Origin of the sequence: uncultured Ferrovibrio sp., assembly GCF_937960835.1 — a bacterium.
Lineage (GTDB): Bacteria > Pseudomonadota > Alphaproteobacteria > Ferrovibrionales > Ferrovibrionaceae > Ferrovibrio.
In genome coordinates this window covers 113,318-168,480 of the sequence record NZ_CALGPC010000020.1, presented here as the reverse complement: position 1 = coordinate 168,480, position 55,163 = coordinate 113,318, and the positions used below count along the sequence as shown (strand labels likewise).

The 55,163-nt window shown below is 63.4% G+C and carries 58 protein-coding genes and 1 tRNA gene (2 of these 59 running past the window's edge); 21 read left to right on the top strand and 38 right to left on the bottom strand.

All coding sequences use genetic code 11. The annotated features are described in order from the left end of the window. On the bottom strand, positions 1-641 hold the 5' portion of the coding sequence (locus tag Q0603_RS19080; RefSeq protein WP_298728701.1) for an intradiol ring-cleavage dioxygenase. 40 nt of this gene lie to the left of the window's left edge; the window shows 641 of its 681 coding nt (coding positions 1-641); the start codon lies at positions 639-641; its stop codon lies off the left edge, out of view. A 116-nt stretch (positions 642-757) separates the two neighbouring features. Here Q0603_RS19080 and Q0603_RS19075 point away from each other — a divergent pair, with 116 nt between their 5' ends. From Q0603_RS19075 to Q0603_RS19055, 5 genes are all read left to right on the top strand, one after another. Further along, positions 758-1,411 carry a TetR/AcrR family transcriptional regulator gene (locus Q0603_RS19075; RefSeq protein WP_298728699.1) on the top strand — a complete coding sequence of 218 codons (654 nt, stop codon included), beginning with the start codon at positions 758-760 and terminating at the stop codon, positions 1,409-1,411. Positions 1,412-1,776: 365 nt separating this feature from the next. Continuing rightward, positions 1,777-2,070: a DUF1127 domain-containing protein gene (locus Q0603_RS19070; RefSeq protein WP_298728697.1), complete on the top strand. Its 294-nt coding sequence runs from the start codon at positions 1,777-1,779 to the stop codon at positions 2,068-2,070. Between the two features lie 107 nt (positions 2,071-2,177). Beyond that, positions 2,178-4,190 (top strand): TRAP transporter fused permease subunit, encoded by a 2,013-nt coding sequence (locus Q0603_RS19065; RefSeq protein ID WP_298728695.1) that lies wholly within the window; start codon positions 2,178-2,180, stop codon positions 4,188-4,190. A gap of 19 nt (positions 4,191-4,209) precedes the next feature. Next, on the top strand, positions 4,210-5,379 hold the full coding sequence (locus Q0603_RS19060) for a TAXI family TRAP transporter solute-binding subunit (RefSeq protein WP_298728692.1): 1,170 nt from the start codon (positions 4,210-4,212) through the stop codon (positions 5,377-5,379). A gap of 170 nt (positions 5,380-5,549) precedes the next feature. Further along, complete coding sequence (locus tag Q0603_RS19055) at positions 5,550-6,080, top strand: DinB family protein (RefSeq protein WP_298728690.1); 531 nt, start codon at positions 5,550-5,552, stop codon at positions 6,078-6,080. A gap of 6 nt (positions 6,081-6,086) precedes the next feature. On the opposite strand, the gene Q0603_RS19050 is transcribed toward Q0603_RS19055, so the two are convergent. Next, positions 6,087-6,956 (bottom strand): FkbM family methyltransferase, encoded by an 870-nt coding sequence (locus tag Q0603_RS19050; RefSeq protein WP_298728688.1) that lies wholly within the window; start codon positions 6,954-6,956, stop codon positions 6,087-6,089. A gap of 234 nt (positions 6,957-7,190) precedes the next feature. Between Q0603_RS19050 and Q0603_RS19045 the strand changes: the two genes are divergently transcribed. Next, positions 7,191-8,552 carry a glycosyltransferase family 4 protein gene (locus Q0603_RS19045; RefSeq protein ID WP_298728686.1) on the top strand — a complete coding sequence of 454 codons (1,362 nt, stop codon included), beginning with the start codon at positions 7,191-7,193 and terminating at the stop codon, positions 8,550-8,552. 42 nt (positions 8,553-8,594) lie between these two features. Here the strand turns inward: Q0603_RS19045 and Q0603_RS19040 are convergent, their stop codons facing one another. Then, positions 8,595-9,830 (bottom strand): threonine synthase, encoded by a 1,236-nt coding sequence (locus Q0603_RS19040; RefSeq protein WP_298728685.1) that lies wholly within the window; start codon positions 9,828-9,830, stop codon positions 8,595-8,597. Positions 9,831-10,349: 519 nt separating this feature from the next. Here Q0603_RS19040 and Q0603_RS19035 point away from each other — a divergent pair. Continuing rightward, positions 10,350-10,715 (top strand): hypothetical protein, encoded by a 366-nt coding sequence (locus Q0603_RS19035; RefSeq protein ID WP_298728683.1) that lies wholly within the window; start codon positions 10,350-10,352, stop codon positions 10,713-10,715. 102 nt (positions 10,716-10,817) lie between these two features. Here Q0603_RS19035 and Q0603_RS19030 read toward each other — a convergent pair whose 3' ends face one another. Next, positions 10,818-11,354: a PRC-barrel domain-containing protein gene (locus tag Q0603_RS19030; protein ID WP_298728681.1), complete on the bottom strand. Its 537-nt coding sequence runs from the start codon at positions 11,352-11,354 to the stop codon at positions 10,818-10,820. A gap of 209 nt (positions 11,355-11,563) precedes the next feature. Between Q0603_RS19030 and Q0603_RS19025 the strand changes: the two genes are divergently transcribed. Together Q0603_RS19025 and Q0603_RS19020 are read left to right on the top strand one after the other, a co-directional pair. Next, positions 11,564-11,926: a GFA family protein gene (locus Q0603_RS19025; protein ID WP_298728679.1), complete on the top strand. Its 363-nt coding sequence runs from the start codon at positions 11,564-11,566 to the stop codon at positions 11,924-11,926. A 54-nt stretch (positions 11,927-11,980) separates the two neighbouring features. Further along, a complete protein-coding gene (locus Q0603_RS19020; protein ID WP_298728677.1) occupies positions 11,981-12,514 on the top strand; it encodes a mismatch-specific DNA-glycosylase in 534 nt (177 codons plus the stop codon). A 7-nt stretch (positions 12,515-12,521) separates the two neighbouring features. On the opposite strand, the gene Q0603_RS19015 is transcribed toward Q0603_RS19020, so the two are convergent. Together Q0603_RS19015 and mutS are read right to left on the bottom strand one after the other, a co-directional pair. Beyond that, a complete protein-coding gene (locus Q0603_RS19015; protein ID WP_298728675.1) occupies positions 12,522-12,908 on the bottom strand; it encodes a response regulator in 387 nt (128 codons plus the stop codon). A gap of 240 nt (positions 12,909-13,148) precedes the next feature. Next, on the bottom strand, positions 13,149-15,806 hold the full coding sequence (gene mutS / locus Q0603_RS19010; RefSeq protein ID WP_298728673.1) for a DNA mismatch repair protein MutS: 2,658 nt from the start codon (positions 15,804-15,806) through the stop codon (positions 13,149-13,151). Positions 15,807-15,936: 130 nt separating this feature from the next. Between mutS and Q0603_RS19005 the strand changes: the two genes are divergently transcribed. After that, entirely contained in the window at positions 15,937-18,213 is a 2,277-nt protein-coding gene (locus Q0603_RS19005; protein WP_298728671.1) for an NADP-dependent malic enzyme, read from the top strand. Between the two features lie 108 nt (positions 18,214-18,321). Continuing rightward, positions 18,322-18,642 carry a quaternary ammonium compound efflux SMR transporter SugE gene (gene sugE / locus Q0603_RS19000; RefSeq protein ID WP_298728670.1) on the top strand — a complete coding sequence of 107 codons (321 nt, stop codon included), beginning with the start codon at positions 18,322-18,324 and terminating at the stop codon, positions 18,640-18,642. Between the two features lie 10 nt (positions 18,643-18,652). On the opposite strand, the gene Q0603_RS18995 is transcribed toward sugE, so the two are convergent. The 6 genes from Q0603_RS18995 to Q0603_RS18970 all read right to left on the bottom strand — a co-directional run bounded on the left by Q0603_RS18995 (position 18,653) and on the right by Q0603_RS18970 (position 25,128). Continuing rightward, complete coding sequence (locus tag Q0603_RS18995) at positions 18,653-19,360, bottom strand: ABC transporter ATP-binding protein (RefSeq protein ID WP_298728669.1); 708 nt, start codon at positions 19,358-19,360, stop codon at positions 18,653-18,655. Between the two features lies 1 nt (position 19,361). Further along, positions 19,362-20,132: an ABC transporter ATP-binding protein gene (locus tag Q0603_RS18990; protein ID WP_298728668.1), complete on the bottom strand. Its 771-nt coding sequence runs from the start codon at positions 20,130-20,132 to the stop codon at positions 19,362-19,364. Continuing rightward, the gene (locus Q0603_RS18985; protein WP_298728667.1) at positions 20,132-21,436 is read right to left on the bottom strand and encodes a branched-chain amino acid ABC transporter permease; all 1,305 of its coding nucleotides are present in this window, start codon (positions 21,434-21,436) and stop codon (positions 20,132-20,134) included. Before Q0603_RS18985 ends, Q0603_RS18990 begins: the two co-directional genes overlap by 1 nt. Position 21,437: 1 nt before the next feature. Next, positions 21,438-22,388: a branched-chain amino acid ABC transporter permease gene (locus tag Q0603_RS18980; protein ID WP_298728666.1), complete on the bottom strand. Its 951-nt coding sequence runs from the start codon at positions 22,386-22,388 to the stop codon at positions 21,438-21,440. 81 nt (positions 22,389-22,469) lie between these two features. Further along, positions 22,470-23,729 (bottom strand): branched-chain amino acid ABC transporter substrate-binding protein, encoded by a 1,260-nt coding sequence (locus Q0603_RS18975; protein WP_298728664.1) that lies wholly within the window; start codon positions 23,727-23,729, stop codon positions 22,470-22,472. 121 nt (positions 23,730-23,850) lie between these two features. Then, a complete protein-coding gene (locus tag Q0603_RS18970; protein ID WP_298728662.1) occupies positions 23,851-25,128 on the bottom strand; it encodes a serine hydrolase domain-containing protein in 1,278 nt (425 codons plus the stop codon). 186 nt (positions 25,129-25,314) lie between these two features. Here Q0603_RS18970 and Q0603_RS18965 point away from each other — a divergent pair, with 186 nt between their 5' ends. Next, positions 25,315-26,076, top strand: coding sequence for an FCD domain-containing protein (locus Q0603_RS18965; protein ID WP_298728660.1), 762 nt, complete (start codon positions 25,315-25,317; stop codon positions 26,074-26,076). 12 nt (positions 26,077-26,088) lie between these two features. On the opposite strand, the gene Q0603_RS18960 is transcribed toward Q0603_RS18965, so the two are convergent. The 3 genes from Q0603_RS18960 to Q0603_RS18950 form a co-directional block, all read right to left on the bottom strand. Then, on the bottom strand, positions 26,089-27,297 hold the full coding sequence (locus Q0603_RS18960) for a branched-chain amino acid ABC transporter substrate-binding protein (protein ID WP_298728658.1): 1,209 nt from the start codon (positions 27,295-27,297) through the stop codon (positions 26,089-26,091). A gap of 249 nt (positions 27,298-27,546) precedes the next feature. After that, positions 27,547-28,110, bottom strand: a complete 564-nt coding sequence (locus Q0603_RS18955; protein WP_298728656.1) for a carboxymuconolactone decarboxylase family protein — start codon at positions 28,108-28,110, stop codon at positions 27,547-27,549. An 81-nt stretch (positions 28,111-28,191) separates the two neighbouring features. Continuing rightward, positions 28,192-28,734 (bottom strand): peroxiredoxin, encoded by a 543-nt coding sequence (locus Q0603_RS18950; RefSeq protein WP_298728654.1) that lies wholly within the window; start codon positions 28,732-28,734, stop codon positions 28,192-28,194. Positions 28,735-28,883: 149 nt separating this feature from the next. Here Q0603_RS18950 and Q0603_RS18945 point away from each other — a divergent pair, with 149 nt between their 5' ends. Next, positions 28,884-29,825 carry a hydrogen peroxide-inducible genes activator gene (locus tag Q0603_RS18945; protein ID WP_298728652.1) on the top strand — a complete coding sequence of 314 codons (942 nt, stop codon included), beginning with the start codon at positions 28,884-28,886 and terminating at the stop codon, positions 29,823-29,825. Positions 29,826-29,829: 4 nt separating this feature from the next. Next, positions 29,830-30,351 carry a GNAT family N-acetyltransferase gene (locus Q0603_RS18940; protein ID WP_298728650.1) on the top strand — a complete coding sequence of 174 codons (522 nt, stop codon included), beginning with the start codon at positions 29,830-29,832 and terminating at the stop codon, positions 30,349-30,351. Between the two features lie 107 nt (positions 30,352-30,458). On the opposite strand, the gene Q0603_RS18935 is transcribed toward Q0603_RS18940, so the two are convergent. From Q0603_RS18935 to murA, 14 genes are all read right to left on the bottom strand, one after another. Next, positions 30,459-31,280 (bottom strand): VacJ family lipoprotein, encoded by an 822-nt coding sequence (locus tag Q0603_RS18935; RefSeq protein ID WP_298728648.1) that lies wholly within the window; start codon positions 31,278-31,280, stop codon positions 30,459-30,461. A gap of 149 nt (positions 31,281-31,429) precedes the next feature. Continuing rightward, complete coding sequence (gene yacG / locus Q0603_RS18930; protein WP_298728646.1) at positions 31,430-31,618, bottom strand: DNA gyrase inhibitor YacG; 189 nt, start codon at positions 31,616-31,618, stop codon at positions 31,430-31,432. 20 nt (positions 31,619-31,638) lie between these two features. After that, complete coding sequence (locus Q0603_RS18925; protein ID WP_298728644.1) at positions 31,639-33,219, bottom strand: ribonuclease E/G; 1,581 nt, start codon at positions 33,217-33,219, stop codon at positions 31,639-31,641. Between the two features lie 8 nt (positions 33,220-33,227). Then, entirely contained in the window at positions 33,228-33,824 is a 597-nt protein-coding gene (locus Q0603_RS18920) for a nucleoside triphosphate pyrophosphatase (protein ID WP_298728642.1), read from the bottom strand. Between the two features lie 19 nt (positions 33,825-33,843). Next, positions 33,844-34,062, bottom strand: a complete 219-nt coding sequence (infA, locus tag Q0603_RS18915; RefSeq protein ID WP_144067704.1) for a translation initiation factor IF-1 — start codon at positions 34,060-34,062, stop codon at positions 33,844-33,846. 153 nt (positions 34,063-34,215) lie between these two features. Further along, complete coding sequence (locus tag Q0603_RS18910) at positions 34,216-34,770, bottom strand: hypothetical protein (RefSeq protein ID WP_298728640.1); 555 nt, start codon at positions 34,768-34,770, stop codon at positions 34,216-34,218. Positions 34,771-34,865: 95 nt separating this feature from the next. Beyond that, positions 34,866-36,095 carry a GAF domain-containing sensor histidine kinase gene (locus tag Q0603_RS18905; protein ID WP_298728638.1) on the bottom strand — a complete coding sequence of 410 codons (1,230 nt, stop codon included), beginning with the start codon at positions 36,093-36,095 and terminating at the stop codon, positions 34,866-34,868. 144 nt (positions 36,096-36,239) lie between these two features. Further along, complete coding sequence (locus Q0603_RS18900) at positions 36,240-36,989, bottom strand: SIMPL domain-containing protein (protein ID WP_298728636.1); 750 nt, start codon at positions 36,987-36,989, stop codon at positions 36,240-36,242. Between the two features lie 131 nt (positions 36,990-37,120). Next, the gene (locus Q0603_RS18895; protein WP_298728633.1) at positions 37,121-37,573 is read right to left on the bottom strand and encodes an arsenate reductase ArsC; all 453 of its coding nucleotides are present in this window, start codon (positions 37,571-37,573) and stop codon (positions 37,121-37,123) included. A gap of 3 nt (positions 37,574-37,576) precedes the next feature. After that, a complete protein-coding gene (locus tag Q0603_RS18890; protein ID WP_298728631.1) occupies positions 37,577-38,068 on the bottom strand; it encodes a UPF0262 family protein in 492 nt (163 codons plus the stop codon). Next, complete coding sequence (gene hisD, locus Q0603_RS18885) at positions 38,065-39,366, bottom strand: histidinol dehydrogenase (protein WP_298728629.1); 1,302 nt, start codon at positions 39,364-39,366, stop codon at positions 38,065-38,067. Before hisD ends, Q0603_RS18890 begins: the two co-directional genes overlap by 4 nt. Beyond that, on the bottom strand, positions 39,356-40,057 hold the full coding sequence (gene hisG / locus Q0603_RS18880) for an ATP phosphoribosyltransferase (protein WP_298728627.1): 702 nt from the start codon (positions 40,055-40,057) through the stop codon (positions 39,356-39,358). Before hisG ends, hisD begins: the two co-directional genes overlap by 11 nt. After that, positions 40,054-40,530, bottom strand: coding sequence for a DUF2948 family protein (locus tag Q0603_RS18875; protein ID WP_298728625.1), 477 nt, complete (start codon positions 40,528-40,530; stop codon positions 40,054-40,056). Before Q0603_RS18875 ends, hisG begins: the two co-directional genes overlap by 4 nt. Before the next feature lie 2 nt (positions 40,531-40,532). Then, complete coding sequence (gene murA, locus Q0603_RS18870) at positions 40,533-41,813, bottom strand: UDP-N-acetylglucosamine 1-carboxyvinyltransferase (protein WP_298728623.1); 1,281 nt, start codon at positions 41,811-41,813, stop codon at positions 40,533-40,535. 253 nt (positions 41,814-42,066) lie between these two features. On the opposite strand from murA, the gene Q0603_RS18865 reads away from it, so the two are divergent. Together Q0603_RS18865 and Q0603_RS18860 are read left to right on the top strand one after the other, a co-directional pair. After that, positions 42,067-42,459 (top strand): hypothetical protein, encoded by a 393-nt coding sequence (locus Q0603_RS18865; RefSeq protein ID WP_298728621.1) that lies wholly within the window; start codon positions 42,067-42,069, stop codon positions 42,457-42,459. Positions 42,460-42,709: 250 nt separating this feature from the next. Then, entirely contained in the window at positions 42,710-43,798 is a 1,089-nt protein-coding gene (locus tag Q0603_RS18860) for a hypothetical protein (protein ID WP_298728619.1), read from the top strand. A 34-nt stretch (positions 43,799-43,832) separates the two neighbouring features. Here the strand turns inward: Q0603_RS18860 and dcd are convergent, their stop codons facing one another. Genes dcd through Q0603_RS18845 form a run of 3 tightly spaced genes read right to left on the bottom strand, consistent with a single transcriptional unit; the run spans position 43,833 to position 45,394 of the window. Next, the gene (dcd, locus tag Q0603_RS18855) at positions 43,833-44,387 is read right to left on the bottom strand and encodes a dCTP deaminase (protein WP_298728617.1); all 555 of its coding nucleotides are present in this window, start codon (positions 44,385-44,387) and stop codon (positions 43,833-43,835) included. A gap of 46 nt (positions 44,388-44,433) precedes the next feature. Continuing rightward, complete coding sequence (locus tag Q0603_RS18850; protein ID WP_298728615.1) at positions 44,434-44,754, bottom strand: hypothetical protein; 321 nt, start codon at positions 44,752-44,754, stop codon at positions 44,434-44,436. Continuing rightward, entirely contained in the window at positions 44,747-45,394 is a 648-nt protein-coding gene (locus tag Q0603_RS18845) for a CYTH domain-containing protein (RefSeq protein WP_298728613.1), read from the bottom strand. The genes Q0603_RS18850 and Q0603_RS18845 overlap by 8 nt, the downstream gene beginning before the upstream one ends. A gap of 248 nt (positions 45,395-45,642) precedes the next feature. Here Q0603_RS18845 and Q0603_RS18840 point away from each other — a divergent pair. Both Q0603_RS18840 and Q0603_RS18835 read left to right on the top strand, forming a co-directional pair. Next, a tRNA-Thr gene (locus Q0603_RS18840) sits at positions 45,643-45,717 on the top strand. A gap of 76 nt (positions 45,718-45,793) precedes the next feature. Then, positions 45,794-46,387, top strand: a complete 594-nt coding sequence (locus Q0603_RS18835) for a PAS domain-containing protein (RefSeq protein WP_298728611.1) — start codon at positions 45,794-45,796, stop codon at positions 46,385-46,387. A gap of 49 nt (positions 46,388-46,436) precedes the next feature. Here Q0603_RS18835 and Q0603_RS18830 read toward each other — a convergent pair whose 3' ends face one another. Beyond that, positions 46,437-46,802 (bottom strand): hypothetical protein, encoded by a 366-nt coding sequence (locus Q0603_RS18830; RefSeq protein ID WP_298728610.1) that lies wholly within the window; start codon positions 46,800-46,802, stop codon positions 46,437-46,439. A gap of 256 nt (positions 46,803-47,058) precedes the next feature. On the opposite strand from Q0603_RS18830, the gene Q0603_RS18825 reads away from it, so the two are divergent. Then, positions 47,059-48,522, top strand: coding sequence for a catalase (locus tag Q0603_RS18825; protein WP_298728608.1), 1,464 nt, complete (start codon positions 47,059-47,061; stop codon positions 48,520-48,522). A 223-nt stretch (positions 48,523-48,745) separates the two neighbouring features. On the opposite strand, the gene Q0603_RS18820 is transcribed toward Q0603_RS18825, so the two are convergent. The 4 genes from Q0603_RS18820 to Q0603_RS18805 all read right to left on the bottom strand — a co-directional run bounded on the left by Q0603_RS18820 (position 48,746) and on the right by Q0603_RS18805 (position 52,989). Continuing rightward, on the bottom strand, positions 48,746-49,969 hold the full coding sequence (locus Q0603_RS18820; RefSeq protein ID WP_298728606.1) for a pentapeptide repeat-containing protein: 1,224 nt from the start codon (positions 49,967-49,969) through the stop codon (positions 48,746-48,748). 111 nt (positions 49,970-50,080) lie between these two features. Then, positions 50,081-51,313: a pentapeptide repeat-containing protein gene (locus Q0603_RS18815; RefSeq protein ID WP_298728604.1), complete on the bottom strand. Its 1,233-nt coding sequence runs from the start codon at positions 51,311-51,313 to the stop codon at positions 50,081-50,083. A gap of 120 nt (positions 51,314-51,433) precedes the next feature. Beyond that, positions 51,434-52,687 (bottom strand): pentapeptide repeat-containing protein, encoded by a 1,254-nt coding sequence (locus Q0603_RS18810; RefSeq protein WP_298728602.1) that lies wholly within the window; start codon positions 52,685-52,687, stop codon positions 51,434-51,436. A 137-nt stretch (positions 52,688-52,824) separates the two neighbouring features. After that, positions 52,825-52,989 carry a hypothetical protein gene (locus Q0603_RS18805; RefSeq protein WP_298728601.1) on the bottom strand — a complete coding sequence of 55 codons (165 nt, stop codon included), beginning with the start codon at positions 52,987-52,989 and terminating at the stop codon, positions 52,825-52,827. Here Q0603_RS18805 and Q0603_RS18800 point away from each other — a divergent pair. Then, positions 52,979-53,479: a PilZ domain-containing protein gene (locus tag Q0603_RS18800; RefSeq protein WP_298728599.1), complete on the top strand. Its 501-nt coding sequence runs from the start codon at positions 52,979-52,981 to the stop codon at positions 53,477-53,479. The genes Q0603_RS18805 and Q0603_RS18800 overlap by 11 nt on opposite strands. 25 nt (positions 53,480-53,504) lie before the next feature. Here Q0603_RS18800 and Q0603_RS18795 read toward each other — a convergent pair whose 3' ends face one another. After that, positions 53,505-53,810, bottom strand: coding sequence for a YciI family protein (locus tag Q0603_RS18795; RefSeq protein ID WP_298728597.1), 306 nt, complete (start codon positions 53,808-53,810; stop codon positions 53,505-53,507). 149 nt (positions 53,811-53,959) lie between these two features. Between Q0603_RS18795 and Q0603_RS18790 the strand changes: the two genes are divergently transcribed. Next, positions 53,960-55,163, top strand: the 5' portion of a protein-coding gene (locus Q0603_RS18790; RefSeq protein WP_298728595.1) for a TIGR03862 family flavoprotein. The gene runs 59 nt beyond the window's last position; only the first 1,204 of its 1,263 coding nucleotides appear in the window; the start codon lies at positions 53,960-53,962; the stop codon falls past the right edge of the window.

The window sequence follows — 55,163 nt, the reverse complement described above, 5'->3', positions numbered from 1 at the left end:
CCCGCCTCATTGGCGGCAACTGTCATCAGGAGGCGTTTATTGAACAGGCTGTCGCGGATGTTGCGCTGCTCGTCGGCGGGAAAGAAAAGCTGGGTCGTAAGGACGTCGCGCCCGGGCGCCTGCACCTTCATATGCAGATGGCGCGTCCGTCCGGCATAGAGGCCGGGAACGATGGTCTCGAATTGCCAGCGGCCCTGTTCATCGGTGTATTGATGGCCGCGCAGACGAAAGCCTTCTTCGTCATATTGACCGGCATCATTCGCCTGCCAGAGATCGACCAGCGCCTTCGGCACCGGCCGGCAGCTGCGCGTCAGCACATAGCCGCCCACACGCAGGGGCGTGCCGGTTATTCCATTCTCGTTGAGGTTATGACGCTCAGGTGAGCCCGGCTTGTAATAGGGACCCTCGGCGAGCGGCAGCGTGAGCGTGTCCTTGCTCGCGGCATCCTTGCTTTCGATACATTGCGGGGTCGGCGTGAGCTCCTCGCCGCCCTGCTGCGCGCGGCTGGGGGGCTGGCGGGGCGCGAGCACCTGCGCCCAGCTGAGGCTCGGCACCAGGCTCGGCACCAGGCTTGGGACCGCCGCCGCGAAAGCGGCCGGCAGGAAGACGGCGCGGCGTGTGGGAGCGCGGCGGGTCGGCATGGCTGCCTCGCAGGCTTGAGTATCCATCAGCCTACACGAGACGGCGGGCTTTTCCCTGCAATCTTTTCGGGGCGAATCGATTTGACAAACTGAACGACCGTTCGTATATTGCCTCTATGAGCAAAGGTCAGCAAACCCGTGCCACCATTTTGGCCGAAGCCCTGCGGGCGGCCAGCATCGAAGGTTTTCAGGGCGTCACCATCGGCATGCTGGCCGAGCGGCTGAAGATGTCCAAGTCCGGCCTGTTCGCTCATTTCGGCTCCAAGGAGGAGCTGGAAAAGGCGATGCTGGAGGAGGCCGCCGAGCGTTTTTCCAACATGGTCTGGCAGCCCGCTTTGCAGGCGCCGCGCGGCCGGCCGCGCATCGAGGCTTTGTTCAAAAACACCATCGAATGGATGCTGCATAACGACGCGATGCCGGGCGGCTGCGTCTTCATGACCTGGTCGAACGAGCTGGACGACAAGCCGGGTCCCGTGCGCGACCAGCTCGCCGAGATGCAGCAGCGCTGGCAGGCAACGGTTGCGCGCAGCGCGCAGATCGCCATCCAGGAAGGTCATTTCCGCCCCGATCTCGATCCGCGGCAATTCGCATTCGAGATGCAGGGCATCGCCATGTCGATGAACTATTACCGCCGTCTGCTGCAGGATTCGACGGCGGTGCGGCGCGCGGAAACAGCCTTCGCCGATTTGCTGGCGCGATCATCGGTGCCGGACAAGCAGGCCGCAGACAGGCAAGCGCCCGAGAAGCAGCGCTCATTACCTGTGTCGTAATTGCGTGCAGCCGCGATCCAGCCTTAGCTGGTGCTGCGGAGCCGCGATGAAGAAAGGCAGGTGAATTTGGTAAGGCGGCCTTCGGTTCGGCCGCTTGTGAGTATCCAAGGAAACACAAGCGCTGCTGCTGAAGCGTCTTGTGCCGGTGTAGACGAGAACGCCTAGACCGAAATCTGTAGACCGAAACGTCGGCTGCTTCCGCCGTGGATTGCGTACCACGCTGCCGCTTTCGGCAGCATGGCGGATAAACCAAACCAGCAAAGGCCAAACCCATGACCTACCAGAGCATTCTTGAGCATTCCCTCAATCAGTCAAAAAACGATCGTTCGTTCTTAAAAGAGCCTGAAGCGTCTCCCCGGGGCATTGTGCCCGCAGCCGAGCCTGCCCCTGATCCTGGACAGACCGACTGGCTGGCCGGCACACGCAATCCGGCCGTCTTCGACGGCCTGGGCGGCCCTTCCTGGTGGCTGTTTCTGCGCGCGGCCGCAACCCTGCTGGCGACCTGGCGGCGGCGGATCGCGGCCCGGCGGGAATTGGCCCAGTTGGATATACACAGCCTGCGCGATGCCGGAATCGATCCCAGCATAGCCGCCTTCGAGGCCGCGCAGCCCTTCTGGAAACCGCAAATCTCCCTGCGGCCTATCGACGACGACCGCTAAGTTGGTGAAACAAAACGCATATTGTCATATGCAAGGTTTCATTGATCGCCGCCCCCTGACTGCATAAGCTTCCGCTGTCCGACAATCGGGCCACAGGGAGGAAAAACATGCAGTCAGGGGCCGGCGCCGTCCCGCGCACTGATATTGTTTCGCCGGCCGATCAGATGGTCGAGGAGCTATCGTATCGCCGGCTGCCGCCGATTTTCCGCGCCATCTTCGCGCTCCTGACCTTGGCCACCCTGGCCGTCGTGCTGCATCAGCAGTTCAACCTGCACGCTTTCGGCGTCACGCTGGTCGAGAACCGCTATCTCTTTGTCCTGGCCGGCACCACTCTGCCGCTCGTATTTCTCGCCTTTCCCTGGCGCGCCAAGGCCGCCAGCGGATCGAGCGTGCCGCTGATCGATCTGGCCGCTGCCATCATTGCCGCTGTGGCCATCGGCTGGTTCGCCTGGAAGTCGGAAGCGATCCTGGCTGAAGGCTGGGAATTCTCACCGCCAATGACGGCCAAGATCCTCGGCGCCGTGCTCTGGGTGCTGATCCTGGAGGCGCTGCGCCGCACCGGCGGCACTGCGATCTTCGTGATCGTCACCATCGTTTCGCTTTACCCCGTCTTCGCCGATACGATGCCGGGACCGATCCGCGGCATCGGCCAGACATTGGAAGACACGCTGGCCTATCACGTCGTCTCGTCGGAAAGCGCCTTCGGCATTCCCTTGCGCGCCTTCGGCGAGATCGTCATCGGCTTCATCGTGTTCGGCGTCGCCTTGAACCACACCGGCGGCGGCAGATTCTTCAACGATGTCGCCTTCGCGCTGGTCGGCCGCGTGCGCGGCGGTGCAGCGCAGGTCGGCGTCATCTCGTCCGGCCTGCAGGGCTCGATCTCGGGCAGCGTGATTTCCAATGTCATCTCTTCCGGCGTCGTCACCATCCCGGCGATGAAGCGCACCGGCTTTCGCGCCGATTACGCCGGCGGCGTCGAGGCGGTGGCCTCCACCGGCGCCGTGCTGATGCCGCCGGTGATGGGCTCGACTGCTTTCGTGATGGCGAGCTTCCTCGGTATTTCCTATGGCGAGATTGCTCTCGCCGCCACCGTGCCCGCGCTGCTGTTCTATTTCGGCCTGGCGATGCAGATCGATGCCTATGCCGCGCGCCTTGGACTGAAAGGGTTGAAGCGGGAAGAGTTGCCCAGCCTGCGTGAGACATTGAAGGACGGCTGGTATTACATCCTTGTCTTCGTCGTGCTCATCTTCCTGATGGTCTATCAGCAACGCGAGGCCACCGCGCCCTTTGCCGCGACCGCCCTGCTGCTGGTGATCAATCAGATCCTGCCTCGGCATCGGCTCAACTGGGAACGGCTGATCGAGCTGCTGACGGCAACCGGCCGCGCGCTTGCCGAACTGGTGGCGATCCTGGCCGGCGTCGGCTTCATCATCGGCGCCTTCTCGGTGACCGGACTGGCCGGCACCCTGGCCAACGATCTTGTCTATCTTGCCGGCGACTCGCCTTTGATCCTGCTGCTGATGGGCGCGATCACCAGCTTCTTCTTCGGCATGGGAATGACGGTCACGGCCTGCTACATCTTCCTCGCCATCGTGCTGGCGCCGCCGCTGGTGAAAGCCGGGCTCGACCCACTGGCCGTGCATCTCTTCATCATGTACTGGGGCATGATCTCCTTCATTACCCCGCCGGTGGCGCTGGCGACCTTCGCCGCCGCGCCGTTGGCCCGCACCTCGCCTTTCAAGATCGGTTTTCAGGCCATCCGGCTCGGCGCAGTCATCTATATCGTGCCCTTCTTCTTTGCGCTCAATCCGGCGCTGATCCTGAAAGGCAGTCCGGGCGAAGTGATCTCGGTGATCGCAACCGCCTTCATCGGCGTGGGGCTGATCGCCGCGGCGATCCAGGGCTATCTGGTCGGCGCCGGACGTCTGGATGGCGGTTTGCTGCGCACTGTTGCCCGCGTTCTGCTGTTTGCCGCCGGCTTCGCCCTGGCGGCGCCGGGCGGCAACCTCATTCCCGTCGACAACCTGACCCTGGCGATCGTCGCCGTTGCCATGGCCGGCGGCGCTTTCCTGTTGCTGAAGCTGGCAGGAAGAGACACACTTGCAACCACAATTAAATAAGCGAGGGAGGAGAAGAGTGATGAAATCTATGTGGAAGCCGCTTTGCGGCGCGGCACTCGCCGCAACATTGGCGTTGCCGGTCTTAAGCGGCACCGCGCATGCGCAGAAGCTGCCGGATCAGCTGACCTGGACAGCCTATGACGTCGGCTCGGGCGGCTATAATCAGGCCGTTGCGATCGGCAATGCGCTGAAGAACAAGATGGGCGTCACTCTGCGCGTGCTGCCGGGCAAGAATGACGTATCGCGCACCGTACCGCTGCGCGAAGGCAAGGTGCCATTTTCTGCCAATGGCGTGGGCGGCACCTACATGGCGCAGGAGGGCATGTATGAGTTCGGCGCCAAGGATTGGGGACCGCAGCCTGTGCGTTCGATCCTGCTGAATAATTCCGATGCACTGCTGACCGTCGTTGCCGCCGGCGATATCGGCGTGAAGACTATGGCCGACCTGAAGGGCAAGCGGGTCGCCTGGGTGATCGGCGCGCCGTCGCTCAACCAGAACATCACGGCTCTGCTGGCCTTTGCCAATCTGACCTGGAACGATGTGCAGAAGGTCGAATTCGGCGGCTTCGGTCAGGCGATGGACGGCATCATCAACAACCAGGTGGATGCTGCCTTTACCTCGACGATCTCGGGCAAGGCTTTCCAGATCGAATCCTCGCCGCGCGGCATCGCCTGGCCGGTGGTGTCGCATAAGGATGCGGAAGGCTGGAAGCGCCTTAAGGCCAAGGCGCCGTTCTACGTGCCTTTCATGGGCACGGAAGGTGCCGGCCTGTCGAAGGAGAAGCCGGTTGAAGGCGCCACCTATCCGTATCCGGTGCTGATGACCTATGCGAATGTCGACGAGGGCCTAGTCTATGCGATGACCAAGGCGATGATCGAACTGTTTGGCGACTACAAGGATGCGGCGCCTGGCAATGTCGGCTGGGATATCAAGCGCCAGGTCTTCGACTGGGTGGTGCCGGTGCATTCCGGCGCGGTGAAATACTTCAAGGAGATCGGCGTCTGGAAGGCCGATTACGACAAGAACAACGATGATCTGATCAAGCGCCAGAAGGTGCTGGCCGACGCCTGGGCCGCCAATTCCAAGGCCAGCCATGCCAGCGACGAGGCGGCAATGAAAGCCTGGCAGAAGGCCCGCGCCGATGCGCTGGTCAAGGCTGGCATGGAGCCGGTGCTGACCGAGTGGTAGGACAGCCACAGCTAAGCTAAGCCATGGGACGGCCCGCCTCGCTCAGGCGGGCCGTTTCATTTGCGCGCCGCTCATTGTTGAATTTTGCTCCAGTGCAGCAGGACAATTCCGCGCTTCAACTCAGCCGGGACTTGATCTTATGGTGATCCTACTTGCGAAAGGGCCACCCCATGTCCGAGACCCGCACCGACGATCTTCTGCTGCAGCATATCCGCCGCTTCGCCCGCTATAACCGCTGGGCCAATACCCGCCTCTATGACGCCTGCGCGAAGCTGAGCCCGGAGGAATATTACGCAGCGCGCCCCAGCTTTTTCGGCAGCATCCATGCAACCCTCAACCATATCCTGGTTGCCGACACGATCTGGTTCTGCCGTTTTACCGGCAAGCCGACCTCCCATATCAAGGCGCTGAACCAGATCCTGCACGAGGATTTCGCCGGCCTGCGCGCCGCCCGCGCGGCAAAAGACGAGGAGATCATCGCCTTCTGCGACGGGATCGATGCTGCGGCGCTGCAATCGACCTTTACCTACACCAATTTCAGCGGCCAGACTTTCAGCGATCCCCTGCTGCCGCCCCTGATGCATGCCTTCAATCATCAGACCCATCACCGCGGCCAGGCGCATGGCCTGCTCAGCCATGCCGGCATGGACCCGCCGCCGCTGGATCTCATTCACTTCATCCGTGAAACAGGCCTAAGCTAGGCCTGGCTAATGAGAGAGGTCACGGCGGCTCCAGATGATCTCGCCGTGATAGCGCTCCAGTGATTCAAGCGGCGCGACATTGCCCGACCAGTCGACGCGGTGGGGCCTGAAGCCCCAGCTGCGCAGCAGCTCGGGCAATTCCGTCGGCTGGCCGTAGCGCTGCAGGTGCCGCGGCTCGTATTCGGTCTGTATCAGGATCGAGTCGCTGGCCGCGACGATTTTCGCTGCGCCGCGCAAAACCTTCGTCTCGTAACCCTCCACATCCAGCTTCATGTAATCGATCCGGTGGACGTGGTGGCTGACACAGTACTCGTCAAGCGCGATCACGGGAACGCGCTCACCCGCTTCGGTCCGCGTCGCCACATGAGTCTCACCCGGATTGCTGGTTTGGAACGAAATGCTGATCTCGCCGTTGTTTTCGCCGACGGCCAGATTTTCGATCACCACATTCGCGTCGCAATTGCGTACCACATTGCGTGACAGGTAACGGTAGATCAGCGGATGGGCCTCGAAGCCGAAGACGCGCCCCTGCGGGCCGACATGGCGGCTGGCGGGAACCGTGTAGAGGCCGATATTGGTGCCGATATCGAAGAAGATGGAACCAGGCGTCAGAAACCGACGCCAGAAGCGCACGATGTTCAAATCGCGCTGTCCGAAGATCGCCGTGACAAAGGATGAGTAATTGTGCCGCGGCGATTCGAATCGCAGACCGTCACAAGCGGTAAAAGCGATTCGATCACCACCCAACAATCGTTCGCGCGAGAGATACCACAGCGCGCGTAACGCAAAGCGTGCGGGCGCTTCGCGATAGACCGGGTGATGCTTGACGAAACGCAGCCGATCGATCACCGGCGCCGCTTCACTATGTGACGGCATGGACTCATCCTTCATTTACTCTTTCGCGACACGATGTAGATCAGGCCGCCAAAAAAGCTGTGATCATTTGGGTTCTGTGACACGCGATGACCACACCATGATCACTCGCAATGGAGGAGTGGATTTGATTCCATGCTTGGACCGAATGCGAGAGATGAGTGAGGCGGCTATGACGGGACCGCAAACAGGCGAAAAAGCGGTGCAGCGGCCCGCCGCAGGAAGTTCTACGCCCACATGAGAATTCTGCATCTCAGTACATTCACCGATAGCGGTGCGGCGCGCGGTTCGGTGTGGCTGCACGATGCGCTGAAGCGCCGCGGCGTCGATTCGGTGATGATGGTGGGCAGCAAGCGCTCCAGCAGCGATCCCACCATCCATCGCCTGCCGAGCCCGCTTGCGCAGTTCACCGCGAAACTGCGCATGCGATTGGATCACCTGCCGCTGCGGCGCTACGACAAGACAGATGAGTCTTTCTGGAGCCTGGGCTGGCTGCCGGCGCGCTTTGACCGCATGGTTGATACGCTCGCGCCCGATCTCATCCATATTCACTGGGTCGGCGCGGGTTTCATGCCGATCAATGCCCTCAAGCAGTTTCGTGTGCCAATCGTCTGGACCCTGCGCGACATGTGGAACATGACAGGCGGCTGTCATTACACCGCTGGCTGCGACCGCTATCTCACAGGCTGCGGCCGATGCCCGCAGCTTCGCTCCAACGACGCGAACGACCTCAGCCACCGGGTCTGGCTGAGCAAGAGGAAGCATTGGCGTAACCGCAATCTCTGGCTGGTGCCGATCAGCCACTGGCTGGCCGATTGCGCGCAGGCAAGCCCGCTGCTTGGCGAGTTTCCCATCGAAGTGATTCCCAACGGCCTCGACACGGTCTTGTTCCGTCCGGTCGATCAGGCGGAGGCGCGGCGCGCCTGGAACCTGCCGCAAGACCGCCAGATCATCGTCTATGGCGCGATCAATGCGACCCGCGACGCGCGCAAAGGATTCCGCGAATTGCTCGATGCGCTCAAATTGCTGGGCGAAAGAGCCGAGGCTGAAAAACTGCTGCTGGTGGTGTTCGGCGATCTGAAACCCGGCGACATCCCCGATTGCGGTGTCGAGCAGCGTTATGTCGGCTATCAGTCCGACAACAAGAAATTATCGCAACTCTATTCTGCCGCCGATGTCGCGGTGATGCCCTCTTTGCAGGAAGCCTTCGGCAAGACGCTCATCGAGGCGATGGCCTGCAGCACGCCGGTGGTCGCCTTCGGCCATGGCGGGCCGGTGGACATTATCAGCCACAAGGTGGACGGCTATCTGGCCGCGCCCTTCCAGGCCGAGGACCTTGCCCAAGGCATCGACTGGTGCCTGCGCGCCATCGCGGAAGGCCGGCATCCGGGCGCGGCAGCGCGCGCCAAGGTGGTCAGCGAGTTCGATATCGACGTGGTGGCCGCACGCTACCACGATCTTTATACCCGCATGCTGGCCACCGCCGCGAATCCGCATGCCGCGCGGCAGCAGCCAGCCAACGAAACCGGCATGCTCGACGAACCGGCCTCGGCCGAATACATGCCCTCCTATGCACTGGGCGGCATCGCCCAGTGCTGATGGCCCAGTGCTGACAGGCCAGTGCTGACGGGCTGACAGCGTCTACAGCCGCGCGTAATCGATGCTGCTGTGGCGATCCAGCGGCTTGCCGCCTTCCGGCATCGGGTATTTCAGGCCGGATGCGCAGTTAAACAGCACCACGCGCTCGCTCTTCTTGATGCGGCCATCGGCCAGGGCCTGCTTGTAGGCGGCATAGGTCGCAGCGCCTTCCGGGCACAGCAGCAGACCATCCTGCTTGGCCACTTCGTCCAGCGCGGCCTGGATCGCTGCATCTTCCACAGCCACGGCAAAGCCGCCGCTTTCACGCACGGCGTCGAGGATGAGGAAATCGCCAATCGCCGCCGGAACGCGGATGCCGGCCGCGTAGGTATGCGCATTCTCCCACAGCTTGGCATGGCGCTCGCCTTCTTCGAAAGCGCGCACGATGGGGGCGCAGCCGCTGGCCTGCACGGCGATCATCTTGGGCCGCTTCTTGCCGATGAAGCCGATGGCTTCGAGTTCGGCAAAGGCCTTCCACATGCCGATCAGGCCGGTGCCGCCGCCGGTGGGATAGAAGATCGCATCCGGCATGTCCCAGCCGAGCTGTTCGGCCAGTTCCAGGCCCATCGTCTTCTTTCCTTCGATGCGGTAGGGCTCTTTCAGCGTCGAAGTATCGAACCAGCCGGCTGCTTCCTTGCCCGCGCCGACGAGCTTTCCGCAATCGTTGATGAGGCCGTTGACCTTGTAGAGCCGCGCGCCCTGCAGCGCGATCTCGTCCATATTCACCTGCGGCGTGTCGTCCGGGCAGAACACCACGGTTTCGATGCCCGCGCGCGAGGCATAAGCCGCCAGCGCCGCGCCCGCATTGCCGTTGGTCGGCATCGCCATCTTCTTCACGCCGAGTTCCTTCGCCATGCAGACGGCCAGCGCCAGACCGCGCGCCTTGAACGAACCGGTCGGCAGGCGTCCCTCGTCCTTGACGATCACCTCGGCGCTGACGCCCAGGCTTTGCGCGCTGCGCGTCAGCGGGATCAGCGGCGTCATCACCTCGCCCAGGCTGACGACATTCTCCGTGCGCCGCACCGGCAGCAGCTCGCGATAGCGCCACCAGTTCGGCGCGCGGGCAGCGATCTTCTCCTTGGTCATCACCGCCTTCACACCCGCCAGGTCATAGCGCACCAGGATCGGATAGCCCTTGGGCGAGAGGTTATGCAGCGTATCGGCCGGCAGGCGTTCGCCGGTCATGCCGCATTCGAGATGGGTGACGAAGGTGGGGGTATCGGGAATCGGGGTCTGCATGGAAGCCGCGCCTGAGAGATGGACCGAAGATGAGGGAATTTTTGGGATGAGTCCGGAGCAATGGGAAGGCTTTGGCCCGGATTTTCGATAAAGGACCTTCGCGGAGTGTATTTTGGGAGTGTGTTTTGAGACTGCGATCGGAATGCCGGGCCGGACTATCCGGCACCACCCCGTCCCGCTGCGCCCGGTGCGGTCCGTTTCGCTCCGCTGGCAAACATGTTGGTTCTTTTGGATCCATTCCGGTCCATTGGTGACCGTTTTGATCCAGGCTTCCCGTCGCTCCCCGGAGCTTCCTAGCGCTTCCCAGACCTTCCCCGGGCTTGCCGCGTCTTCCCAAAGTTCGGGCCCACAGTTCCGGCGCCTTGCGAAAGCTTCCTGCAAGTTCCGGGGGCTTCCCACAGGACGAGCCATTGGCCGAAAACAGATGGGTAGCGGCCTCGATAGTCAATAGACCGGCGCTGGCCCCTCGCGGCGGCGCTTCTAAATACCATGCTCGGGATATGAATGTTGGAGGACGTCATGGAGAAATCCCGTCATGGCCTGACGCCGACGATTGCCCGCATCTGGCGCGGCCGTGTGGAATCCAGGCGCGCGGATGAATACCAGGCCTATCTCTATGAGCATGGCATCCGGCCCTTGGAGGAGAAGGCGCTGGGCGTGCAGATGATGCGGGAGGACCGGGCCGAACAAGGCGAAAGCGAGTTCGTCACCATCTCCTACTGGGAATCGGTGGAGGCGATGTCGCGCTTCGCCGGTTCCGATCCGAAGAAAATTCATCATCTGGAGCGCGACGCGGAGTTCCTGATCGAACTGCCTCAAAGCGTTCAGGTGCTGCGCTTCATCACCAGTTTCGGAAAAACCGACCGCCACGATCTTCAGGCTTAAAACATACTTCAGGCTTAGAACATGCGAACGGCTGCCGGATTGCTCCGGCAGCCGCCGCAAGGAAGGCTTAAAACGAAGGCTTAAAACAGCGAGCGGAAACGGTCAGCTGCGGCTGTCCTTTTTGGTTGCCCGATCCTGCTTGTATTCCGGCATGTCCTTGGCCTGCTCCTTGGTCATGCCGGAAGCGACCACACGATCGCCATCGGCGCGGATATCGGCTACCGGCACGGCAACGGTCTTGGCACCGATACCGAGGAAACCGCCGACATCGACGAGGATCGCATTGACGCGATTGCTGCTCTGATCGAGCACTACATCGTCGACTTCGCCGATCTTCTCATTGTTGGCGCCATAGACATCCTTGCCGATCAGCTTCTTGCCGTCGGCTTCCATCATGCCCATGCCGGCCTGGCTGCCGGTCGCGCCCATCTGGCCCTGGGTTGCACCGCCCATCGGACTGGTGTTCCGCCCGGCATCCGGCTGCGTGGTGGACTGGCCGGAATCCATCTGCGTCGATGGCTGCGAGGATTGCTGCGCATGGCTGTTCAGCGAGACGGCAAAGGGCAGAGCGAAAGCCGCAGCCCCGAGCGCCATGACGCGCCATGCGGCAAGGGTATTCGTGCGTACACGAGTCTTCATGATGCTCTCCTGTTCGTTGATTCAATGTTGGCCCGCCAACACCATCACGAACCATGAGCGAGCCCAGGGGTTCCAAAGCAGCACGGTGAAATAAAAGTGAACCGGACAGGCAGGCGGAGCGATCTTGCTACCGTGCCATCAAACGAGCAGGAACGATTGCCAGACCCTGCAACAGCGGCTATTGGTCCGGAAAACCGGGAGGATCGGTCATGGCTGAGGCGAAGACGTATCAGGGAAGCTGCCATTGCGGCGCGGTGCGCTATGAAGTGACGCTGTCGCTCGATCAACCGGTGGTGTCGTGCAACTGCTCGATCTGCCGCCGCAAAGGCACGCTGCTGAGCTTTGTTCCGGCCGAGGCCTTCAAGCTGCTGGCGGGCAAGGACGCGGTGACGGATTATCAGTTCAACACCAGAAACATCCATCACCTCTTCTGCGCGACCTGCGGCGTGACATCCTTTGCGACCGGAACCGCGCCGAACGGCGCGCGCATGGTGGCGATCAACATGCGCTGCCTGGACGATGTCGATCTCAAGGCGCTGACCATCACCGAATATGACGGCCGCAGCACCTGATGCCGCATCCGGCATGGGCAGCAGATACAGCTTCCGCCGCATGAGGGTTGTTGCGTGATCGCAGCGCCGCAAACCGCTTTCATCGTCCCCGATCTGCTGGCACCGGGGCTGAAGCTTGTCTTCTGCGGCTCGGCGCTCGGATTCGAGTCGGCGCGGCAGAAAGCCTATTACGCCAAGCCGGGCAACAAATTCTGGCCGACCCTGCATGAGATCGGCCTCACCCCGCGCCGCTTTGCGCCGCATGACTATCCGAAGCTGCTGGAGCTTGGCATCGGCCTGACCGATATCAACAAGGTGCAGTTCGGCAATGACACCGATCTGTCGCCCGAGCATGACGACGCGGCCGGACTTGCTGCGAAGATCAGGCAATTCAAGCCGGCGATCCTGGCCTTCACCGCGAAGCGGCCGGCGCAGGTTTTTCTGCGCGCGCAGTTCGGCATCAGAACCCCGCCACCCTATGGCCTGCTGGACAGGCGGTTCCATGAGACGCGTCTTTTCGTGCTGCCCTCGCCTTCGGGCCGCGCGGGCAGCTTCTGGACCATTGAGCCGTGGCGAAAGTTGAAGGCGCTTTACGACGTGCTGCCGTAAGGATGGATCAGACGGCAGGGGCGGCAGAGCCCGCGCCGCGCATCTTCTCGACCATCAGGATCAGCTCATCGGGAATGAACGGCTTGGCCAGTGTGGCATTGGCGCCGAGACGGCGCGCCTTGGCAAGTACATCCCTGTCGCTGCCGTGTCCGCCGCCGGAGATGGCGAGGATGGGAAGAAGCGGCCTGCGGGCGCGTAAGGCCTGGATGAGCGCCAGCCCGTCCATGACCGGCATGCTGATATCGGTGATCAGCAGATCGACATCCTGCTTTTCCAGGAAATCGAGCGCCTCACACCCATTCCCGGCGACTGCAACCTCGTAGCCGGCATCGACCAGCGACATTTCCAGCACTGGCAGCAGCAGAACATCGTCTTCAACCACCAGAAGCCTCATGGGCTGGTCTGCCGGTGTCCGCTTCCGCGGATCTCCGTCTGCGCAACCCCGTCTAGCCAGATACAAGCAGCAGGGAAATCGTGAAGTTCCACAGGAACGCGAGCCTCCGAGTCTCATCCGCCCCCAGGCCGGAAGCGACGATATGAGAGGGACAACGGCTCAATAAGGCAAGCGGTAACCCCATACGTTGCCGCCGGCAACGTTACGTCCACCCATAGCAGAACCGTCCGCAATGAATGCTCAGGATTTCAGCAAGGCCTTGAGCTGATACAGAAGATCCAGCGCCTGCTTGGGCGAGAGCGCATCGATGTCGCTGTTGCGCAGGATGCGCTCCACTTCGGAGGGTGCGGCCTGAACCGCCTTGGGCGGAGGCGCCAGCGAGAATAGCGGCAGATCGTCCACCAGCTTGGCCGAACTGCCGGTCTGGCCGCTTTTTTCCAGCGTATGCAGCACATCGGCGGCGCGGCGCAGCACGGGCTCGGGCAGGCCGGCGAGCTTGGCCACCTGGATGCCGTAGGAGCGATCGGCCGCGCCGGGGCCGACCTCATGCAGGAAGATCAGCTCGCCATCCCATTCCTTGACCTTCAAAGTGTGATTGGAAAGCTGCGGCAGCTTTTCCGCCAGGGCGGTCAATTCATGGTAATGCGTGGCGAACAGGCCGCGGCAGCGGCTTTTCTCATGCAGGTATTCGACCACCGCCCAGGCAATCGACAAGCCGTCGAAGGTCGCCGTGCCGCGGCCGATCTCATCCAGAATGACCAGCGCGCGTTCGCCCGCCTGATGCAGGATCGCCGCCGTTTCCACCATCTCGACCATGAAGGTCGAGCGGCCGCGGGCGAGATCGTCGGCCGCGCCGACGCGCGAGAACAGGCGATCCACGACGCCGATCCTGGCTGACGTCGCCGGCACGAAGCTGCCCATCTGGGCAAGCACCGCGATCAGCGCATTCTGGCGCAAGAAGGTCGACTTACCAGCCATGTTCGGGCCGGTGAGCAGCCAGAGCTTCTGCCCTTCGCCCAGATCGCAATCGTTGGCCATGAAGCGCTCGCCCTGGCCGGCGCGCTCAAGCGCTGCCTCCACCACCGGATGGCGGCCGGCCTCGATATGGAAGGCAAGGCTGTCATCGACCACAGGCCGGATCCAGCGGCGCTGAACTGCCAGTTCAGCCAAAGCCGCCGTCACGTCGAGTTCGGCCAGGGCATTGGCGGCGCGGGTGATCGGCTGCGCATTGGCCAGCACCTGCGCCACCAGCCCTTCGAAGATTTCCAATTCCAGTGCCAGCGCGCGTTCGGCAGCCTGGGCGATCCTGCTTTCGAGTTCCGACAGTTCTGGACTGCTGTAGCGCATCGCATTCGCCATGGTCTGACGATGGATGAAGGCAACGCTCATCTGCGATGCGTGCTTGGGATTGATCTCGATGTAATAGCCGAGCTGGTTGTTGTGGCGGATCTTCAGCGTGGCAATGCCGGTCTCGGCGCAATAGCGTTCCTGAAGCTGGGCGATATGGCGGCGGCTTTCATCACGCAGAACGCGCAGTTCATCGAGATCGGCATTATGGCCTGCCTTGACGAAGCCGCCGTCGCGCGCATTCAGCGGCAGCTCCTCGCCCAGTGCCGCATCGAGCGCGGCAATCAATGCCGTGTGATCGCCAAGGCCATCACGCATGGCGATCAGGGCCGGCGGCAGAGCCACCTCGGCCTGCAGCCGCAGCTTCAACGCTGCGGCCTGGGCCAGACCGTCGCGCATGGCCGCAAGATCGCGCGGTCCGCCGCGATTGAGCGACAGCCGCGACAGCGCACGTGCCAGATCCGGCACCTTCGACAAGGCCACACGGATATCCTCGCGCAGCCGGGTACCCTCATGCAGATAGGCCACCGCATCGTGGCGCGCGGCGATCTGCTGCGGATCGGTCAGCGGCGCCTGCAGACGCTGCGCCAGCAGGCGCGCGCCGGCGCCGGTGAGCGTCGCATCGATGCAGGCGAGCAGGGCGCCGTCGCGCTGGCCCGACATGGTTTCGACCAGTTCCAGATTGCGCCGCGTCGCCGGATCAATCGCCATGACGCTTTGCTGCGCCTGTTTCACCGGTGGATCGAGTCGGGGCAGTTTGCCGCATTGTGTCAGCTCGACATAATCGAGCAGCGCGCCGGCGGCGCAGAGTTCGGCGCGGCTGAAGCTGCCGAAGGCATCCAGCGCGGCAACGCCTAACGCGGCCTTCACCCGCCGCTCGCCCGCCACCGAGTCGAACCGCGCCGACGGCAGGGGCGACAAAGCCACCTCGCTGAAATCCAGCAGCTGGCGCAATTCGGGCTTGGCCAGCAGGCCTTCGGGCAGCACCAGTTCGCGCGGGCTGATGCGGGCGAGATCGGCGCCCAGGCCGGCTTGGCTGGTTTCGGCGATGCCGAATTCGCCGGTCGACATATCGAGCCAGGCGAGCGCCAGGGTGGCGCTGTCGCCGCTGCCTGCCTGGGCCAGGGCGGCGAGATAGTTGTTGCGCCGCGCATCCAGCAGGCTGTCTTCCGTAATGGTGCCCGGCGTGACCACCCGGACGACATCCCGTTTGACCACCGCCTTGGAGCCGCGCTTCTTGGCCTCGGCCGGGTCCTCCACCTGTTCACAGACGGCGACCTTGAAGCCCTGGCGTATCAGACGGGAGAGATAGGCTTCCGCGGCGTGAACCGGCACGCCGCACATCGGGATCGGCTGGCCGTCATGCTCGCCGCGCTTGGTCAGCGCGATATCGAGCGCCCGGGCGGCCGTGCCGGCATCCTCGAAGAACAGCTCGTAGAAATCCCCCATCCGATAGAACAGAAGGCAATCGGGATGCGCCGCCTTGATGGTCAAATACTGGGCCATCAGGGGCGAGGTGCCGGGGGGGAGGACGAGTTCGGGCTTGTTCATGGGTGGATCGTTCGCTCAGGCGCAGACATACCACAGGAGACAGCCCTTTTAACCCCTTGGCGCTTGGCCTTATGATGATCGCCGGGGAGAAACAGGTACCCGAGTTGAGATATTGATATAGCAGAGACAAATGAGCGAGACCAAAAGCCCAAGCCTCTACGACGACGCCCTGGAATTCCACAGGATGGGCCAGCCCGGGAAGCTGGAAGTCGTCCCCACCAAGCCGATGGCCACGACCCGGGATCTCAGCCTGGCCTACAGCCCTGGCGTCGCCGCCCCCTGCCTGGCGATCCAGAAAGACCCCGACACCGCCTATGACTACACCTCGCGCGGCAACATGGTGGCGGTGATCTCAAACGGCACCGCGGTGCTGGGCCTGGGCAATCTCGGGGCGCTGGCCGGCAAACCGGTGATGGAAGGCAAGGCGGTGCTGTTCAAGCGCTTTGCCGATGTCGACTCGATCGACCTGGAAGTGGCCACCGAGGACGTCGATGAATTCGTCAACTGCGTGCGCTATCTCGGCCCGAGCTTCGGCGGCATCAACCTGGAAGACATCAAGGCGCCGGAATGCTTCATCATCGAGCAGCGCCTGCGCGAATTGATGGACATCCCGATCTTCCATGACGACCAGCATGGCACGGCGATCATCGCCGCTGCCGGCCTGATCAACGCGCTGCATCTCACCGGCCGCGACATCAAGGATGTCAAGATGGTGGTGAACGGCGCCGGCGCCGCTGGCATCGCCTGCACCGAACTGGTCAAGGCGATGGGCATGCGCCATGAGAATGTCATTCTCTGCGATACCAAGGGCGTGGTCTATCAGGGCCGTACCGACGGCATGAACCAGTGGAAATCCGCCCATGCCGTGAAGACGGATGCGCGCACGCTGGCGGACGCGCTGAAGGGCGCTGACGTCTTCTTCGGCCTGTCGGTGAAGGGCGCGGTGACACCGGAGATGCTGCGCAGCATGGCGGCCAATCCGATCGTCTTAGCCATGGCCAATCCCGATCCGGAAATCACGCCGGAAGAAGCCCTGGCCACCCGCGGCGACGTGATCATGGCGACCGGGCGTTCGGATTATCCCAACCAGGTCAACAACGTGCTGGGCTTCCCCTATATCTTCCGCGGCGCCCTGGACGTGCGGGCGACCACCATCAACGATGCGATGAAGATCGCCGCCGCCCAGGCCATCGCCATGCTGGCGCGCGAGGACGTGCCGGATGAGGTCGCCACCGCCTATAAGGGCGAGCGGCCGAAATACGGCCCGGGCTACATCATCCCCTCGCCCTTCGATCCGCGCCTGATCGTCGAAGTGCCGCTGGCGGTCGCCAAGGCCGCCGTCGAATCGGGCGTGGCGCGCAAGCCGATCAAGGACTGGAACGCCTATCGCGCCAAGCTGCGCGCGCGGCTCAATCCGACGGTTGGCTCGCTGCAGATCTTCTTCGACCAGGTGGTGCAGAATCCGAAGCGCGTCGTCTTCGCCGAAGGCGAGGAAGAGACGGTGATCCGCGCCGCCCTGGCTTTCCGCGATGCGGGTTACGGCACGCCGGTGCTGATCGGCCGCAGCGAGCGGATCGAGGCGACGATGAAGGCCATCGGCCTGAAGAATCTCGATGGCTGCGAAATCCACAATGCGCGGCTGTCGGAGCATAACGCGCTCTACACCGACTTTTTGCACAAGCGGCATCAGCGCCGCGGCATGCTGCATCGCGACGCGCAGCGTCTGGTCAATCTCGACCGTAACGTCTTCGGCGCCTGCATGGTCGCGCATGGCCATGCCGATGCGATGGTGACGGGCGTGACCCGCACCTATTCGGTCTCATACGACGGCGTGCGGCTCGCCATCGATCCAGCGCGCGGCCAGCGCGTGATGGGTATCTCGATCCTGGTGACCAAGGACCGCACGGTGTTCATGGCCGACACCACGGTCACCGAACTGCCTGATGCGAAGGATCTGAGCGAGATCGCCATCCAGGCGGCAGCCGTGGCGCGCCAGATGGGCCAGGAGCCGCGCGTGGCGCTGCTGTCGCATTCCAATTTCGGCAATGCGCCCGGCGGCGTGGTGGAAGTGGTGCGCCGCGCGGTGATGGAGCTGGATGCCCGTGTTGCCGGCGGCCAGGCGCTCGACTTTGAATATGACGGCGAGATGTCGGCGGCCGTGGCGCTCAATCCCGAGCTGATGAAGATCTATCCCTTCGCACGCCTGTCCGGCCCCGCCAATGTGCTGATCATGCCGGGCCTGCATTCGGCGCTGATCTCCTCGCAGCTTCTGCAGGAACTCGGCGGCGGCACGGTGATCGGTCCGCTGCTGATCGGCCTGGAGAAGCCGGTGCAGATCGTGCAGATGGGCGCGAGCGTCAGCGAACTGGTCAACGTCGCGGCCTTGGCCGCCTACAACGCGCGCTGAAGCAGGGCGGCGGCAGCCGGCGGGCCGGGGCGACCCGGCCCTTGCTGATATTGCGGCAGGGACGACCTTGCCTTCCCCGCGAGGGTTTTCGCCCAAGAGGTGTTTGCCATGGCATGGGCCATTCTGTTCGTTGCCGGTCTGGCCGAGGTCGGCTGGGCGGTGGGGCTGAAATACACCGATGGCTTCACCCGGCTCTGGCCGACGGTGGGCACCGTCGTGTCGATGATCGTCAGCCTGTGGCTTCTGGGACTGGCGCTGCGCGATCTGCCGCTGGGCACAGCCTATGCGATCTGGACCGGCATCGGCACCATCGGCACGGCGATCCTCGGCATCATCCTGTTCGGCGAAAGCGCCGCCGTGCTGCGGCTCATCTGCATCGGCCTGATCGTCGCCGGCATCGTCGGCCTGAAACTGGTGACGCCGGCATAAGCCTTCCGCTTCAGACCTCCAGCCATTCCTTGCGGATGGCGGTATCGGCCATCAGCGCCTGCGGCGTGCCTTCGAAGACCATATGGCCATGGCCCATCACATAGAGGCGATGGCTGATCTTCAGGGCGATGGTCAGCTTCTGCTCGACCAGCAGGATCGAGACGCCGCGTTCGGCGATGCGCTCCAGGAGCTGTCCGACCTTCTCCACCATCATCGGCGAAAGGCCTTCGGTCGGCTCGTCCACCATGATCAGGTCCGGATCTCCCATCAGCGTGCGGCACATGGTCAGCATCTGCTGCTCGCCGCCGGAGAGCACGCCCGCCTTGGTTTCGGCGCGTTCCTCCAGGCGCGGGAAGATCTCGAACATGTCCTGCATCGTCCAGCGGCCGGTGCTTTTGGTCGATTTCTGCCCGAGATAGAGATTCTCCCGCACCGTGAGGCCGGGGAAGATGTCGCGGTTCTCAGGAACATAGCCAAGGCCAAGCCGGGCAATCTCATGCGTCTTGCGACCGGCGATCTCGATGCCCTTGAACAGGATCGAGCCATGCGGCGGCACCTCACCCATGATCGCCTTGATCGTGGTGGAGCGGCCGACGCCGTTACGCCCCAGCAGCGAGACGATCTCTCCCGGTCGCACCTCAAAGGACACGCCATGCAGAATATGGCTCTTGCCGTAATAGGCATGCAGATCGCGCACGTGCAGCATTGCCTCGGTCATCTTAATGCGCCGCCTCCAATGCCTGTCCGAGATAGGCCTCCTGCACCGCCTTGTTGCTGCGGATCGCCGCCGGCGTATCGGAGGCGATGATCTGCCCGTAGACCAGCACCGAGATGCGGTCCGCCAGATCGAAGACCACGCCCATATCATGCTCGACCATGATCAGCGTGCGTCCCTGCGTGATGCGGCGGACCAGATCGACGAAATGCGCGGTTTCCGAGCGGCTCATGCCCGAGGTCGGCTCGTCCAGCATGACGACACCGGCGCCGCCCGCGATGGTGATGCCGATTTCCAGCGTGCGCTGCTCGGCATAGGTGAGCTGGCCGGCCGGCATCTGGGCGCGTTCGGCAAGCCCGATCTCGCGCAGCACCTGATAAGCGCGGTCGTTGGCATCATCCAGCTTGCGGATGTTGTGCCAGAAGGAATAGCGGTAGCCGAGATGCCACAGCAGGGCGCAGCGCACATTCTCAAATACCGACATGCGCGGAAAGATGTTGGTGACCTGGAACGAGCGCGACAGGCCGCGGCGGTTGATCTGATAGGGCTTGAGCCCGGTAATGTCCTCGCCATTGAGGATGATGCGGCCGGAACTGACCGGAAAGCGGCCAGAGATCAGATGGAACAGCGTCGACTTGCCGGCGCCGTTCGGCCCGATGATGGCGTGCTTTTCGCCCTTCTGCACATTCAGGGTCACGCCGCGGATGATCGGCGTGGCGCCGAAATTCTTGTGCACGTCCTGCAGGCTGAGCGCGGCGGGAGATTGCGGGTCCATCACGCGCCTCCGATCCGGCCAAGCTGGGCTGCAGGCGACGAGGCTTCATGGAAGGCTTCGACCAGCCTGGGGGCAAAACGCCGCCCAAGCAGCAGCCCGACGGCAATGGCGATCAGCGCCGTTGCCCAGGGAATGACGCTGTTGGATTGCAGCGTCAGGCCGAAGAAATGCATCGCCGGGCCTTCGGTGGCCGCCCGCACCAGTTGGTGATGCGCCGTCTCGATCAGCAGCACCGTGCCGCCCAGCAGCAGGAAAGCCGGCCCCGCCATCAGCGCATAGGCCGGCAGCACATGATGCAGCGTGTTGTTGCGCCACAGCGGCGCATGCAGCATCACCAGGCCGGCCAGCCCGCCCGGCGCATACATCACCATCAGGATGAAGATGAGGCCGAAATACAGCATCCAGGCGCCGGTCACATCCGACAGCATGACCTGCAGCAGAACCACCAGGATGGCGCCGAGGATCGGCCCGAAGAAATGGCCGACGCCGCCGATATAGGCCATCAAGAGCACCACGCCGGACTGCGCGCCGGAAACGTTGACCGCATTCATCAGCTCGAAATTGATCGCCGCCAGACCGCCGGCGATGCCGGCGAAGAAGCCGGCCAGGCTGAAGGTGATGAAGCGCACCATCTGGGTGGAATAGCCGATGAATTCGGCCCGCTCGGGATTGTCGCGCACGGCATTGCACATGCGGCCCAGCGGCGTGCGGGTAAACGCATACATCAGCGCCACGCAGACCAGGCACCAGGCGCCGATCAGGTAATAGACCTCGATCTGCGGCCCGAAGCGCACGCCGAACAGGGTCAGCATCTTGGTGCGGTTGGCGGTAATGCCCTCCTCGCCGCCGAAGAAGCCGCGCAGGATCAGCGACAATGATGCGATCAGCTCGCCCAGGCCGAGCGAGATCATGGCAAAGGCGGTGCCTGCGCGCCGTGTCGAGACGGCGCCAAAAATGATGCCGAACAGCAGCCCCATGAAACCGCCGGCCAGCGGGATCACCGGCAGCGGGATCGGCAGCTTGTCGGCCGCGATCATGTTCATCGCATGCACGGCAAGGAAGCCTCCGAGCCCGTAATAGACCGCATGACCGAAGCTGAGCATGCCGGTCTGGCCCAGCAGCATGTTATAGCTGAGCGAGAAGACGATCATGATGCCCATCAAGGACATCGTGGTCAGTGCTGCGCCGCTGGTGAAGATCTTCGGCAGGACGACAATCAGCACGGCCGCAGCGATCCAGATGCCGTAGCGCTTGAGCAGGTCAAGCGGCTGAGAGGTGGTTGTAGCCATGGCGTTGGTGCTCATGTCAGGTCTCCCGTGTGCCCATCAGGCCGGTGGGCCGGAAGATCAGGATCAGCACCAGCATCAGATACGGGATCACCGGACCGACCTGCGCGACGGTGACCTGCCACAGATCGTTCAAAAGACCCTGTATGGGACGGGTCACGCCCAGCGCCATCAGCACATCGCCGAGCGAATAGTTGATCGCGATGGCAAAGGTCTGGATCAGGCCGATCAGCAGGGACGCGATGAAGGCGCCGGACAATGAGCCGAGGCCGCCGAAGACGACGACGACAAAAAGGATCGGCCCCAGCACATGGGCCATGCTGGGCTGCGTCACCAGGGCCGGCCCTGCGATCACGCCGGCAATACCGGCCAGCGCGGATCCGACGCCGAACACCGCCATGAAGACCTTCGGCACGTCATGGCCCAACGCCGCCACCATATGCGGATGGCTGAGAGAGGCCTGGATGATCAGGCCGACACGGCTGCGCGTCAGGATCAGCAGCAGCACCAGGAAGATCGCCACCGAGATCAGCAGCATGAACATGCGGAAGGCCGGATAGGTGGTCTCGAACAGCGTGAAGGCGGGGAAATCCAGTGCCGGCGGCACCCGGTAATCGACCGGCAGCTTGCCCCAGATCATCTGCACCAGTTCCTCGATGACGAATGCAAGGCCGAAGGTGAACAGCAGCTCGGCCACATGCCCCCATCGATGCACGGTGCGCAGGCCCCAGCGTTCGACGCCGGCACCGATCAGGCCGACCAGGACCGGCGCGACGATCAGCGCCAGCCAGAAATCCAGCCACTGGCTGATCTGGAAGCCGAAATAGGCGCCCAGCATGTAGAAGCTGGCATGGGCGAAATTGAGCACGCCCATCATGGAGAAGATCAGCGTCAGGCCGCTGGCCAGCAGGAACAGCAGCATGCCGTAGAGCACGCCGTTCAGCGTCGAGAAGATCACCAATTCGAGCAAGCCTGCCCCCGTTCAGACATTACGCTCATCCTGATAGGAGACGGCCCCGGATCGCCGGGGCCGTCCGCCTTGATAAAGCCGTCAGCTCGGCTTGGCCATCTTGCAGGTGGTGGCCACGTCGGTCTCGGCCATCGGCACGACCGCGGTGGTCTTCCAGCCCCAGCCGGTTCCTTCCTCATCGAACTTCAGATCGCCGCTGACAGGTGTCAAGACGGAGATATACATGTCCTGGAAGAACTGGTGGTCCTCCGCCCGCATATAGGCATCGGCATTATAGATGGTCTTGAACCGCATGCCGCGCAGCTTCTCGACGAAGACTTTCGGATCGTTCGACTTCGCCTCGTTCATGGCACGCGCCAGCATCTGCATCTGGTTGCGCACGCGCGGATACCACCAGCCCTGGCCGCCGCTTTTCTTGCGGAAGTCGTCTTCCCAGGCGATGTTTTCAGGCGTGTTGATATTGGCATGGCCTTCGGTGATCTGATAGACGCGGTCCTTCAGGCCGGTCTGCTTGATCGCGGTCGGCCCGCCCGCGCCGCCGCCGTAATAGGTGAACCAGTCGACCTGCAGACCAGCATCGGCCGCGGCCTTCAGCAGCAGCGCGATATCGCTGCCCCAGTTGCCGGTGATCACGGTATCGGCGCCGCTGGCCTTGATCTTGGCCACGTAGGGCGCGAAGTCGGTGATCTTGGCGAGCGGATGCAATTCATCGCCGACGATCTGGATATCCGGGCGTTTGGCCTTCAGCATCTCGTTGGCCGATTTGCGCACGGCATGACCGAAGGAATAGTCCTGGTTGATCAGGTAGATCTTCTTGATGTTCGGCTTGGTCTTGATGTAGCTGGTCAGCGCCTGCATCTTGATGTCGCTATGGGCATCCCAGCGGAAATGCCAGTAGCTGCATTTTTCGTTGGTGAAAGCCGGATCGACTGCGGCGTAGTTGAGGTAGATCACCTCTTTGCCCGGGTTGCGGTCGTTGTGCTTGTTGACGAAATCGATCATCGCCGCCGCCGCGCCCGAGCCATTGCCAAGCGTCAGGATGCGCGCGCCGGCATCGATCGCCTTCTGCGCGGCGATCACGGTTTCCTGCGGAGAAAGCTTGTTGTCGTAGGTCAGCAATTCCATCTTCTGGCCGTTCACCCCACCGGCCGCGTTGATCTTGTCGACCATGTACTGGAAATGCTTCACGCCATGCTCGCCGATCGGCGCCATGGCGCCGGACAGCGGGTCGATGAATGCGATCTTTACCTGCGCCCAGGCACCTCCGCCCGGTGCAGCCATGACCGCAAGGCCCGCCGCCAGTGCGGCTGCGGCCAAGCCAGTCCTGAATCGAATTGGCATCAGTTTCCTCCATCCTTATTTTCGTTACGGCGGTTTTTGGTCCGCCGATTCGCCGCGCCGCGGCGAATTTCGTTATCAGCTCTGTCCGCCGTCGATCGTGCTCCCGATCACTTGGCGCCAATCACTTCACGATGGCGGCGTAGATCATGTCGCGCACGGCGGCGCGGTAATGCAGGCGCTGCTTGGGCGATTGCATCATGAAGATGACGAACATCTCCTCTTCCGGATCGACCCAGAAATAGGTGCCGCCCGCACCGCCCCAGTAGTAATCGCCCTCGCTGCCGGGATGCGGCGAAACGCCGTCATCGAGGCGCACGCCGAAACCAAGCCCGAAGCCATAGCCCGGACCGGGCAGATAATACGGGCCGGGCTTGACGCCCTGCCCCATATGGTCGCTGGTCATGTAGGCCACCGTGCGCGGGCTGAGATAACGCCTGCCGTCCAGCTCGCCGCCATTGAGCAGCATCTGCAGAAAGCGCGCATAATCCATCGCCGTGCCGACCAGACCGCCGCCGCCGGATTCCCATTTCCCGGCGACGCGGGGATCGAAGAACATCACGCCGCCGCCCAGGCTGCGATCATCCTGAAACGGCTCTGCGATACGCTCCTGCTGCTTCGCATCGGTCACCGCAAATGCGGTATCGGGCATGCCGAGCGGATCGAACAGCCGGGTCCTGAAGGATTGCGACAGCGGCACGCCATCGACGACCTCGATGACGCGGCCCAGCACATCGGTCGAGTAGCTGTAGTCCCAGATGGTGCCGGGATGATAGGCGAGCGGCTGCTTGGCGATCAGCTCGACGAATTCGGCATTGGTGTAGTCGCCGCTTTGCAGGTTCTCGCGATAGAGCTGCTTCACCGCGCCTTCGCCGAAGAAGCCGTAGGTAAAGCCGGAAGTATGGCGCAGCAGATCCTGCAGGCTGATCGGCCGGCGCGCGGGTATGAGTTCGAAACTCGGCTTGCCGCCGGCCTCTGCTGCGGGCGTTTCGACGCCGACCTGCATCTTGGCCAGGGACGGCAGATATTTCGCCGCCGGATCGCTGAGCGTCATCCGGCCTTCTTCCACCAGCATCATCGCCGTCACCGAAGTGATCGGCTTGGTCATTGAATAGATGCGGAAGATCGAATCGCGCCGCATCGGCGCCTTGGTCGCCGGGTCCTGGATGCCGAACGCCTCGAAATAGGCGATCTTGCCTTCCCGCGCGACCAGCAGCACGGCGCCGGGGATCATCTGTTTTTCGATATCGGCCCGTAATTTGGCTTCGAAGCGCGCGAGGCGCTCGCTGGAGAGACCGACCGCTTCAGGCTGCGTCCTTGGCAAATCCGCCGCAACGGCTCCGGTGAGGGCGCCGACAACAAGACAGACTCCGAGGCCCAGCGTCACGATGAACGCTTTCATGGTTTCCTCCCTCGTGCGAGCCTCACCTTGATGGGTGGGACACCGCTTTCTTGTCTTCGTCTTGGCGTATATGATTGTCGGACAATCCGACGCGAGTCAACGAAACGATTGCGTGAGTTCTCCCGTCATGTGACAAACACGCTGCAACCGGCAGCGCGATTCGGCGATCCCGGTGAGGGGGAGTAAATGTCTGAGTCGGTGGAGAAATTTTCCCGTATTACGCCTACGCCGGCCTACCAGATGGTCGCCGAGGCGATCGAGCGCGAAATACTGTCGGGTCGATTGCGTCCCGGCGATCCGATCGGCACTGAAGCAGAATTGGTGCGGCAGTTCGGCGTGAACCGCTCCACGGTGCGCGAAGGCATCCGCCTGCTGGAGCATGGCGGTCTGGTGCAGCGCGATTCCAGCCGCCGGCTTTCCGTCGGCCTGCCGCATTACAATCGACTGGCGACGCGCGTCACCCGCGCGCTGGTGCTGCATCAGGTGACCTTCCGTGAATTGTTCGAGGCCACCATGGCGCTGAGCCTTGCGTCCATCGAACTCGCGGTCGAGCGCGCCTCCAATGAAGAGATCGAAGCGCTGGAAGCGAATATCGCCGCCACCGAAGCGGTGATCGACGATCACGCGGCGATTGCGGCGCTGGATTCGGAATTCCACATCCTGCTGGAAAAGACCGGCCGCAACCGCGTGCTGGAACTGGCGCGCGAGCCTTCCAACATGCTGATCCATCCGACCACGCATGCCGCGCTGGGCGGCACGCCGCATGGTCCGCGCCGCCTGATCGAAGCGCATCGCATGCTGGTCAAGGCGATCCGCGAGCGCGACAAGGAGATGGCGCGGCTATGGACCCGCCGCCATCTGAATGACTGGCGCAAGGGCTTCGAGAAGGCCGGGATGGATCTCGATCAGCCGATCGATGCTGTCACGATGCCGCATGCAATGGCCTGACCGGGGTCAAGCTCACATTCTGCAGGTGGTCGGCAGCGCGGTCTGGGCCGCCGGCACCATGCCCGCGGTCTTCCAGCCCCAGCCGGTTTTCTCTTCATCGTATGTCATGCCCGGCTCCAGCGGGCCGAAGGACGCAATGTAGAGATCCTGCAGCACCTGATGGTCGGCTTTGCGCATCAGCGCCTCGCCGCCATACATGGTCTTGCGTGTGGCGCCGCTCATCGCCTGCGCGATTTTCAGCGGCTCAGTGCTGCCGCTGCGCTCCACGGCATCCTTCAGCATCTCCATCGCAAGGCGAATGCGCGGCACGTTGAAGCTGCCGCCGAAGCGGGCGAGATACTCGGCTTCGATTGCATCGGCCTGCAGCAGGTTGGCATGGCCCTCAATCACCGCAAAAACGCGATGCGCAAGGCCGGTCTGGCGCACCGCCGTCGGACTGCCGATGCCGCTGGCATAATAGGTATACCAGGCAGCCTGCAGGCCTGAATCGGCTGCGGCCTTTAAGAGCAGCGCAAGGTCGCTGCCCCAGTTGCCGGTGATCACGCTGTCAGCGCCGCTCGCCTTGATCTTCACGACATAGGGCGAGAAATCGGTGATCTTCGCCAGCGGATGCAATTCGTCACCCACAATCTCGATATCCGGCCGCTCGGCTTTGAGCATGGCCGCTGCCGCGGCGCGCACCGCCTGGCCGAAGGAATAATCCTGGTTGATCAGATAGACCTTGCGGATCTGCTTCTGGCCGCCGATGAACCTGGCCAGCGCCAGCATCTTCATGTCAGTATGCGCATCGAAGCGGAAATGCGCGCTGGAGCATTTCTCATTGGTCAGCACCGGATCGCCGGCGGCGTAGTTCAGGTAGATCACCTCGCGGCCGGGATTGCGCTCGTTATGCTTGGCGATGAAATCAACCAGGGCGGCCGCGGCCGAGGAGCCATTGCCCTGCGCGATGATGCGAATGCCGGCATCGACCGCCTTCTGCGCCTGGATCAGCGTTTCCTGCGGCGACAGCTTGTTGTCGAAGCCGGTGATTTCAAAACGGAGCTGCGGCGTACTGAGACGTTCCGCCATGAACCTGAAATGATTCAGGCCGTTCTGCGTGACCGCCGCCGCCGGACCGGACAGCGGATCGATGAAGGCGATGCGGACGGTTGTCGGGCCTGCTATCTGGGCTTGGGCGGTAACGGAGAGGAAAACAACAGTGAGGAAGGCGAGAACGCGCATGGATGCTCCTGCAGCAATATGTGCGGGAGCCTAGTAAGAAACGCCGCCGACGCAAGCCGCGGCAGATGCAGTTCGCTTCACACTATCTGAGATCGATTCGATGCGCCCGTGATGCATTGGCGGCGGAAAAATAAAAAGGGTGCCGCCTGGGATGGGCGGCACCCTGTGGGCTATCCGGGCGGAGGGGCGGGAGGCCCGGACAGATTCTGTCTGGAAAGACAGAAGCTTTAGCGTATCTACACCTGTTTTTTACGCGGCCTGGGCAGCGCCGGCGCCCTGCATGGCAGCTTCGCCATCGAGCACTGCGGCCACCGCATGCACCACGGCGGCAATGCGCACGGCCTGCTGCACCTGCTCTTCGGTCAGGCCATGCTTGCGCAGCTGCGCCTCATGGCTTTCGACGCACATGCCGCAGCCATTAACGGCGGAGACGGCCAGCGACCAGAGCTCGAAATCGACCTTGTCGACGCCGGGCTTGCCGATCACGTTCATGCGCAGCTTGGCCGGCAGCGACTTGTAGTTCGCGCTCGGCTCATGCGCCATCATGTGGACAAAGCGGTAGTAGATGTTGTTCATGCCCATGATGGCGGCGGCGGCTTTGGCAGCGGTCAGCGCCTCTTCCGACAACTTGGGACCGAATTCGGCGAGCAATTCCTGGATCACCACCGGCTGGCGCGAGGCCAGGGCGGTCGCAATGAACGTGCCAGCGCGCTGCTGCTCGGTCAGGCCCGGCTCGGTGGCCAGCGAGCCCAAATTCAGCTTGAGATCGCGGGCATATTCGGGAAGGCGGTTCTTCAGGCTCTCGAGGCTCATGGCGGAACTCCTCTTACTCTTTTTATTCGTTGGAGCGGTCGGCCCGCCGCCGGTGTGACGGCGGGCCTTCCGTTTGCCGCATTAGGCGGCGGGCTTGAGGACTTCTTCGCCCTTCTGCCAGTTGCAGGGGCAAAGCTCGTCGGTCTGCAGAGCGTCGAGCACGCGCAGAACTTCCTGCGGGTTGCGGCCGACGCTGAGGTCGTTCACCGAGACGAAGCGGATGACGCCTTCCGGATCGACGATGAAGGTGGCGCGCAGGCAGACGCCCTCGGCCTTGTCGAGGATGCCGAGCTGCTGGCTGAGCTCACGCTTGATGTCGGCGAGCATGGCAAACGGCAGATCCTTCAGATCCGCATGGTTGTTGCGCCACGCCAGGTGGACATATTCGGAGTCAGTCGACACGCCGTAGATCACCGCGTCGCGATCGTTGAACTCGCCGTTCAGCTTGCCGAAGGCAGCGATCTCTGTCGGGCAGACGAAGGTGAAATCCTTCGGCCAGAAGAAGACGACCTTCCACTTGCCCTTGTCGGACTCATTCGAAATGTCGGTGAAGGCCTTCTTCGGGTCGGTAGACACGACGGCCTTGAGGTTGAAGGCAGGGAACTTGTCGCCAATGGTCAACATGAGAAAACGCTCCTCTCTTGAGTAACAAAAAGTCTGGGGCAGCGAGCCTGGTCAGCGCCCGCTGAAGTCATTACTACCCGGATTGCCGATCATCGTTCCAACGGATAATTCCGTTGAAACTGATCGACTATTCCGATTAAACTGCCGCCATGATCAACCTTCCTACCCTGCGGCAGTGGCGTTACCTGGTGGCTTTGGCGGAAATCCGCCATTTCGGCAAAGCTGCCGAGGCCTGTTTCGTCACCCAGTCGACGCTCTCCGCCGGCATCCAGGAACTGGAAACGCAGCTGGACGCCGCTTTGGTCGACCGCACGAAAAGAAAAGTTGTGCTGACCCCCTTGGGAGAGGAACTGGCCAGCCGGGCGCGCGAGCTGCTGCGCGAGGCGGAGGAGATGGTGCTGCTGGCCCGCGCGGCCTCGGCGCCCCTGACCGGGCCGCTGCGGCTGGGGGTCATTCCCACGATCTCGCCCTTCCTGCTGCCACGGGTGCTGCCGTCGCTGCGCAAGCGCTTCCCCGAGCTGAAGCTGTTTTTGCGCGAGGACCTGACCCTGCGGCTGATCGACCAGTTGCAGGCCGGCAAGCTCGACCTGCTGCTGATCGCGCTGCCTTTCGAGGCCGGCGCGCTGGATACCCTGCCGCTTTTCGATGACGAATTCCTGGTGGCCTGCCGCTCGGACAATCCGCTGGCCAATCGCGCCAGCGTGAAGCTGGATGACCTGGCCGACAGCAACTTGCTGCTGCTGGAAGACGGCCATTGCCTGCGCGATCACGCGCTGGCCGCCTGCCGCCTGCCGCCCTCGCCGCGCCGCGACGGCTTTGCCGCCACCTCGCTGCACACTTTGGTGCAGATGGTCGATAGCGGTCTGGGCATCACCCTGCTGCCGCAGCTGGCGCTCGATGCCGGCGTGCTGCGTGGCACCGATGTGGTCACCCGGCCGCTCGGCACTGGAAAGAAGGGCGAGGCAGCGCGCCAGATCGGCCTCGCCTGGCGGCGCGGCACGCAGCGCGCCAAGGAATTCCAGCTTTTCGGCGAAGCCCTGGTCGCCGCAATCCACCAAACCTCCGAACCCGCCCCAGCGAAGAGAGCCTGAACCGATGCCCAAGACCCTGATCCGCCCGGCAACGCCGGAGGATGCCGTCACCATTGTCGACCTGGTGAAGGCGCTGGCGATCTACGAAAAAGAGCCGCTGACCAGCGTCAAGATCACGCCCGAGGATGTGCTGCGCGATGGTTTCGGGCCGCAGAAGCGCTTCGAGGCGCTGATCGCCGAACTGGACGGCGAACCGGTCGGCTTTGCGCTGTTCTTCCACAATTACTCGACCTGGGAAGGCCGCGCGGGCCTGTTCATCGAGGATCTGTTCGTGCTGGAACGCGCCCGCGGCCATGGCCTGGGCCGCCAGATGATCACGGCGCTGGCGGCGATTGCCGATTCACGTGGCTGCCGCCGGCTGGAACTGAATGTGCTGGACTGGAATCCGACGCGCGATTTCTATCACCGGCTTGGCATCAATCATCTGAAGGAATGGCTGCCCTACCGCATGACGCAGCCGGCCATCGCAGCTTTGGGCGCGGAGGCCGATCCGGCCTGGTTCCCTGCACTCGGCAAGATCAAATAAAGCCGTCGCCCTGGATCAGGCCCGGGGCGATGAACATATCTTGAGCACAAACGAAAACGGCGCGCCGCTTTCGCTGGCGCGCCGTCGTGATTCGAAAACCTGACGGTTTACTTGACCGATTTGATCTCGATATCAGTGCTCACTTCCGCCTTGTGGCTGAGCGCCGGCGAAACCGGCGGATGCGGCGAGCGGCGGTTGCTGATCTCGTCGGCGCGGCGCTGGCGATAGACGCTGCGCAGCGTGACGTAATAGTCGAGCGAGGTGCGCTCCAGGTTATCCAGCGTCTCCAGCAGCTCGGCGCGGCTGTCGATGCCGGTCAGCGCGGCGCGGGCGTAAATCCATTCTTCCTGGTCGGTGTTGTTCAGATACCAGTTGAGCGGATCGGCCACCGAGTCGACGGCCAGGCCAGCGAGGTCGCGCGGGTTGGACGGGCCGAGCACCGGGATGAAGAGATAGGGGCCTTCGCCGCTGCCCCAGACCGCCAGGGTCTGGCCGAAATCTTCGGTATGCGGCTCAATGCCGAACCACTTGTCGGCAGCATCATAGAAGCCCAGCACGCCAATGGTGGAGTTGATGCCGAAACGGGCAAGCGTGTTGCCGGCGCGCCCGGTTTCACCCTGCAGCAGGTCGTTGGCCAGGATCACCGGCGAGCGCAGGTTGATCAGCGCGCTGCGGATGCCGGTACGGACCGGATCGGGCACCAGCATCTGATAGGTGAAGGCAACCGGCTTGAGCAGGAAGTGGTCGATCACCTGATGCAGCTCGAACATCGCGCGGTTCACCGGCTCAAGCGGATCGTTCACGGCGTCGAAATCGGCACGGGCCTGCGGATCTGCCGGCGGCGTGGCACAGCCTGCGAGAAGAGCGGTGGAAAGCACGATGGCAAGCGGGAGGCTCTTCCACTTGGACGTGCGCAACGCAACGGGCATGCTTATAGGACCTCTTATAGTTCTTAGGCTTAGGTTATCCGGCATCGCACAAAGACTGGCAAGCCGAATCCCGCCATGGAGCCCTCAACCGAGCCGGGCACGGAGTTTTTGCCGGAACTGGTGCAGTTCTGCAACAGCAGTTGCTGTGATTAGTGAAGGCGGTCACTTGTTTGGGGGTCGGTATCTTCCTCGTCCGGGTCGTCCGTCTCTATCGCAGGTATAGAATAAGACCCCTTAAGCCACCGGTGCAGATCAACATCGGCGCAGCGGCCCGAGCAGAACGGGGTATGCTGGGGCACCGAGGGCTTTCCGCATATCGGGCAGGTTTTGGCGGTCATCGGATCGACGATCCCTGAACTCAGCGATCCCTGCGGGACACCTGGAAGGCCTCGCGGCGGCGACCCGGCTCCGGCTTCACATGAACGACGGCGCCGATCTGGCGTTCCAGCCGGCTGCGCAAATCGGCATCGAGCAGGGCGGCGACATCCGGCGCGCAGGCGATTTCCAGCTTCACGCCGGGCGGACTGGAAGCCGCTTCGCGCCAGGCGCGGCGCAGCAGCTCGGCCAGCACCGCCGGCAGGGAGGGCAGCTGCCCGTCGCCGTCGCAGGTGGGGCAGGCTTCGAACAGTCGTGCCGAAAGAGGCTCGCCGGTGCGCTTGCGCGTCATCTCGACCAGGCCCAGCGCCGACATGCCGAGCACCTTGGTGGAGGCAGGATCCTTCGCCAAGGCCTGGCGCAGCGCATTGACCACGCGCGAGCGATAGGCGGCGTTTTCCATATGCAGGAAGTCGATGACGATGATCCCGCCGATGTCGCGCAGGCGCAGCTGGCGGGCAATCTCGGCAGCGGCTTCGAGATTGATCTTCAGCGCCACTTCCTCGAAGGCATTGCCGCGGGCGCTGGCCCGTCCGGAATCCACGTCGATGGCGGTCAGCGCCTCGGTTTCGCCAAAGACGATGGAGCCGCCCGACGGCAGCGCGACGCGGCGGGCGAGCGCGTCCGCGATATCCTGCTCGATGTCGAACAGATCGAACAGACCCGCCGGATCATCGAAACGTTCCAGGCGGCCGACATAATCGGGCGCATGCTCGAACAGCCAGGCGCGCGCTTCGGCGAAGCCTTGCGCGGCATTGACGCGGATGCGGTCCAGCTTCGCCCCGACATAGTTGCGCAGCGCGCGTCCGACCGGGCCCATTTCGCGCCACAGTTCGGCCGGCACATCGGAACTGGCTGCGGCCCTGTTGCGGCGTTCTTCGATGGCGATCCAGCGCGCCTGCAGCCGCTGCAGATCGGCGGCGAGTTCTTCCTTGCTGACGCCCTCGGCATTGGCATTGACGACGCAGCCCATGGATTTGCGCCGGTCGCCCACGCGGCGCTCTTCGCCATCATAGGGCGTGGTGCGGGCGGAGCGGCGGTCGCCCACGCGGCGCTGCAAGCGGGCAGCGACTTCCAGCGGCGTCTGATCGGCGAGCGCCAGCAAACTCTGCATCACCGCGGCCAGGCGCATGCGTTCGGCATCCTGCACGATGCGCTTGGTGACCCGCACGGCCCTGTCGAAAGGCGTCAGTGACAGGAAGCGGCCAGGCAACGCGATCTGGCAGGTAAGCTTGACGCCCTTCTCGCCAACCGGATCGCGGATCACCTGCACGAGGATGGTTTCGCCTTCATGCAGGATCTGCTCGATCGGCTTGTCGCCCGCCTTGCCATCGGCGCCATTGACCAGATCGTCGCGGCCGAGGAAGCCATCGCGGCTCAGCCCGATATCGACATAAGCGGCCTGCAGGCCCTTTTCGATGCGGCGCACGCGGCCCAGGAAGATGGCGCCAAGCGCGGAGTCACGTTCCGGGCGCTCCAGATCGAGATGGACCAGGCGGTCATCCTCGACCAGCGCGATCCGCGTCTCGGTCAGCCCTACATCGATCAGCAGCTCGTTGGCCATCGAATCACTTATAGCCGCTTTTCCGGCCAAAGCGGATAGCCGTAGCCGGCCAGCAATTTGGCGGTTTCCGACAGCGGCAGGCCGACCACGTTGGAATAGGAACCGCCAAGCCAGGTGACAAACTGATCGGCGCGGCCCTGAATGGCGTAGCCGCCGGCTTTGCCCTCACCCTCGCCGCATTGCACATAGCCATCGATCTCAGCATCCGACAGCCGTTTGAATTTCACGATGGTTTCAACGAGCCGCTGCGCCTGGCGGCCATCGGGATGGCGCAGCACCAGGCCAGTCAGCACCCGGTGCCGCCGCCCCGACAGAAGCGAAAGACAGCGCCGCACGTCCTGCGGATTTTCGGCCTTGGGCAGAATACGGCGGCCCAGCGCAACGACCGTATCGGCGGCCAGCACCAGCGCATCCACGCGCTGCGCAGCCACGGCAGCAGCCTTCTCGGCCGCAAGGCGCAGGGCCAGTTGACGGGGCAATTCGCCTTTTCGCGGCGTTTCATCGAGTTCCGCCGGCAGGACCGCCGCCGGCGTGACGCCAATCTGCGCCAGCAGATCGCGCCGGCGCGGCGAGGCCGAGGCCAGGACGAGCGGAAGCGCGACCATGGAGCCTCGGCGGTAGGCTTTACTTGAAGCGGAAGGTGATGCGACCCTTGGTCAGGTCGTAAGGGGTCATTTCCACCATGACCTTGTCGCCGGCCAAAACGCGGATCCGGTTCTTGCGCATTTTGCCCGAGGTATGCGCCAGCACCTCATGTCCGTTGTCCAACTTGACCCGGAACATTGCGTTGGGCAGCAACTCGTCGACAACGCCGGGAAATTCCAGCAATTCTTCCTTGGCCATTCCGCCTCTAGCTAATGGGTAATTTTCCGCGCCGGGGATCGGCGCGGCGTTGGAACATGCGCGCCCGGGGGTGGAAAATCAAGCGGGTGCGGTGCCGAACCCGTGCACTTTGCGAACAAGACTGGAACGCGGGCGCGATATCCGGCGCTGGCCCTACTCCACTTCGATGCGGATCGCCGACCAGACCAGCTTGGCATCGTCCTTGGCGTCGCCGCCTTGCGGGATGACCACCCAGATTGGACCGCGGCCGCCCAGGCCGAGATAGCGGTCATCGGCCTTCACCGCCAGCAGCACGGCACCGCTGTCGATCTCCTGCTTCGTCAGCTCGGCGGCATAGCCGTCGATGGCGAAGATTTTCACCTTGCTGCCTTGCGCGCCCGCCGCCTTCAGCACATCGCGCAGCTGCGGGCCTTCGAATTTATAGGCCTTCGGCCAGGCGTCGTATTTCGCCGTCAGTGTCTGCATGCCCAGCTTTTCCAGCATGGCGAGATCGAAGGCGGCGGCCTTGTCGAAACTGACATCGTTGAACTTGAAGAAGGCGTCTTCGAACTGATCCAGCGCGCCGCGATTGGCATTGGCGATCTTGCCGTGCACGGTGAGCACCACCGGACCGGCCGGCGTGGCGAGATCCGCGCCGGAAGCGGTCTGCGCCAGCATGGTCACGGCGAACAGCAGACCCGCAAGCGATGCAGCAATCTGACGGAACATCGATTTTCCCCCATATCGTGGACCAGTTAGCCTGTCCGCTACCGGTTTAGCGAACTCTGGTTACGGAAGTGTGTCGCCGCCGTCCAGCGGAAAAGTCAGCGCGGGTGCTGGCGCGGGAAGATCATCGTGGCGGTGGTGCCCGAGCCCAGTTCGCTGTCGATGGTCAGGCGTCCGCCATGCAGGCCCATGAGACGGCGCGAGATCGCCAGGCCAAGGCCGGTGCCCTGACGGCGCTGGTTCTTCGGTCCCGCCTGGTAGAAAGCCTCGCCCAGCCGGACGAGATCGCTGGGCGCGATGCCCGGCCCGTCATCGACGATGCTGATTCGCACCTCGCGCATATCGGCGGAGCCGCGCACAACGATCCGGCCTTCCTCGGGGGTGAATTTGATTGCATTGGAGATCAGGTTCAGCAGCACCTGACGCACTGCGCTGCGGTCAGCGCGCAGCTCCGGCAGGTTGTGCAGCGAGGCATCCATCACCAGCGACTGATCTTTCTGCCGCGCCTGGGGCAGCAGCAGCGAGATCACCACATCGGCCTCGTCGACGATCTTCAGCCGGTCCAGCGTCAGGGTCATCTTGCCGGCTTCGATGCGGCTGAGATCGAGGATGGAGTTGATCACCTCCAGCAGATGCTGGCCCGCCTGGCGGATCAGCCCGGCATAATCCTTGTAAGACGCATGCCCGAGCGGCCCATAGGCTTCGCTTTCCATCATCTCGGCGAAGCCGATCACCGCATTGAGCGGCGTGCGCAGTTCATGGCTCATGAAGGCGAGGAATTCGCCTTTGGAACGGGAGGCCAGCATGGCCTCCTCGCGGGCAGCCTCGGTCTCGACCAAGGCGCGATGCAGCTCCAGCGCGTCGGTGACCAGAGCCGCAAAATCGCGCAGCCGGCTGCGCGACAGGTCGTTGAAGCTCCGCGCCACGGTATCGAAGATCGCCAGCGTGCCGATGCGCTGGCCTTCCATGCTGACCAGCGGCGCGCCCGCATAAAACCGCAGGCCGCCTCCCTGCACATAGGGATTGTCGGCAAAGCGATCGTCCATCGACGCATCTTCGACGACGCAGACCTCGTCCTGCAAAATCGCCCAGGAGCAGAATCCATGCTCGCGCGGGACTTCGCGGACATCGATGCCGATATGCGACTTGAACCAGATGCGGTCGGAATCGACCAGGGAAACCATCGCGCCGGTGGTGCCGAAAATATGCGCCGCCAGCTTCACCAGACGATCGAAACGCGGATCGTATGGCGTGTCGAGGATGGCGAAGCGGTGCAGCGCGTCGAGGCGCGCCTCTTCGTCCGGCGGGAAGGGTGCGGCGGTAGCCAAGGAAGGGAGTCCTTTCAGGCCGTCTTTGATAGAGACAGCCCCGTTCCCTCGCAAGTCCTTACGGCATGCTGCCGTCACACCGGTATCGATCCGATGCCGAGATTTTCGACAGAGCGATACCGGCGCGATACATCCCTGGTTTGGTTAATTGCGACGAAGGATCGCCTCGCCATCGACGGTGACGGAAACGGTCTGCTCGCCGGCCGCCGCAACCGGCGCCGCGGCAGCGGTCATGCCCTCGGCGCGCATCGCCTTCATCATCATCGGCCGCGGGATGATGCCGCCGTTCAGTCCGACCCGCGCCCAACCGGCAAAGCGCAGGCCAAGCGCTGCCGCCGCCTTCTCTGCCCGCGCGGTCAGCCGCTGCAACGCTTCGGTGAACAGCTCATCCTGCAGCCCCCGCTGCTGCTCGCGTGAAACGGCGTAGCCAAGTTCCTGCAGCAGCAGGCCGTCATTTTGCAGCGCGCCGACGGCTTCCAGCAGCTTGGCGTCATCCTTGGCGGTGACGATCAGGCTTTGCTGGGCGCGCCAGACCGGCGCAGGCGGCTTGCTGCCGGCCGGCAGGTTCTGCGGCCGCGGCGGCGTCTCCTGGTAGGTGTTGTAGCCGCCGGTCTCTACTTCCAGTCCCAGCGAACGCACCTTGGCCAGCGCCTTGGTCATTGCGGCATTCACCGCATTCTGCGCATCGGCCGCCTGTTCGGAACTGGCCTGCGCCATCAGCCGCGCGCGAATGGTATCCGGCGTGACATCGCGCTCTGCCGTCTCGCTCAAATTCAGCAGCGTGGCGTCATCGGGCAGATTGCGCTGGGTCTGCGCCAGAGTCGAATCGGAAAAGGCCGCGGCGGCGACGATGGTGGCAAGCGCAAGAGCGGGGATGAGGCGGCGAGATGCCATGTCGATTCTCCAGATCACGTTTTCGCGCAGCATAGCCGAAAAACCATGGCGACTTTACGGCAGCTTATGATGAATGGCCGTTAACCGAAGAGCGGTCTTAAGTGCCGGGGGATGTCTGGCCAATTCGCAGATCAGATTCCAGGCACACCGATCGCCGGCTTGGTGAAGCGGGCACGGATCCGCTTCTGCAGGAAATCGCGCACCTCGCGATAGGCGGCCAGGCGCTGCTCGCGCGTGCCTTCCACCACGGTGGGATCGAAGGTATGCCAAAACTCGACATCGCAGGCCATGGTGCGTGTCATCTCGACAGCGGTGTGCTGCGCCTCGGGCGACAGCGAGATGATCAGGTCGAAGGAGCTGTCTTCCAGATCGTCGAAGCTTTTGGGGCGATGTTTGGTGATGTCGATGCCGATCTCATCCATCACCTCGACGGCCAGCGGATCGACCGGCTGTTTGCGCACGCCGACCGAGTCGACGAAGATCTGCTTCGGGTACAATGCCTTCAGCATGCCCTCGGCCATCGGGGAGCGGACGCTGTTCATGGTGCAACAGAACAGCACGCTGCCGGGAAGCCGATCGCTCATCGCTTACCGGATATGCAGAACGCAAATGAGGGTGAACAGCCGGCGGGCAGTGTCGAAATCGGTTTCGATCTTGCCCTTCAGCCGCTCGCGCAGCAATTCCGACCCCTCATTGTGAATGCCGCGCCGCGCCATATCGAGCGTCTCGATCTGCGACGGCGTTGCCCGCTTGATCGCCTGATAGTAGCTGTCGCAGATGGCAAAATAGTCGCGCACGATGCGGCGGAAGGGCGACAGCGCGAGAATGATCTTGCCCAGCGGCTTCTTATCCTCGTCGCGGATGTCGAAGACCAGGCGGTTCTCCTCGATCGCCAGGCAAAGCTGGAACGGCCCCTGATCCTCATGGGCGCCGAGCGGCGAAAAAACATTCTGCTCGATCAGGTCGAAGATCGCGACCTGGCGCTCATGCTCGATATCGGGCGACCGCCGCACGACACTGCGCTCGTCGAGTTCGATCCCGACGAGACGGTGATTGGCGGGCGGTGCCTTTGCCGTCATGCCGCTCCACTATTCAGGCGAATGGCGACCGACAGCGCATGGCCGTGCAGCCCCTCGGCTTCGGCCAAGGCCACTGCCGCGGGGCCGATCTGACGCAGGGACGCATCGTCGCACTGCACCAGCGTCGTGCGCTTCATGAAATCGAGCAGGTTCAGACCCGATGCAAAGCGCGCCGCGCCGGCGGTCGGCAGCACATGGTTGGGGCCGGCGACGTAATCGCCCACCGCCTCCGGCGTATGGCGGCCGAGGAAGATCGCGCCGGCATGGCGGACTTTCGCGGCGAGCGCCTGCGGATCCTCGACGGCAAGCTCAAGATGCTCCGGCGCGATGGCGTCGATCAGCGGCGCGGCATCGGAGAGCTGCTTGACTGTGATCAGCGCGCCGAACTTCTCCCAGCTGGCCGTTGCGATCTCGGAGCGCGGCATGGTCGAAAGCTGCTGGCGCACAGCGGCGCCGACACGGCCGGCAAAGGCGGCATCGTCGGTGATCAGCACCGACTGCGCGACTTCGTCATGCTCGGCCTGGCTGAGCAGATCGGCGGCGATCCAGGAGGGATCGTTCTTGTTGTCGGCCACGACCAGGATTTCCGATGGGCCCGCCGGATTGTCGATGCCCACCTGGCCAAAGACCAGCCGCTTGGCGGTGACGACGAAGCTGTTGCCCGGGCCGGTGATCTTGTCGACCGGCTTGATGCTTTCGGTGCCATAGGCGAGCGCGGCCACGGCCTGCGCGCCGCCGACGCGATAGGCCTCATGCACGCCGGCCAGCTTGAGCGCCGCCATCACCAGCGGATTGAGTTCGCCGCCCGGCGTCGGCACCACGACGACGACGCGGCGCACGCCGGCCACCACCGCCGGAACCGCATTCATCAGCACGGATGACGGATAGGCCGCCTTGCCGCCCGGCACATAAAGGCCGACGGCATCCAGCGGCGTCCAGCGATGGCCAAGCTTCACGCCCTGCGCGTCGGTATAGAAATCGTCCGACGGCTTCTGCCGGGCGTGGAAGGCGCGGATGCGCTCGGCCGCGACTTGCAGCGCCTGAAACGTCTTCTTGTCCACCTGCGCAGCAGCGGCATCGATCTCCGCCTCGCTGATGCGCAGGCCCAGCCTGGCGGAATCGACCTTGTCGAATTTCGCATTCAGCTCATGCAGCGCCGCATCGCCGCGCTTGCGCACGTCGGCAATGATCTGCGCCACCGTGGCGGTGACATCGGCCTCGGCGTCGCGCTTGGCCTTTACCAGCGCGTCGAAGCGGGCGGCGAAATCGGACTCGGATGCATTCAACTCAACGGGCATGGACAGGCCTTTTCTCGACTACGGCCCGGAACTTTTCCAGCCAGCCGCCTACTTGCTCGGGCCTGGTCTTCAGCGCGGCGCGGTTGACGACCAGACGGGAAGTCACCTGCGCAATCACTTCGACTTCGACCAGACCATTTGCCTTCAAGGTAGCGCCGGTGGAGACCAAGTCCACGATGCGGCGGCAGAGCCCCAGCGTCGGCGCCAGTTCCATCGCGCCGTTCAGTTTGATGCATTCGGCCTGCACGCCGCGGGCGGCGAAATATTTCTGCGTCACATGCGGGTATTTGGTGGCGACGCGCACGTGGCTCCAGCGTTTCGGATCGTCCGATTTCGACAATTCGGCCGGCTCGGCGACGCTCAAGCGGCAATGGCCGATATCGAGATCAAGCGGCGCATAGATCTCGGGGAAATCGAATTCCATCAGCACGTCGTTGCCGGCGACGCCAAGCTGCGCCGCGCCGAAGGCGACGAAAGTGGCAACATCGAAGCTGCGCACGCGGATCAGCTCGATATCCGGCTGGCTGGTGGCAAAGCGCAGCTTGCGGCTGTCCTCGTTGGCGAATTCCGCTTCCGGCTCGATGCCGGCGGCGAGCAGCAGCGGCATCACTTCCTTGAGGATGCGGCCCTTTGGCAGGGCCATCACCAGCTTGGTGTCGCCCCCCTTCATGTCTGTCGGCGAGGCGTTCATTCTTCCACCTTGTGTTGCGGGACGCGCCGGACCGGGAAAGGCGTGCCGATATCCTGCATCTGCGCATCGATGCATTCGACATCCAGCTTCACGGCACCGCCGCCGGCGAAGACGAGCGTCAATTGCGCGGCAGGATCTTCGCGCGGCTCGGCCAGAATGGAGAGCAGCTCCAGCACCGTCTTGCTGTCCTGACGGTCGATTCCGGTGGACTGCACCTTCAGCACGCCATCGAAATGCAGCCCGGCGGCGACGCGGATATGCGGCGTGGCGCGGATCAGGCGGCGCTTGGCATCGGCACGGCCTTCGTCTTCCCAGCGGAAGCGGTTGAGCACCAGGGCGAAGCGGCGCTGGCGCGGCTGATAGGTCATGTCGACGGGGCGCAAGGTGGCGTCCTGCAGGCAGGCCGACAGCACCGTGATGTCCTCGACATCCTCGGCCCGCAGGCGCAGCGGCTGGTAACGCGCAGCAGCCATCGTTATCCCTTCAGTCGCTCGATCACGGCGCCGCAGGCCGCCAGCTTCTCTTCCAGCCGCTCATAGCCGCGGTCGAGATGATAGACACGATTGACGATCGTCTCGCCTTCGGCAGCCAAGCCCGCCAGCACCAGCGAGACCGAGGCGCGCAGATCGGTGGCCATCACCGGCGCGCCGGTCAGCTTGGGCACGCCGCGCACCAGGGCCGACGAGCCATGCACCACGATATTCGCTCCCATGCGGGTCAGTTCCGGCACATGCATGAAGCGGTTTTCGAAGATCGTCTCGGTGATCATCGCCGCCCCTTCGGCCACCGTCATGATCGACATCATCTGCGCCTGCATGTCGGTGGGAAAGCCCGGATAGGGCTGCGTGAGGAAATCGACCCCGCGCAGGCGGCTGCCATTGCGCTGGATGGAAACGCCGCGCGGCGTCTCCTCCACCTTGCAGCCGGCCTCGCGCAGCTTGTCGGCCACGGCTTCGATCAGGTCGAGCCGCGCGCCGATCAGTTCGACATTGCCGCCGCAGATCGCGACCGCCGCCGCATAGGTGCCGGTCTCAATGCGATCGGGCACGATCTTATGCGTGGCGCCATGCAGCGAGCGCTTGCCATGGATGGTCAGATGCTCGCTGCCGACGCCTTCGATATCGGCACCCATCGCGATCAGGCAATGGCAGAGATCGGTGATCTCCGGCTCGCGCGCGGCATTCTCAAGGACAGTGGTGCCCTCGGCCAGAGCGGCAGCCATCAGCAGATTCTCGGTGGCGCCAACGGAGACCATGGGAAAGCGGATCACGCCGCCCTTCAGGCCTTTGGGCGCCTTGGCCTTGATATAGCCGCCCTCGACCTCGATCTCGGCGCCGAGGGTCTTCAGTCCCATCAGATGCAGATCGACCGGCCGCGTGCCGATGGCGCAGCCGCCGGGCAGCGACACTTCCGCTTCGCCAAACCGCGCCAGCAAAGGGCCCAGCACCAGCACGGAGGCGCGCATCTTGCGCACGATATCGTAGGGCGCCAGCGTGGATTCGATCTTTGCCGCGTTGAGATGGATGGTGCGGCCTTCCGGCGTGCCGTTGCCGCCATCCATCGACACGTCGACCCCGTGCTGCTGCAGCAGATGCGCCATGGTGGCGATATCCGCCAGATGCGGGACATTGGACAACGTCAAGGTCTGGTCGGTCAGCAGGCTGGCGGTCATCAGCGGCAGGGCGGCGTTCTTCGCCCCCCCAATCGCGATGCTTCCTTCCAGCGGCCTGCCGCCACGTAACCGGATACGATCCATATAAACCTTTGATTTTTAAGGGCCGCTGGCTCCAGGACCGCACGGCGCGCGATATCGTGTCAGCCGCTTGTCTAGCGCAGACCGGCCGGAATCGCCAGAGCGAGCGCCTGATTTGGGCACGCCAGGGGGCGGCGGCCGAATGGCGATGTCATCCTCTGAACGGAGGATGTCGGCGGGAACGGACCTGCCTATAGGGGAAGGGCCTTACAGGCATCGCTCCCACGGGGGGGCTACTTTTGGACAGGAGGCAGACATGCGTTACTCGATCCCCGCTCTCGCCGCTGTGCTGGCGGCATCCTTTACCCTGACGGCCCAAGCCCAGACTGTCGCCGTGGCACCGACCCAAGCGCCGCCGCAGCAGGACATGGTCCGCATGAAATCCGACGCCAATGCGGTGGTTGCCGCTTTGCGCAACGGCATGCCGCTCGGCTATCTGTGCTTCCGCGGCGAAGACGGCGTACGGCGGACCGTCAGCGCCACCTTCGATGACGTGCTGAAGGCCAAGCAGGAGGCCGCGGCCAAGTCGAACACCGCCTTTACCATCGGCTATGACCGCAAGCAGGCGGAAGCCATGGTCGGCGACGCGATGGTGGCAAGCTGCGTTGCGTCCTACGTCGGCGCCGCTTCGGCTTATCCCAGCTTCTGATCGCAAAACCCAGCCCGCATCCGACGCCGCGGCGGATTTCGCCGCGGCGTTTGTTTTTCCGGCCGTGCGCCGCGCCAAAGGGTTGTCAGCAGACGGATCGCCACCGCCATCACAGCGGCATGATCAAAAAAACCGCTTGCATCCTCCAAATGGAGGATGCGGGAATATTCCCGTGCATTAAGCGTGGCAGACATGATAACGGCCGGTGGGGAAGGCCGCTCTTCGATGATCTCCAGGAGGCAGTGGAGACATGGAAAAGCTCGATATGGCGATCGCCAGCCTTTATGACGCCGCTGCAGATCCTGCATTGTGGCCGAGCGCACTAAACGAAATCGCTAGCGCAACAGGCACCTTCAGCTCCATCGTCTATACGGCAGGCCGGCGCCGGGAGGACGGCGGCATCTGGACCGGCTCGGCCGCCGTCATCGAAATGATGGATGACTTCAGCAACTACTATGTCGACCACGATGTCTGGCGGCACGCGCTGTTTAAGAAATATGGCGGCCGCCCGGGATTGTATCTCAGCGACGAGATGTATCCTTGTGAAGAATTGGTGAAGACCGAATTCTATAACGACTTCCTGCGGCGGCAGGAGGTCGGCCGCCTCGTGGCGATGACCCACGATGACATCATTCTCTCCGTCCATCGCCGCATTCATGATTCCTGTTTCGAGGACCGGGTGGTCGATGTCTGCAGCAGGCTCCGCCCCCATGTCCAACGCGCCTATCAGCTGCATAACCGCCTGCATGAGGCCCGGCAGCGCTATGCCATGCTGGAGGAAGCGCTGGATGCCGATCCGATCGCGCAGTTCCTGGTCGATGGCAGCGGCCGCATTTTGCACATGAACACTGCAGCCGGCCTGCTGATCATCCGGCGCGATTGCATCACCACCGTCCAGGGCCGCCTGGTCGCGATCAGCCCGTCAAAAGCACCAGCTCTGGCTTCCATGATCTCGGCGGCGGCCAGAACCTCCGCCCGGCGCGGCGACGCCCTCAGCATCGCCAAGGAAAATGGCCGCCCCTATCAGATCCTGGTCGTACCATTGGGCGATATGCGGGGAGGGCAGGTGCTGGTCACGATCAACGACCCGGATGCCGAGACGCCGCCCGATCTGGGTGCGATACTGCAGAAGCTTTATGGCCTGACGCCGGCCGAGGCGCGGGTCTGCCTGGCATTGATGGAGGATATGACACCGGCTGAGATCGCCGAGCAGAACAACGTCTCGCGCACGACCGTAGTGAGCCAGTTGCGCAGCGTCTTCAGCAAGACGGATACCAGCCGTCAGTCGCAGCTGATGCGCCTGCTGCAGTCGATCCCGAAGACCCGTCCGCGGCGCTGAGGCGCTTCAGCGTCCCTCCGGCGTCGAAGCCGGTTCAGAGTTTGGGCAGCGTAACCCCGCGCTGGCCCATATATTTGCCGGCACGGTCCTTGTAGCTGACCTCGCAGGGCTGATCGCCCTTCAAAAACAGGAACTGGCAGGCGCCTTCATTGGCGTAGATCTTCGCCGGCAGCGGCGTGGTGTTGGAGAATTCCAGCGTCACGTGGCCCTCCCATTCGGGCTCCAGCGGCGTGACGTTGACGATGATGCCGCAGCGGGCATAGGTGCTCTTGCCCAAGCAGATCACCAGCACGTCGCGCGGGATGCGGAAATATTCCACCGTGCGCGCCAGCGCGAAGGAATTCGGCGGGATCACGCAGACATCGGTCTCGCGATCGACGAAGGAATTCGAGGAGAACTGCTTCGGATCGACCACCGCGCTGTCGACATTGGTGAAGATCTTGAATTCGCGGGCGACGCGGGCGTCGTAGCCGTAGGAGGACAGGCCGTAGGAGATCGTGCCCTCGCGCTTCTGCTGCTCGACGAAGGGTTCAATCATGCCGTGTTCCTTCGCCATCTGGCGAATCCAGATATCGGACATCACGGCCATCGAACCATCCCCCTCTGACTTGCGTAGCTTGCGCAGGCGCCCCGGCTTACGCGGCGCCATCCTTGCGGTCAAGGGCTGGCGCCGCCGCTGGCGGCGCGCCTGCCCCTGTCTCTTGTCCCGTCTCTTGTCCCGTCTCTTGTCCCGTCTCTGCTTCGGTCCCTGGGCCTGTCTCTCCGGCGGCCCCTTCAGCCTGGCGGGCGCGGACCTGCTGCTTGCGGCGCAGCAGATTGGCCCGCAGCCGGGCGGCCAGCCGGGCTTCACGCGTGGCGGCATCCAGTTCGGGCCAGTGATTGGATTGCTGGCTGGGATTGGATTGCTGGCCGGGATTGGATTGCTGGCTGGCTGGTTTTGCGGATCGTTCAGACATGCTCGGAAAGCGGTGTCGGGGTCTCAGTGCCGTCCTCTTCGGCGGTGCCCTGCCCGGCCCTGCCCTGGCCGGTATCGCGCAGCAGGCGCCGCACGGCGAGGGCCAGCTCGGCCGGCGCATCCTCGCCATGATCGGGCGATTGCGCCAGGGCGGCGTTGCGGTAGCGCGGATCGTCGGTGACTTCCGTCCCGATCCAGTCCGGCAAGACGAGCGGATAATCGGCCTTGGGCAATTCGATCTCGACCAGCCAGAGCCCGTCATGGCGGTCCAGGAAACGGTCGATCTCCCAGGCTAGGCCATCGGCGGCAGGAATGCGGTAGCGGATCTTGCTGATCAGCCTTTCGGCCGGCAAGGCGGCCAGCATGCGCTGTGCGAAATCGAACGGCAGCGGGTGCTCGATCTCCCGCCGTTCCCGCCCCGACTGGGCGGATTTCAGTGTCAGCCAGGCATTACGTTTGGCCAGGTCCTGCCCGGCGCCGGGCTGCGTTGCGGTGCGCAGCCGCACCGTCCATCCGTCGATGGTGCCGAAATAGCCCTGCCTCAGGGCCGGGCCTGTCAGACCGGCCACGATACTGGAGTCGCGCAGCAGGAATTTCCGCTCGATCTCCGCTCCGACCCTGGTCGTCTCCGCGCCGATCATGTTGCAGGCCTAGCTGGGGCTTCCCGCTCAAAGAGGCGGGAAGCCGGGTGTCTGAGGGCCGCCCAGCGATATCGAAGCCGGAGGCCTTAAGTCAACCGCAAAGCCCTGACTGCGACAAAGAAGCCGGTAAGCCAAGGAAAATATTGGCGGAAAAAGCCCTTAGCTCTGGCTTGCGCGGATCGCCAGCCTATGGCAGTTTCCGCGCCCGACGCCGGCCGTCCCCGTCCTGGACGCGGACTTCCTAGCAGGCTGCCGTAGCTCAGTGGTAGAGCACTCCCTTGGTAAGGGAGAGGTCGCGAGTTCAATCCTCGCCGGCAGCACCAGCTTCCGAGTAAAATCCTCCCGCCAAAACACGCAAAACGGCAGCAAGACGGCGCGCCCTGCTATAATCTGTCCCCGATGAGCACCTTTCCTACGGCGTCGATCTTTGCCGACGAACCGATCCTTTCGGATGTCGCGCAGTACTGGGCAGAGAAGCGGCGCGGCCGCCTCATGCCTGATCGCAGCGATATCGACCCGCTGCATCTGCCGCCCCGCGTCTGGCCGAATCTGCTGCTGTCGGAACCAGTGCCGGACAGCAGCGCGATCTATTACCGCCTGGTCGGCTCGGCTCATGTCGAACGCTATACCTTCGACTTCACCGGCAAGACCACGGCAGAAATCATGCAGGGCAGCTATCGCCAGTATATGGAATCCCTGTACGGCGCGGTGCTGGGACGAGGCCTGCCGGTCTATTCGGAAAGCCGGTTCCGCTGGGACACGGGCGGCTTTGCCGCCGGGCATGCTTTTACGCGGCGTTTGATGCTGCCGCTCAGTCTTGGCGATGAAACCAAGGCAGCACAGGTACTCAGCGTGCAGGTCTGGCCGACGCGCCTGCCGGTTTCGCCGCGGCCGATCCCCGAACTTGGCAGCAATGAGGAATTTTACGGAAACCTCATCCTGCTCGACCGCGACAGCTTCCAGCCTGTGGAAGAGCCGGAAGTCACACGCTAGCCGCCTCACGCCAGCCGCATTCGGAGCAGGCGCATTCGGGCAGGCGCGTTCAGGGCAGGCGCGGGCGCTCCATATACCGCGTCAGCACGCGCAGGCGGGCATCGCCGGTATTGGTGACGCTGATCCAGGGGCGGTTGAACGTCTCGTAGACCTCCGCCTTCCCGTTCGCAGCGACATCGACAATCCGGCTGATCGGCGCATCCAGACTGAGGCGTCCGGGCGTGGCCGACGGATTGGTGATGATGATCGTGGTATAGGCGCCGCGCTCGCCGGTATCGATGGTGACGGTGGCGCCCGGATCGATCTGATAGGCGCCGGCCATCGCCGGCGGAACGAACGGTATCGTGGCAGCGAGCAGCAACGCCGCCATCGTCAGCAAATAGGTCGGCTGAAGCCGCCGGATTGTCCTGGCCATGATGCGCTCCTTGGCTGATGGCTCATTTCGTCGTCCAGGAGATGGCGCGACACCGGCTGGTGTAAAAGCCCGAAAACGGCGGCTTGTGCCGGGTGTCACATGCAGGTGATCTCGAAATGCGGTGCGAAAGCTGCAATCGAGCTAGTCGATCATATTATCAAAAACAATCAATTTCACCAATGCAGATTCCCTCCCTAGGCTTCTCTCCATCGGCCGCCCGGATGGTCCGGGGCCTGAAGACCTGAGAGAGCGAGTCATGTCCAACCCCACCAAACCCGTTCTGACCACCGCCGGCGGCGCGCCGGTCGCTGACAACCAGAATTCCCTGAGCGCGGGCGCCCGTGGTCCGCTGCTGCTGCAGGATGTGCATCTGATCGAGAAGCTGGCTGCATTCAACCGCGAGCGCATCCCCGAGCGCGTGGTGCACGCCAAGGGCTCAGCCGCCTATGGCACGCTGACTGTCACCAACGACATCACCCGCTACACCAAGGCGAAGGTCTTCACACCCGGCAAGAAGACCGACCTGATCCTGCGCTTCTCCACCGTCGCCGGCGAACGCGGCGCGGCCGATGCCGAGCGCGACGTGCGCGGCTTTGCGCTGAAGTTCTATACCGAAGAGGGCAACTGGGACCTGGTCGGCAACAACACGCCGGTCTTCTTCGTGCGCGATCCGCTGAAGTTCCCCGATTTCATCCATACGCAGAAGCGCGATCCGAAGACCAATCTGCGCAACGCGACCGCGATGTGGGACTTCTGGAGCCTGAGCCCGGAAAGCCTGCACCAGGTGACCTATCTGTTCGGCGACCGCGGCCTGCCGCTGAGCTATCGCCACATGAACGGCTATGGCAGCCATACCTATAGCTTCATCAATGCGCAGAATGAGCGCTTCTGGGTGAAGTTCCACTTCCACTCCCATCAGGGCGTGAAGAGCATCACGGCCGAGGAATCGGCGCGCATCATCGGCGTCGACCGCGAGAGCAATCAGGCCGACCTCTATGACGCCATCGAGCGCGGCGACTATCCGCGCTGGACGATGTCGGTGCAGATCATGCCGGAGCTGGATGCGGAGAAGACGCCGTATAATCCGTTCGACCTGACCAAGGTCTGGCCGCATAAGGATTACCCGCTGATCGAAGTCGGCGTGATCGAGCTGAACCGCAACCCGGAGAACTATTTCGCCGAAGTTGAACAGGCCGCCTTCGCGCCCAGCAACATCGTTCCGGGTATCGGCTTCTCGCCCGACAAGATGCTGCAGGGCCGCCTGTTTGCCTATGCCGATGCGCATCGCTATCGCCTGGGCGTCAACCACCACGCGATCCCGGTCAATCAGCCGCGCTGCCCGTTCCACAACTACCAGCGCGACGGCGCGATGCAGACCGGCCGCAATGGCGGCGGCGCGCCGAATTATGAACCGAATTCCTTCGGCGGTCCGGTGCAGTCGGCGGCAGCGAGCGAGCCGCCGCTGAAGATCAGCGGCGATGCCGATCGCTATGACCATCGCGAGGGCAATGACGATTACACCCAGCCGGGCGCCCTGTTCCGCCTGATGAGCAAGGACGAGCAGGAGCGGCTGATGGACAATATCGCCAATGCCATGCGCGGCGTGCCGGAATTCATTCAGCGGCGCCAGATCGCGCATTTCGCCAAGGCCGACCCGGCTTACGGTGCTGGCGTGGCCAAACGTCTGGGCCTGGATCAGGCACAGGCCGCGGCGGAGTAGTTCTCAGGCTCCTCTCCCGTCACGGCAAGGCGGCGGCCGGCGCACTTAATGCGCCGGCCGCTCGTGCATTCGAAGTCATCATTCCGTCCGGATTGCGATGCCGAGCACGCTCTTGGCATGTCACCAGTCGAACAGCTGCCCGAGACGCCGATCGGCAAAACTCAAAGATGAATCAAGCTCTACGGTCATGGCGCTTTATAGGCCGCGGGCGGCCGGAACGCTATCAGGCGGCGCCGCTGAGGCCTATGCAGTTGCGCAGATCGGCGCCCGCCAGATTGGCGCGCGCCAGCTTGGTGGAGCTTAAGTCGATATGATCGAGAGTGGCGCCGCGCAGATCGGCGCCGGTGAGATCCGCGCCGGTGAATTGCGGATACAGAACGCGGCTGACCGATTCCTTATCGGTGCTGAATACCGGCGCGCCCACCAGCTTCGCGCCGCGGAAAGTAGCGTGGACGAGATGCGCACCGGTGAAATTCACGCCACCGAGATCGGCCTGATCGAAATTCGCCTCCGACAGTTCAGCCCCGAGGAAGCTTGCGAACAGCAATTGCGCACGGCTGAAATCCGCGCCTTGCAGGTCGCAGCCATGAAGCTCCGCCCCGCGCAGGTCGCAGCTTGAGAAGTCGCAGCCGGTGAGGCGCTTCCCGCTCAGGATCGCGCGCGCGCCTTCGGCGCCACCAGTGGCGATCCAGCGGCTATGGGCGTGCAGCATCACCTCTATCTCGGTCGGCAGACTGGCTGCTTTGCGATAGACCGCGTTGGAGAGGTCGACCCCCTTCAGATTGACCTTCGACAGATCGACGTTGCGCAGGTTCGCGCCGCGCAGATCAGCACCCTGCAGCAGCGCGCCGTTCAGGTTCGCGCCGACCAGATTGACATCGCGCAGCCGCGCGGCCGTCAGATTGGCGCCGCTGAGATCGGCACCGGCGAGATTGACGGCGAACATGCTGGCATTGGAGAAGTTCGCGCCGATCGCAGACGAAACCACCAGATTGGCTTCATCAAGCTGCGCAGCGCGCAGATCGGCGCCGTCGAGCTTGGCCTCGCTCAAGTTGGCGACCTGGGCGCGGGAGCCCGAGCCATCGTCGACCATGATCTGTCCGGGACGCAGGTCGGCCTGATTCAGCGACGCGCCGCGCAGGACCGACTTCATCATATTGGCGCCGCGCAGGTCGCTGCGGTCGAGAATCGCGCCTGACAGATCAGCGCGCATGAAATCCGCAGCAAAGAGATCTGCGCGCCGCAGCTCCGCCTTCACCAGGGAGCTGCCGACGAACTGGCACAGTGCCAGCACCGCATCGTTGAGCTTGGCATTATCCAGACGCAAAAAACTGAAATCCGCGCCGCGGCGCTGCAGCCGCTCTCCATCGACGCGGCCGGCAGCCCAGGCGGCATGACGCGACAGTGCCACGGTGAGCTGGGCGGATGGGAAGCGAAGTTCAGTCAAAGCAGCAACCCTTTTGCCGAGAATTGGATTCGGCGGTTTTCTATCTTTAACCTAGAAAACCCCCCGGTGGCGAACAAGCGTATTTCCAGTAACGGGCTGGATTCCAAAGCGTTACGCGCTGCGGCTCCCTTTATGCAGGCCGACGCATTGCCGCAGCTCGGTGCCTTGCAGATTGGCAAGGGAAAGATCTGCCGTAGCGAAATCAATGCCTTCGAAGATGGCTCCGCGCAGGTCGGCCTTGGACAGGTCAGCCGACTGGAAACGCGGATAGACAACCTTGCCGGTCCGCTGGTTGCGAGCGTTGTAAATGTCCACGCCCACAGCGCGGGCGCCGCGCCAGCGGCTTTCGGCCAAGCTGGCGCCGGTGAAATTGGTACCGCTCAAGTCAGCCATGTCGAAGCAGGCCTTGCGCAGATTGGCGCCGGCGAAGCTGGTGAACATCAGCTGCGCATTCGAGAAATCGGCACCCATCAGCGAGGCATTCTGCAGTTCTGCGCCGCGCAGGTCGCAGCCGGAGAAATTGCAGCCATCCAGCTTGCGCCCGTTCAGCACCGCGCGCTGGCCCTCGGCGCCGCCAGTGGCGATCCACAGGCTATGCGCCTTCAGGATCTCTTCGATCTCCTGCGGCAGTGTCTCGCCCTTGCGGAACACGGCGCCCTGCAGGACCACACCATCGAGATCGACTTCCGACAGATCGACATTGCGCAGATTGGCGCCGCGCAGATCGGCGCCTTTCAGCTTGGCGCCGGCGAGATTGGCGCCAATCAGATTGGCATCCTTCATCCGCGCGCCGGAGAGATTCGCCCCCGACAGATCGGCGCCAGCAAGATTCACCGCGAAAAGATTGGCATTGGTGAAGGAGGCATTGACGGCCGAGGCAACGGCCATCTGCGCCTGATCGAGCTGGGCATTCCTGAAATCGGCGCCGTCGAGCTTGGCGCCATTGAGATTGGCCGCCACCTCTTTGCTGCCATCGGTTTCGGCCAGCATGATCTGGCCGGGGCGCAGATCGACCTGGTGGAGCGAGGCCTGACGCAGAATGGCGTTGCCCAGATTGGCGCCGCGCAGATCGGCCCGGTCGAACACCACGCGGCTGAGATCGGCCTTATGGAAATCGGCGCAGAAGAGGTCCGCGCGGCGCAGCTCTGCGCCGGCCAGCGAGGCCTCGGTGAAGGTGGCGCGCGGCAGGATGGCATCATCGAGCTTGACGCCGTCGAGCTTCAGCTTTGCATAATGCCTCGCCGGTTGCTGCAGACGGCTGCCGCCCGGACGCCCCGCTAAAAAAGCGGCGTGTCGGGAGAGGATGACCTGGACCTCATGCGACGGGAGAGAGCAGTCGGACATGGCGAGAGAAAAACGTGCAGATTTTTTCTACTGCAACTAGTTCCGACGACACTAGATAGTCAACTATGCCGGCGCAACCACTAAGTGCGCGCCGTCACAATTGATAGGAATTCCGAATATTTACGAGCGGCGTCCGGTGCGGATGCCATTACAGTGTCTTAATTCCGCCCCGGCGATATTAACTTTCTCAAACACGGTGCTGGAGAAATCGACCCCCTCCACCGCCGCGCCGCGCAGATCGACGCCGGTCAGATCGGCATTGTCGAAACGGGGAAAGATGATCTTCCCGGTCTTCTGATTCAGCGCGTTGAAGATCTCGACGCCGACAAGCTGCGCGCCGCGCAATTGCGCGCCCGCCAGGATCGTCCCGGAGAAATTGGCACCGCCCAGCGAAGCCTGATCGAAATTGGCCTTGCGCAGATCGGCACCGACGAAACTGGCAAACAAAAGCTGGCTCTTGGTGAAGAAGGCGCCGGCAAGATTGGTTTCGTGGAAGATCGCGGCGCGCAGGTCGCAGCTGGAGAAATCATAGCCCGGCAGCTTCATATGGCTGAACACGGCGCGCTCGCCTTCCAGGCCGTTGGAGGCGATCCATTTGCCATGCGCAGCCAGCTTGGCCTCGATGTCAGGCGGCAACTGCGCCTGGCCTTCGCGATAGACCGCGCCTTGCAGATTGGCGCCGGAGAGATCGACGCCGGAGAGGTCGACGCTGCGCAGATTGGCGCCGCGCAGATCGCAATTGGCCAGCTTCGCGCCTTCCAGATTGGCGCCGACAAAAGTGGTGTCCTTCAGCCGCGCGCCGGAGAAATCGGCGCCTGAGAGATCGGCGCCGGTGAGATTGACGGCGAACAGCGAGGCGCCGACGAAGGTGGCGCCGACCGCGCTGGAATTGCTCAGATTGGCATGGTCCATATGCGCGTGGCCAAGATTGGCCTCGTCCAGATTGGCGCCGTACATGTTGACGGGCACATCCTGCTTGCCCTCGGCGCCATCCTTGTCGCCGCTGTCCTTGTCATGCTGCACGATCTGGCCGGGCCGCAGATCGGCCTGGCGGAACGAGGTCTGCTTCAGCGTCGCCATGAGGAAATTGGCGCCGCGCAGATCGGCCCGGTCGAAAACGGCGTTGGTCAGGTCGGAGCGGCTGAAATCGACGCCAAACAGATCGGCGCGCAAAAACTGTGCGTTCTTGAGCGAGGAGCCGGCAAAGCTGCAGCCCGGCAGGATGGCGTCGTCCAGCACCGCGCCATCGAGCTTCAGATCGGCAAAGTCCTCCGAGCGGCGCTGCAAACGCACACCGCCGGGCCGGCTATTCAGATAGGCTTGATGGCGCGACAGGGCCCAGACTACGGGCTCCGGCGGCAAGCGCGCGGACATGGGGTTCTATTTCTTCCGTCTGTCGTCGGGATGTTTCAAGGCCGAGGGCCAGTTTAGAGAAAGCTGTCCCGTGCCGCCATGGTTTTGTCGGCTCATTAAGGCCTTGAATCCCACTTCCCTTGACAGGGCAGGTCCCGCTAGTCTGCGCCCGAAGCAGGGAGATTAAGGCCGATGGCCAGCAGGAAGAAGTCAGTTGCCAAGTCGAAGCCGGTTAAGACCGCCCAGAAGACGGGAGGCGGGAAGGCGGCAAGCGCGAAGGCCGGACGCGCAAAAACAGGGACCAGCAAAACCGTGACCGCCAAGGCTGGATCCGCGAAGGCTAGAACCGCCAAGGTCCAAGCCCCCAAGGCAGGAGCCGCCAAAACCGGAGCCGCCAAGAAGACGGCGACCGCCAAATCTCCGGCCAAAGCCAAGGTCGTTATAGCCGAGACCGCGAACCGACGCCGGTTTCAGCGCCGCGAAACCCATATCAACGCACGGCTCGATTACAACGACCGCAGGATCGACGGCATGGTGACCAACCTGTCTCTGCAGGGCTGCCTGTTCACGCCGCGCGTCCCGGTTCCCGTCGGCACGCGGGTCAAACTGCATCTGCATGGCGAGGCCAATGCTGTGGCCGCCACGGTGAAAGCCGTCACCAGCCAGGGCGTTCATTGCCTGCTGCATGCCGGCGGCGCCACGCTCAGCCGGCTGTCTGCCGATCTGGACGATCTCGCGCTGCTGATGCTCGATGCCGGCCGGCCGCATGAAGTGCCGGTCAAAGCCGTGGCCAGCAGGCGCCGGACCGCCTAAACAAAGGCTCGAAAAGCCGCCGGCATTACTGCGGCGGCGGAAAGCCGGTCTTCTGCGGCCAAAGATTGGCGAAGGCGCGGATCGAAACCGAAGCATAGACGCCATTGCGCGTGAACGGCTCCTGCTCAAGCCAGGCTTCGGCGGCGGCGCGGTCGGGGAAATCGATCACCAGCAGACTGCCCTGCATCGTCGTGCCGTCATCGGCCAGCAACGGCCCGGCGAAGGCAATACGATCGGCCACGTTCGCCAGATACTCCTTATGGGCGGGGCGCCATGTCTGGCGCAGCGCTGCCGAACCCGGTTTGTCGATATTGTAAAAGCAAAACAGCATCGCTTTCCTCACACATGATGCCGCGACAGGCGGATGCTCTTCAGGCTATGCCGGGTGCGGGCCGCTGCCAACCATCGCGCATAATCCTGCATATCGGCCCGGCGGCAGTCATCGACGGCGGCCAGGCTCTCCGGCTACAGTCCGGCCCCATGTCTTCTCCGTCTTCTCCGTCTTCTCCGTCTTCTCCGGCCTCTTCCATTCCATCCAACACGCCGCCGCGCGTCGCCGTCATCGGCGGCGGACCGGCCGGATTGATGGCGGCCGAGGTCATCGCCAAGGCGGGATTGAGCGTCACCGTGTTCGAGCGCATGCCAAGCGTGGGACGCAAGCTGCTGATGGCGGGACGCGGCGGCCTGAACATCACCCATTCCGAGCCGATCGAGCAGTTCCGCAGCCGCTACGGCGCGGCGGCAGCATGGATGTCGCCGCTGCTGGACGCTTTTCCGCCAGCGGCCTTGCGCGCCTGGTGCGACGATCTGGGGCAGGAAACATTCGTCGGCAGCAGCGGCCGCGTCTTCCCACGCGCGATGAAGGCAAGTCCCTTGCTGCGCGCCTGGATCGGGCGGCTGGAGGCTTTGGGCGTGCGGCTGGTGACGCGGGCCGAGTGGACCGGCTGGAACGCGGCCGGCGCGCTGACCTTCCGCGATGGCAGCGACCATAAAGCCGATGCGACCGTGCTCGCTTTGGGCGGCGCGTCCTGGCCGCGGCTCGGCGCCGATGGAAGCTGGGTGCCGTTGCTGCCCGATATCGGGGTCGCACCGCTTAAACCGGCCAATTGCGGCTTCGAAGTCGCCTGGTCGGCGCATTTCCGCAGCCGTTATGCCGGAACACCGCTGAAGCGCATCGCCGTATCCTTCAATGGCCAAATGGTTCGCGGCGAAGCGATGATCACCGCCAATGGCATTGAAGGCGGCGCGATCTATGCCGTCTCTGCGGCAGCACGCGATGCCATCCTCCGCGATGGCGCAGCCGAACTGCAGATCGATCTGCGGCCTGATATCGATGCCGCAGATCTGACCACACAATTGGCAGAGCCGCGGCGCGGCGCATCGCTGTCCAACTTTCTGCGCAAGCGCGTGAACCTCGCGCCGGTCGCCATCGGGCTGGTGCAGGAAGCGTTGCATCGCGGCGACACGGCCTTAGATGCGGCATCGCTGGCACGTCTGATCAAGGCATGGCCCTTGCGCCTTGTCGCCCCTTCCGGCCTCGCGCGGGCCATTTCCACGGCTGGCGGCGTCGTACTGTCCGAACTGGATGAGAATCTGATGCTGCGCCGCCGACCGGGTGTTTTCGTTGCGGGCGAGATGCTGGACTGGGAAGCGCCGACCGGCGGCTATCTGCTGCAAGGCTGTC

Excerpts from the sequence above, each read along its gene's own strand:
- Q0603_RS19075 (WP_298728699.1), top strand. The coding sequence starts at position 758 with ATGAGCAAAGGTCAGCAAACCCGTGCCACCATTTTGGCCGAAGCCCTG.
- Q0603_RS19065 (WP_298728695.1), top strand. The coding sequence starts at position 2,178 with ATGCAGTCAGGGGCCGGCGCCGTCCCGCGCACTGATATTGTTTCGCCG.
- Q0603_RS19060 (WP_298728692.1), top strand. The coding sequence starts at position 4,210 with ATGAAATCTATGTGGAAGCCGCTTTGCGGCGCGGCACTCGCCGCAACA.
- Q0603_RS19055 (WP_298728690.1), top strand. The coding sequence starts at position 5,550 with ATGTCCGAGACCCGCACCGACGATCTTCTGCTGCAGCATATCCGCCGC.
- Q0603_RS19050 (WP_298728688.1), bottom strand. The coding sequence starts at position 6,956 with ATGCCGTCACATAGTGAAGCGGCGCCGGTGATCGATCGGCTGCGTTTC.
- Q0603_RS19045 (WP_298728686.1), top strand. The coding sequence starts at position 7,191 with ATGAGAATTCTGCATCTCAGTACATTCACCGATAGCGGTGCGGCGCGC.
- Q0603_RS19040 (WP_298728685.1), bottom strand. The coding sequence starts at position 9,830 with ATGCAGACCCCGATTCCCGATACCCCCACCTTCGTCACCCATCTCGAA.
- Q0603_RS19035 (WP_298728683.1), top strand. The coding sequence starts at position 10,350 with ATGGAGAAATCCCGTCATGGCCTGACGCCGACGATTGCCCGCATCTGG.
- Q0603_RS19030 (WP_298728681.1), bottom strand. The coding sequence starts at position 11,354 with ATGAAGACTCGTGTACGCACGAATACCCTTGCCGCATGGCGCGTCATG.
- Q0603_RS19025 (WP_298728679.1), top strand. The coding sequence starts at position 11,564 with ATGGCTGAGGCGAAGACGTATCAGGGAAGCTGCCATTGCGGCGCGGTG.
- Q0603_RS19015 (WP_298728675.1), bottom strand. The coding sequence starts at position 12,908 with ATGAGGCTTCTGGTGGTTGAAGACGATGTTCTGCTGCTGCCAGTGCTG.
- mutS (WP_298728673.1), bottom strand. The coding sequence starts at position 15,806 with ATGAACAAGCCCGAACTCGTCCTCCCCCCCGGCACCTCGCCCCTGATG.
- Q0603_RS19005 (WP_298728671.1), top strand. The coding sequence starts at position 15,937 with ATGAGCGAGACCAAAAGCCCAAGCCTCTACGACGACGCCCTGGAATTC.
- sugE (WP_298728670.1), top strand. The coding sequence starts at position 18,322 with ATGGCATGGGCCATTCTGTTCGTTGCCGGTCTGGCCGAGGTCGGCTGG.
- Q0603_RS18995 (WP_298728669.1), bottom strand. The coding sequence starts at position 19,360 with ATGACCGAGGCAATGCTGCACGTGCGCGATCTGCATGCCTATTACGGC.
- Q0603_RS18990 (WP_298728668.1), bottom strand. The coding sequence starts at position 20,132 with ATGGACCCGCAATCTCCCGCCGCGCTCAGCCTGCAGGACGTGCACAAG.
- Q0603_RS18985 (WP_298728667.1), bottom strand. The coding sequence starts at position 21,436 with ATGAGCACCAACGCCATGGCTACAACCACCTCTCAGCCGCTTGACCTG.
- Q0603_RS18975 (WP_298728664.1), bottom strand. The coding sequence starts at position 23,729 with ATGCCAATTCGATTCAGGACTGGCTTGGCCGCAGCCGCACTGGCGGCG.
- Q0603_RS18970 (WP_298728662.1), bottom strand. The coding sequence starts at position 25,128 with ATGAAAGCGTTCATCGTGACGCTGGGCCTCGGAGTCTGTCTTGTTGTC.
- Q0603_RS18965 (WP_298728660.1), top strand. The coding sequence starts at position 25,315 with ATGTCTGAGTCGGTGGAGAAATTTTCCCGTATTACGCCTACGCCGGCC.
- Q0603_RS18960 (WP_298728658.1), bottom strand. The coding sequence starts at position 27,297 with ATGCGCGTTCTCGCCTTCCTCACTGTTGTTTTCCTCTCCGTTACCGCC.
- Q0603_RS18955 (WP_298728656.1), bottom strand. The coding sequence starts at position 28,110 with ATGAGCCTCGAGAGCCTGAAGAACCGCCTTCCCGAATATGCCCGCGAT.
- Q0603_RS18950 (WP_298728654.1), bottom strand. The coding sequence starts at position 28,734 with ATGTTGACCATTGGCGACAAGTTCCCTGCCTTCAACCTCAAGGCCGTC.
- Q0603_RS18945 (WP_298728652.1), top strand. The coding sequence starts at position 28,884 with ATGATCAACCTTCCTACCCTGCGGCAGTGGCGTTACCTGGTGGCTTTG.
- Q0603_RS18940 (WP_298728650.1), top strand. The coding sequence starts at position 29,830 with ATGCCCAAGACCCTGATCCGCCCGGCAACGCCGGAGGATGCCGTCACC.
- Q0603_RS18935 (WP_298728648.1), bottom strand. The coding sequence starts at position 31,280 with ATGCCCGTTGCGTTGCGCACGTCCAAGTGGAAGAGCCTCCCGCTTGCC.
- yacG (WP_298728646.1), bottom strand. The coding sequence starts at position 31,618 with ATGACCGCCAAAACCTGCCCGATATGCGGAAAGCCCTCGGTGCCCCAG.
- Q0603_RS18925 (WP_298728644.1), bottom strand. The coding sequence starts at position 33,219 with ATGGCCAACGAGCTGCTGATCGATGTAGGGCTGACCGAGACGCGGATC.
- Q0603_RS18920 (WP_298728642.1), bottom strand. The coding sequence starts at position 33,824 with ATGGTCGCGCTTCCGCTCGTCCTGGCCTCGGCCTCGCCGCGCCGGCGC.
- infA (WP_144067704.1), bottom strand. The coding sequence starts at position 34,062 with ATGGCCAAGGAAGAATTGCTGGAATTTCCCGGCGTTGTCGACGAGTTG.
- Q0603_RS18910 (WP_298728640.1), bottom strand. The coding sequence starts at position 34,770 with ATGTTCCGTCAGATTGCTGCATCGCTTGCGGGTCTGCTGTTCGCCGTG.
- Q0603_RS18900 (WP_298728636.1), bottom strand. The coding sequence starts at position 36,989 with ATGGCATCTCGCCGCCTCATCCCCGCTCTTGCGCTTGCCACCATCGTC.
- Q0603_RS18895 (WP_298728633.1), bottom strand. The coding sequence starts at position 37,573 with ATGAGCGATCGGCTTCCCGGCAGCGTGCTGTTCTGTTGCACCATGAAC.
- Q0603_RS18890 (WP_298728631.1), bottom strand. The coding sequence starts at position 38,068 with ATGACGGCAAAGGCACCGCCCGCCAATCACCGTCTCGTCGGGATCGAA.
- hisD (WP_298728629.1), bottom strand. The coding sequence starts at position 39,366 with ATGCCCGTTGAGTTGAATGCATCCGAGTCCGATTTCGCCGCCCGCTTC.
- hisG (WP_298728627.1), bottom strand. The coding sequence starts at position 40,057 with ATGAACGCCTCGCCGACAGACATGAAGGGGGGCGACACCAAGCTGGTG.
- Q0603_RS18875 (WP_298728625.1), bottom strand. The coding sequence starts at position 40,530 with ATGGCTGCTGCGCGTTACCAGCCGCTGCGCCTGCGGGCCGAGGATGTC.
- murA (WP_298728623.1), bottom strand. The coding sequence starts at position 41,813 with ATGGATCGTATCCGGTTACGTGGCGGCAGGCCGCTGGAAGGAAGCATC.
- Q0603_RS18865 (WP_298728621.1), top strand. The coding sequence starts at position 42,067 with ATGCGTTACTCGATCCCCGCTCTCGCCGCTGTGCTGGCGGCATCCTTT.
- Q0603_RS18860 (WP_298728619.1), top strand. The coding sequence starts at position 42,710 with ATGGAAAAGCTCGATATGGCGATCGCCAGCCTTTATGACGCCGCTGCA.
- dcd (WP_298728617.1), bottom strand. The coding sequence starts at position 44,387 with ATGGCCGTGATGTCCGATATCTGGATTCGCCAGATGGCGAAGGAACAC.
- Q0603_RS18850 (WP_298728615.1), bottom strand. The coding sequence starts at position 44,754 with ATGTCTGAACGATCCGCAAAACCAGCCAGCCAGCAATCCAATCCCGGC.
- Q0603_RS18845 (WP_298728613.1), bottom strand. The coding sequence starts at position 45,394 with ATGATCGGCGCGGAGACGACCAGGGTCGGAGCGGAGATCGAGCGGAAA.
- Q0603_RS18835 (WP_298728611.1), top strand. The coding sequence starts at position 45,794 with ATGAGCACCTTTCCTACGGCGTCGATCTTTGCCGACGAACCGATCCTT.
- Q0603_RS18830 (WP_298728610.1), bottom strand. The coding sequence starts at position 46,802 with ATGGCCAGGACAATCCGGCGGCTTCAGCCGACCTATTTGCTGACGATG.
- Q0603_RS18825 (WP_298728608.1), top strand. The coding sequence starts at position 47,059 with ATGTCCAACCCCACCAAACCCGTTCTGACCACCGCCGGCGGCGCGCCG.
- Q0603_RS18815 (WP_298728604.1), bottom strand. The coding sequence starts at position 51,313 with ATGTCCGACTGCTCTCTCCCGTCGCATGAGGTCCAGGTCATCCTCTCC.
- Q0603_RS18810 (WP_298728602.1), bottom strand. The coding sequence starts at position 52,687 with ATGTCCGCGCGCTTGCCGCCGGAGCCCGTAGTCTGGGCCCTGTCGCGC.
- Q0603_RS18795 (WP_298728597.1), bottom strand. The coding sequence starts at position 53,810 with ATGCTGTTTTGCTTTTACAATATCGACAAACCGGGTTCGGCAGCGCTG.